Consider the following 57,671-nt stretch of genomic DNA (forward strand, 5'->3'; position numbering starts at 1 on the left):
GATTACGCATCCAAAGATCCATACCTCCATTCCGGTCAGAGATATATACCAGTCGTGAACCATCCGGCGACCAGGCAGGATCAACATCCAGGTAAGGATCATGGGTAATTGCCATAGGTTCAGCCTTTCCATTTTCTAATATCCAGATATCACTTAATGCAGCAAAGGCAATCCTTCGCCCATCAGGTGATACAACAGGGCCTTTGATACCTTTAACGACCATAGGACCATGATTATCAAAACTATATCTTTTACGAGCATAGTTTCGTTTTGGTATAGTGACAATTGCTTTAAAAGGAATACTCTTAAAGCCTTTTTTCCCTACTTTCCTTCGTTTGATTTGCCCATCTGCAGTATACAAAAACTCATCAACAGATAACCACTCAGCTCGAAAAGGAAAAACATCCTCCTGTGGATCACTCAAGATAAGTTTATTACCATCAGATACACGAATCTGTTCCAGAAAGCTACCTTGCGCAGAAAAGGCATTATAGGATATATGTGTACCTGTACTATTCCAGGCAGGTGCACATAACTTTCCATCTACCTTAGAAACCAATTTCTCTTTTCCATTATCCTCTCTCACATAAACACCAGGACCTGTACTACGTTCAGAGACAAATACTATACGTGTACCTTCAGCATTATAGGCTGGACAGTAATCATTTGCGATATCTGTTGTAAGTTGTATTATCTTACCTGATTGCATATCCAGTTGCCAGATATCATAATTGTCGGCTCTGTCAGAAGAAAAGACGAGACTCTTTCCGTCTGGCGCCCAATGAGGTTCACGATCATCATACACACCAAATGTTTGTTGCTTCAATCCACTCCCATCTTTCTTTACTGTCCAGATGTGGTAAGTTCCATCCCGAAATGACTGAAAAGCAATCTGACTCCCATCCGGAGACCAAGCTGGCTGGCGATTATCGCCGAAAGCATCTGTAACCGGATGTGCTTCGCCTCCTGTTACAGAGAGTACCCAGATGGTTCCCTGGACATCCAATGCCAGCCATTTTCGATCTGGAGATATACTTATCGCCATATTAGTTCCCTCAGTAAGGGTAACTTTTAGCGAATCAGCAAATGAGGTGGGATTATTTGCAAAAGATGGGTCTGGTGTGTAACACAGTAGAAGTGATCCAAGGATTACACAAACCCATAGTGGTAGTTTAAATGAAAATGTCATAGGATGTATGGTAGGAAGTATCGAATAGTAAAATTAAACCTTCCGCACTAACATCAAAATATTTTACGGCATAACGACAAAAGATCAGTATTATATTTCACAAAAGACATATACCCCACACATATAATCAAACAAAAAACTATAAAATCATAATTCGATTTCTCTAACACTATATAAAAAAGCCGGACTCAGTAACTGAATCCGACTTTTAGCGCCAATCCAAAATATATATCTGTTAGTTTGCAGTCACAGAAAAACTGTTTGTAGTATAATTAAGTCCTCCAGTGGATGAGGTGATCTCATACCCAAACTGCACATTGCCAACAGTAATATCACCTATCCATCCTTTACTCTTAATCCAGTTCAGTATAGCTTTAATGTCTACCGTTGCATTATTTGTTTTAGTAGTAGCCAAAAAAGAGAAAACTTCGTTCGAGCCATTATTTCCCCGGAATACATTCCAGGTACGTCCTCCTACATTCACATTAGTAAATACAGGAACGGCATCGCCTGCTGCACTCCAATTATAGGAGATAGGTTTTACATTACCACTACCGCTGGATGTTCCTGTATAGTTCATCCATAACATAATCTCATACGCATTAGCACTATCCCAAATATCATAGGCAGACTCCCAGGCACCACCACTTGGTGTAGTAGCACTGAATGTACTGGAACAGGCAGACAACGCACTCAATTTTTTGCCAACATATTTGGTAGCGTTAGGATACGATTTAATACCTCCTGTGTTGGGATGGTTTGCCCATACACCCCAGTTGCTATACGAATTAGCCCAGATTGTTTGTGCACCAGCCCCACTTCCCCAGATATTGTTGTATAACGTGTATCCACCATTGGTCCATGTAGCCCATTGAGCAGAAGATGACCAGTTGGCTTTTACTTCGGATCTTACAGAAATACTCGCGTCTTTCTGACACGCGCTTAGTACACCAGCCAAAACAAATGCTAATAAAATTCTTTTCATAAAATAGATTGATAGTAGTGAAAGAGGATTATTATTACTGAAGTTGTTTTGTATGGTGAGAAACTACTAGTAATACCTAGTATCTTATTGCACAAATTTTTTGTTTTTTTGTACTATTTACATCAGTAGAATACCCCAAAAAGAAAATTCAGGGAAAACCCTGATACAGTTTGTTCTGACTAATTATCCTATGTATATGTCTATTGGCAAAATAGTGTTCTCTTTTTCTTTGACTATTTTATTCTCTTTTCAGGGCATTAGTCAGATTAAACCATTCCGAACATTATATGACAGTACTAGTCAATTAACCATCTATCTATATCAGAAAACAGACACTGTCTTTCAAAAGAAGACTAAGCAGAAAATAGTACAGTCAGATACGTTATGTACCTATTCTTCGCCGGAAACTTCCCAACAACGTTTACTGGGAGTCCATATGAGATACGCATATGGAGCTAAAACACTTCATGGTATCTGTAACCTGCCATTACTGATTCAAACTTCATTATTTAAAAAGGACATTGACACTCTGGAAAAGAAAGACAATTTCTTTCAGACTCAAAAACCCTATAACATTTCAACAGTAACAGATGTACAACTCTGGCAATATTTTCTTAAACCAATCAGCGACTGTGAAGGTGGTTTATTCAGAGGTTTGAATACATACGACCCTGTAGGCTTCTCTTTTGGCTTTTTACAGTTTGCAGCTAATGGTCGTGGTAAAGACAGTGCATTTGCAGAATATTTCAGGCAAGTACTTATTTCACCTAAAGGGCATGCCCTTTTTCCCAATCTGACTATCACAGACAAGTACAGACAGTTCAGAGATACTGTTTCCAGGAGAATGTACCGAACATCAGATTTTATGCCCCGACCGAATGAAGCTCGCCCTCATCCACTTCGCCAGCTTCTCAATCCAGACTCTACTCGAATTGATGATAAGGAACTGATCAATGCAGCGAAATTTCTTTATCTGGTGGATTCTGATACATCCTTCAGAACAATACAGGTGCGATTAGCTATAAAGTGGGCTAAACAAATCTTAAACAGCTATTGGAGCAAGAGTCAGGAAGCAGGCTTTTCAGCATTAGATATAAGTGGGAAATCCTTCAAAGTATGTATAGTCTTAGTAGATCTGATTCATCATGGAAGAGCACGATTCGAAGATATACAGAAGGTATTATCTCAACCCCAAGAGGATGAACAAACAGTAATCAATAAATTACTGGCATTGGATACTAATGGATCTGGAAAGCGAGCGAAGGAATTGAAACTAGCATTACAGAAATTAAATATGCCTGCTATTACAGGTCTGGTATGTATCCGAAAAGAAGGTGACTGGGTATTTGAAAAGAAAAGGTAGAAAGCCTAGCGACTGCCAAATTCCTGCACCCAATAAGTCTCGGATCTACCCGCACCCATTTCAGTATACAATGTATCCATCATGGTTTTACAGTGACTTTCGCTTGCTTTCCAGTCATCTATTACCCTCTGCATAGAAGAATATCCCCGGGCGATATTTTCACCAATATATAATCCGGAATAACCAACCTGCTGAGCCCGTTGAATAGGAGAAGTACCTTCAGGAGAGATATGATCGAAATACTCTCTTTTACTCATGTCGGTAGCATGATTATCTGCAGCAATCGATAGTGTATCGTTCCATGTTAACTCTTGTGCAGGAGGTATCCAGTCAGACCCGCATTGACATCCGGCAGTACGTATTGTGTTTACCAGAGTCAGCATACTACGCATATCCTCTACATCCTTCTCTTCTTTCTGGCATCCTACCATAAAAAATGAAGTCAGAACAAAACCCGAAATCAGATAGCTATAGATACACATCTTATTTGCCACGAACATGTCTATACAAAAACTCCCCGAAAACAGATTTCCGGGGAGTTAAATTCTTAGCGACTAAAATCATCCTGTACTCTCACGATATCAGCCTCATCCGATGGATGATCGGCATTTGTATGTTGCCAGATTTCTGCAACAACACCCCATGTATCCAACCCAATCAACCGGTGGCGTTCTCCCTGCTTAAGAGTTATCAGTTCACCATTCTGGTATGTTTTAGGTTCGGTTTGCTCATCTGTATCACTTTGAGCAACTGCAATAGGGCCATCCACTACACGCCATACTTCAGCACGGCGGAAATGGTATTGCCAGGATAAACGCTTTTGAGGTCCTACTACCAAAATCTTAGGACTTAACCGTGCTCCTTGCAAAAGGCTGTTCGCAGGCAGAGATGGAAAATATGTTTCAATAAATTTTTGAGTCTGGGATTCATCTATTACAAAAAAGCCACCCCAGGGACGGGTAAAATCAGAAGAGGCAACAGTGAAGCCCTTTTCTGAGAGTTGCTGGGCTATTTTTGAAAAGATTTCAGTTGTCATGGCGTCAGAATAATTATATGATAAATAACGGTATACAAAGTTCAACGTCGCAAAAGTATAAAAATAGCAACGCTTTCTATTTTACGTAGTCCATTTTTTTAAGCGGTATTATTAAAAATTCAATGGATCAAAGTGCTTAAAATGACCATTCATTCGAATCCGTTCTTTCGTAGCCTCCATATTTTCCATTACAGGAATAGTTTTTTCCAGATGCTTCAACAAATAGCGTTGACGGTCCTTTTCTGAAGTTATTTTTAATAACTCATATTCGCTTTCCACAGAGAGTCCTACCTTATGTGCGATCTGATATGAAAAATAGTCATAATCGGTAATACGTAATTTCAATTCGGACTGCAGTAACTTATACAATATTTTGACCTTAGTCATGAGTTCAGCTACCAGTTCAGATTGAGGATCTCCCCAAATCGTCAAAATTTCTACATCACCGGCAGCATATAATTTACCTTTGGTAGGGTTCTCAAAACGTTGAATTTTAAATACTTCCAGCCCTTCTGTTTCAATGTCCATCTTCCCATCATCATAGCGCTGACGCAGATTGGTCACACGCATTTCAGTGCCATATTGTTGAATCTGATTATTTATAAAGGCTGGTATACCAAATGTAGTACCATTCTCCAGACACTCAGTAATCAGTTGTTGATATCGTGGTTCAAAAATATGCAGGTTTATCCTTTCATGAGGATAAGCTACCAGGGTAAGCGGAAACAATGGAAGGAATTTTGTTTTCATCATATTCTAGTTCGGAGGCAACAGGCATCAAAAATATTATCTCCTCATCAAAGTCGATCTTAGCCTGTTTACAAAGAGTCTCACGATATCTGATTTTAGTTGTTTACTGGCTGGCTTTTTCTACCCGGATTCCAACACTCATAACTTCCGGAAGTGGGTCTTTCCGCATATACTGCTTAATTTTAAATGTATATGCCCCCTTCTGTGGAAACTTAAATTTAGTAAGCGAGATAACCCGATTATCAAATATGTCCCCCAAACCTTCACCAAGAGGCTTACCTGTCTGTGTGTCCATCAATAGTAACTCCTGTAGTTTAGATGACAACTGCTTTCCGCTAGCATCTGTTAGATAGTAGGTTACAAACAAATTATAATAAGGATATGAGACAGAATTACGAATATTATAATAAATATTATAAGGAATAGATGGATCCTCGATAGTAAAAGTAAAGGTCTGTACACTATCAATAAACCATTGATTTTCAGGAATGTCATGATATTGCTCATATACCCGTTCCGTGTCACAGGCCCAGCAAAGTCCGAATAAAACGATTCCGAGAATATGTATCAGTCTTTTTCTTATAGTAATCAGAGAGTGAGATAATATCATGTGTATACTTGGTGCTAGAGTCGTTTAAGAGATAAGAATCCAGCAAATCAATACTACACAACCTGTGATATATTGATCTGCTGGATTTATTTTCATTAAATTCTTCTCAGAAAGATCAGTTTTCAAAACAGAAAAGCTCAACGGCGCTTCTTCTTAAATTTCTTTTTGTCTTTCTCTTTATCATTCAACCGTTTATCCAGTTTGGCAAGATCACTATTGATAGGAGCTGCTTCTATTATTGCCAGTTCATTTTCGAATAATGATTCAGGTGTAATACCATTCCGGTTCATAATCAGAATCTCATTGACACGCTCTACACCCAACGGATGCCAAGTCGTCTCTTCATGATATCCAAACCAGAGAATCTTCTTAAAAATGTCTGTCTTTTGTAAATAAGCATGACCTTTTTTAGTTCGCAGAGGTTCTTCTATTGTAGGAATTCCTTGCAAAGCTTCCATATAAGTCTCTAGTTCATAGTTAAGACAACACTTTAATCTTCCACATTGTCCGGAAAGCTTCGTCGGATTAAGCGAAAGATTTTGATAACGGGCAGCAACTGTAGATACAGCTTTGAAATCATTTAACCAGGTAGAGCAACATAATTCCCGACCACAGGAGCCAATCCCTCCCAGTCTGCCAGCTTCCTGACGCAAACTAATCTGGCGCATTTCTACCCGTACTTTAAACTCTGCAGCCAAAATCTTAATCAGTTCTCTGAAATCAACCCGATCATCTGCTGAGTAGAAAAATGTAGCCTTGGTATTATCGGACTGATATTCTACATCTGAAAGTTTCATTTGCAGATTCAATTCACGAATAATCTCACGAGTACGAAACATTGTAGGCAATTCCCGAGCTTTTGTCTGTTCATGCTTTTCAATGTCTTTTTCTGTTGCAATCCGATAGATCTGTCTGATTTCTTCATTATCCTGCACACCTTTCTTTTTCATTTGCAGACGAACCAAATCCCCCTGCAATGAAACTATCCCCAGGTGATGTCCTCCTGGTACCTCTACAATTACCTGGTCTCCTGTAAATAGTTCCAGATAATTTGAGTTACGAAAAAACTCTTTCCGTCCTCCTTTAAAGCGTATCTCTACAATATTAAAACGCTGTTCCAAAGGAATATCCATATTCCCCAGCCAGTCAAAAACATTCATCTTATTGCAACCACCTGTCTCGCAGCCGGTTGCTCCAGTTCCATTAGAAGCTGTGCTACACCCTGTACATGCCATATTATTTTATATAAAATCGGCTTTCGCCTACGTGAAAAAATTCTGAAGGCTTTACTCAAAAATCAGGTCCCACCCAAATACCGAAAAGATTAACGTATTTAGAAGAGAAATACTCTTCATCCTTTCTGTTGTTTCCTGATTCTGAATTTACACTTCAAAATCAAATTTACTTACTTATCTTCAATAAATCCAATCCTATATCTTTGCGATAATATTTTCCCTCCCATTGTATCCGTTCTGCAGCCTGATTAGACTTAGCTAGTGCCTGACGGATATCTGCTCCATAAGCTGTCAATGCCATTACACGTCCTCCATCTGTTACAACACGATTGTCAGGAGTTAGTTTTGTACCTGCATGAAATACCAGCACGTTTTCCACTTTTCCTGTATCTGAAATCACTTTTCCTTTTTCATAATCACCAGGGTATCCTCCGGAAACAAGCATTACTGTAGTTGCAATACGAGGTACAAACTGAATTCGTTTTTCAGATAGCGTACCGTTAGCAGTCGCTACTAATAATTCAACTAAATCTGACTGAATACGAGGAATTACTACTTCTGTTTCAGGATCACCCATACGTGCATTATACTCAATTACATAAGGCTCTCCATCAACATTTATCAATCCAAAGAATATAAAACCAACATAAGAAATGTTTTCTTTATACAAACCTTCTATTGTTGGCCATATAATTCGTTCATCAATTTTCTGCATAAACTCCCTATCTACAAATGGTACAGGAGAAACAGCACCCATCCCACCCGTATTTAGTCCAGTATCTCCTTCTCCTATCCGTTTGTAATCTTTGGCTTCAGGCAATATTTTATAATCTTTACCATCCGTAAGCACAAAAACAGAAAGCTCTATTCCAGTCAGGTATTGTTCAATTACTACACGGCTACTGGCATCTCCAAACTTCTGATGAGCCAACATATCTGTAAGCGTCTCATGTGCTTCCTTATAGCTTTGCGCAATAATTACACCTTTTCCTGCTGCTAATCCATCCGCTTTTAGTACAATAGGCAATTCCTGCTTATCAATATATTCGAGTCCTTCTTCTAATTGCTCAGGAGTAAATGTCTGGTAACGGGCTGTAGGAATATTGTGTCGCTGCATAAATTGCTTTGAAAAATCCTTGCTACCTTCCAGTTGAGCCCCTTCCCTACCTGGTCCTACAATCAACACATGTTTTAGATCTTCTCTTTCCTCAAATGTATTCCGAATACCTCGCACCAATGGTTCTTCCGGACCAACTACCACAAGTTCAATGGACTCCTTCAACACAAAATCCGTAATGGCAGTAAAGTCATTCACCCCAATAGCAACATTAGTTGCTATCTCATGAGTTCCTGCATTTCCTGGTGCAACAAATAACTGTGAACACAAAGGACTTTGCTTGATCTTCCACGCTAAAGCATGCTCTCTACCACCAGAACCAAGAATAAGTATTTTCATAAAAATGAATAAGAGACGTTATATATAAAACAGAGTTGGCAGACTCTACTCAATGCAGTTATCCTAAACAAACAGGTAGAATCAGACTATTAAAAAAGCCACAAAAGGCGTTATCTGCGCAAAATTAAGATTTCACCTTTATAAAAAAAGCCCTTAACAAAGAATTGGCAGGGCATAAAATTGAATAAACTTCAGATAGAGCGTCTAAATACACTCTGTAGTAATAGCTTAATGTGTCTTTACTTCTACAAGTATACACTAACTCAACAAACAAAAAGACCTCTTTCCAGAGTGGAAAGAGGTCTTTTAAGGAGAGAATACTAAATTTTCTAGTTGGCTACTTCCGAAAGGAATTTAATTCGCATAAGTCGTAATTCTTCTTCACTAAAATCATCTCCCATCTCGGCTAATGCTACTTTCATACTGTCTGTCTCTGCAGAAATAAAGTAATCCCAGATATCCTGTTGTTTGTCTTCATCCAGAATCTGATCAATATAATAATCCAGATTAAGACGTGTTCCAGAATAACAAATATGTTCTATCTCTTCTATCAAATCACTCATAGTCAAAACTTTTGACTCTGCGATTTCGTCCAGATTGATTTTCCGGTCAATTTGCTGAATGATAAAGATCTTGGTCTTAGACTTATTAGCTGTAGACTTGATCAATACATCAGAATCTGTCTCTATATCATTCTCAGCAACATACTTGGCTATTAGTTCAAGAAATGGTTTACCAAATTTAGCAACCTTTCCTCCTCCAACACCATTAATCTGCGCCAGTTCCTCTTTGGTTGTTGGATAGGTAGTAGCCATCTCCTCCAGAGAAGGGTCCTGAAAAATAACGTATGGTGGTAAGCCTTTTTCTTTCGCAATCTTTTTACGAAGTGCTTTCAGCATTTCAAATAAAGTCTCATCAGCCGCGCGTGGAGTAGATGGATTGCCAGCATCATTATCATCCTCGTCACTTTCTTCATCTACATTTGAATAATCATGATCTTTAGTCAGCGTGACAGGATAAGGATTATCTATGAATTCCAGTCCTTTAGCAGACGGACGGGCAATACCAATTACATCTACATCTTTTTCCAAGAAGTTATAAATGGTAATCTGACGATACACAGAGGTCCAATAGGCTACATCTTTTTCTGCACCTACACCAAATAGCTTAAGTTTGTCATGTCCGTAGCTTATTACGTAATCATTTTTAACGCCACGTAAAACATCCACAAGATGCGGCACTCCAAAACGTGACTCTGTCTGTATTACGGCCTGAACTGCTAGCACTACATCATCCTGCGCCTCAAATTTCTCACGAGGTTTCAGACAGTTATCACAATAGCCACAATCATGATCCAGTTGTTCACCAAAATAATGTAGAAGCTGACGGCGGCGACATACAGAAGATTCAGCATAAGCAGCCATCTCCTGTAAAAGATGTTTGGCATTATCCCGCTCTGTAACAGGTTTGTCCTTATTAAATTTCTCCAGCTTCAGAATGTCATTGTAGCTGTAGAACATAATACAGTTACCTTCCAATCCATCACGACCAGATCGCCCTGTTTCCTGATAATATCCTTCCAGCGACTTTGGAGCATCATAGTGAATAACAAAACGAACATCTGGTTTGTCAATTCCCATTCCAAAAGCGATAGTAGCCACAATTACATCTACTTCTTCATTCAAAAATGCATCCTGGTTGGCCATACGGATTGAGGCATCCAGACCAGCATGGTAAGGCAATGCCTTAATGTCATTTACACTGAGTAACTCAGCAATCTCTTCTACTTTCTTGCGGCTAAGGCAATAGATAATACCAGATTTACCTTTGTGGTTTTTTATATATTTGATTAGTTGCTTCTTCGCATCAACTTTTGGACGAACTTCGTAGTAAAGATTTTTGCGGTTGAAGGAAGATTTAAAAAGTTCCGCATCGTCCATGTCCAGGTTTCTTTGAATGTCAGTCTGGACTTTAGGGGTTGCCGTAGCTGTAAGGGCAATAATAGGGAGGTTTTTACCTAAATTTTCAATAATACCTCTGATCTTGCGGTATTCCGGGCGGAAATCATGACCCCATTCAGAGATACAATGAGCTTCATCTACTGCAACAAATGAGATGTTAGCTCTTTTGAGAAGGTCAATATTTTCTTCTTTGGTTAAAGATTCAGGTGCTACATATAAAAGCCTGATCTCACCATTCAATACATCTTTTTTAACTTTCGTGATTTCAGCTTTGCTGAGAGTAGAATTTAAAAACTGGGCGTTGATACCAACTGCATTCAACTGGTCTACCTGATTTTTCATTAAAGCAATCAGGGGTGAAATTACAATGGCTGTCCCAGACATCACAATAGCAGGCAACTGGTAACACAATGATTTACCTGCCCCTGTTGGCATAATTACAAACGTATTGCGTCCCGCTAAAATACTTTGAATAATTTCTTCCTGGGTTCCGCGAAACTGGCTATAGCCAAAAACGTCTTTAAGGGTTTCTTTTAACTGAGATAACTCGTCCGTCAACATCTGAATCTTTCTGAAGGTAGATAACTTTTATATTTTTAACGATGATTAGCGTATGCTGGTAAAACTTTTGCATCAAGTCTTATGTCAAAATTGCTAAAAAAGCGTTGCTTTGCAAACTTTATTTTGCACTTCATGAGGTAAGCTATGAAATATTTTTCAACAATTCAACTATATATAATTAGTTACAAATGAAAGTATTAGAAACCTCCCAAAGTTTGACAGGTTGGTTACTATTCTTACATTTGTCGAATATAGAGGAGCTTTCTTACAGTAAGTTAAATGGCAAAAGATGCATTTTATAAAATAAAATGAATCCAAATTCGTATTTAATCAAATATGATTTTTTCTATAGACGCTTTTTTGTAAAATAAAATTTTATACCGCCAGAGAATTTTAATACTACATTTTTCTTTTGATTAATTGGATAAATCAAATACTCATATAACTACTGGAAAAATATTTAACATATATACTTATTATTTCTATCTTACAAAGGGGATGTAAGATTTTTTTAAAAATTAATTAACGTACGAATAACAATTACATAAAGGAACCAGTAATGAGCAAAAACAACTATGTTATTATTATGGCAGGAGGTGTAGGCACACGCTTCTGGCCGTTTAGTCGCACCAGTAATCCCAAGCAGTTTCATGATGTATTAGGAACAGGCCGAACCCTGCTCCAACAAACTGCAGATCGTTTTGACGGCATCTGTCCACCCGAAAATATATATGTTGTAACCAGTGCTGAATACAGAGACCTGGTAAAACAGCAACTACCACAGCTCTCCTACGATCAGATATTATTAGAACCAGCTCGTCGCAACACAGCTCCCTGTATCGCGTATGCAGCCTACAAAATTGCTCATAAAGATCCTCATGCCAATCTGGTTATAGCTCCTGCAGATCATATCATATTAAAAGAAGAAGCGTTTAGAGCTGATATCCAGAAAGCACTGAAAGCTACCACAGAAACAAATAAGATTGTAACACTGGGAATTAAACCCAGCCGACCGGATACAGGATATGGTTATATCCAGTTTATTCCAAAAGATGGCGAAGAAGTTCTGAAAGTAAAAACTTTTACAGAAAAGCCAAATCTGGAATATGCTAAAAGCTTTATTGAGAGTGGAGATTATGTCTGGAATGCAGGGATCTTTGTCTGGAATGCGCAGACTGTAACCCAAAACTTTCTGCAGTATCTTCCGGATATAGCAGAAGCATTTGAAGATGGAAAACCATTCTACTTTACTACAGAAGAATCTACTTATATAGACAAAGCCTATTCCTGGTGTAAAAGTATCTCTATTGATGTAGGCATTATGGAAAAAGCAGATAAGGCAGGAGATGTCTATGTGGTATTAAGCGACTTTGGCTGGTCTGACTTGGGAACCTGGAAATCATTGTATGAAGTATCAGATAAAGATGAGCATGAAAATGTTATTGATGGCAGTGTGATGCTATATGACACCAAAAACTGTATCATCAAAACACCCAAAGATCGTCTGATTGCTATCAATGGTCTGGATGGGTTTATTGTTGCAGAATATGATAATGTGCTTCTTATCTGTCGCAAAGACGATGAACAAAAAGTAAAGGAGTTTGTCAATGATGCGAAAAATAAAGGAGACGAATTTGTTTAATCAACCCCATTGTTAACTATTTAACTTTATATACTTACCCTCATATTAAATATGAGGGTAATTTTATGTCTATTATGCAATACATCTATACTCTTATTATCTTTCTAAGTACTATTACTTATTCTTTTTCTCAAAATGAAACATCTGCAGTTTCACCCGAAAGCACAGATAGCGTGTATGTCACAGTGGAACGTATGCCTGAATTTCCAGGTGGTATTCCCAAAATAGGTGAGTTTCTACAAAATAACCTGCGCTATCCCAAAGCCGCCTTCAAAGCTAATATTACGGGTAAAGTTTTTGGAACATTCATAGTTGGAGAAGATGGAACTATTCGGGATATAGAAATAACGCAGGGTATAGGCTATGGATGTGATGAAGAAGTTATACGTGTTATTAAGCTTATGCCTAAATGGATTCCCGGTATGCAAGGAGGAAAGACAGTGGCCGTCCGTTATGTATTACCAATAAATTTTAGCATAGGGAAGAAATAAAAAATAGTCTATAACACATTACATCATTCCCCTCATAGTAGGAGTTAGTTATGTGGGTTAATTTTTATACCCTTTATGAAAACAATTTTTATCATACTATTTTCCGTTTTATCCATTCAATATACAATAGGTCAAACAAAAGAAAATTCTTTCAATACTACACCGTCCAGCGGCCCGTTGCTGGAAGTGGATCAAATTCCTGAATTTCCAGGAGGGATTTCAAAATTGGGTGAGTTTTTACAAAATAATCTGCGTTATCCTAAAGCTGCCCGCAAAGCTAACATTACGGGTAAAGTTTTTGCCAGCTTTGTGGTAGATGCCAAAGGAAGAATTAAGGATATATCTATTGCCAAAGGATTGGGTTATGGATGTGATGAAGAAGTTATACGCGTTATTAGACTGATGCCTAAATGGAAACCAGGCATAAAAGATAATAAAGCAGTTCCTGTACGTTTTTCTCTTCCTATTTCGTTTTCACTATCTGACTGAATATACTTAAGTCTTCTATTTAATAACAAGCCGCTTACATCACAGATAAAATGTATTTATTTAAACATTCCATAAAAAAACAACTTTCTTCACTGATTATCGCTTTGCTTGTCTGTGTCCCTCTGTATGCTCAGGACTCGTCTACTGAACAAGACAGCTCACCAGTAAATGGAAATGTTTCTCAACTAAATGAAGTACAACCTGAATTCCCAGGAGGCATGGAAAAATTAAGTAAATTTCTAAAAGCCAATCTGAAATACCCGAAAGCAGCTCGCAAGGCACATATTACAGGTAAAGTCATTTGTTCTTTTGTTATAGATGCAGATGGATTTGTACAGGAAGTATTTGTTACCAAAGGCATAGGATATGGTTGCGACGAAGAAGCGGCTCGTGTACTTAAACTTATGCCGCAATGGAAACCTGGTTTACAAAACAATCAAAAAGTACCTGTCAGATATTCTTTTCCTATCAGTTTTGGGCATGGACAATAAGTAATGGATAAATCATAACAGAAATTTTCATTCGCTGTTGTGGAAAAAGGAAGTCTTGTGCATCAAAGCAGAAAATACTGCTTTATGTACAAGGCAATACCTATTCTTTTTTCTGTTTTTTTTCTCTCAGTCTCAGATTATGCTCAGGCAAAACAGAGCAAACCAAATACACCAATCCCGGAGACATTTCAGCCACTGAATTGTGAGAAACGTCTTTTCTGGACAGCACAACATCCTCAATATCCGGAGGGTATATCTGCATTATATACTCTCATTCAAAAAAATCTTAGATATCCTGCTCTGGCAAGGAATAACAAAGTTCAGGGAACAATCTATGCTGGTTTTATAATAGATGAGAAAGGATTTATCAAATCCCCTCAGATTTTACAAGGCTTAGGGTATGGGTGTGATGAGGAGGTAGTGCGTGTACTTAATCTTATGCCGCAATGGATTCCTGCACAACAAAACGGAAGGAATACAGCTATTAAATATATCCTACCTATCAGCTTCTATCTTGCGATATAAGGCTTTTCGTTACTATTCAAATCATATAGAAGATAGCAACTACAACTAAAAGCAGCATTTTGTATGCAAAAATATACATCTGTAATCTTACTAATTATTCTTACAGCTTGTGATTTTCACAGAGAAACAGACTTTACAGTATTCAACTCTCATCAGACACATTTTCCTACTCTTTACAAAACCACAACCATTGATTCAAAACCTTCCGAACGAGCACCACAATTTCCAGGTGGAGAAGAAGGATTGAAACAATTCATTACAGATAATCTGCAATCACCACCAGAAGCACTAAAAGCCGAAGTTACAGGAAAAGTATATGTTAGCTTTACTGTAGGAGATAAGGGTCTGCTTCAGGATATAAAAGTAATTAAAGGCTTAGGGTATGGGTGTGATGAGGAAGTAGTACGATTAGTCAGACATATGCCAGTTTGGGAACCTGGTCTTCAGGGAGGTCAACCTATTGATGTAAATTACATTCTCCCTGTTGAGTTTAAGAAGACCAGAATAACCCGGAAATAAATAAAAGAGCAATTACTATGAAACGTCCACTAATACAACTATCTACATATTGCATCTTTTGCATTCTAAGTATTGCGTTATTCTTATGTTGCAACAATGAATCCTCTTCTATAACTACTCAGAAAAAGTTACCAGATACCTTGTTAGTAGAGGAAAAAATAGAAGATCTTCTTATCTCTGATTCAGATTATCTAGAAAGATTAAATTTTTATAAATTACAAGAAGAAGACATTATAACAGGAGCAGTAGTAGACAAAGTAGCTGAATTTCCTGGTGGGGAAAAAGCAATGAAATCATTCATACAAAAGCATCTGAAGTATCCACACACTTCATCTGATATAAGTGGAGTAGTATACGTTACTTTTTGGGTTCAACAAGATGGTCACCTCGAAGACATCCATGTATTAAAAGGAATAGGGTCAGACTTTGATAAAGAAGCCCTACGAGTGATTCAACTCATGCCTAACTGGAAACCAGCACAGTTAAATCATCGTAATGTGCCTCTCAGATATACTCTACCTATCTCTTTCTCTCCACATATAAAGTGATTCGATGTGTCCTCAAATAGTCAAGTTCGTCCTCTTTTTATGTCTGATAATTATCTCCTCCTGTAGTTTTGTTGATTATGAGCTATTGATTTCTTCAACCCAGAAAGAAGAGTATCCTATAGATACTACAGCATTTACAGATTCAGTAGCGTTCTGTGCTTGCTTCATAGAGCAAATACCCGAATTTCCTGGAGGCAGATGGGAGTTAGCTCAGTACTTACATCAAAATATTCGGTGGCCAACTACCGCCACGGATGCTAGTGGAGTTGTATATATCCGATTTCTTGTCAATACAGACGGCAGTATTAGCAACATTGAAGTAATAAAAGGGATACATCCGGATTTTGATGCAGAAGCCGTACGCGTTGTTCAGCATATGCCTAAATGGAAACCAGGGAAATCATATGGTGAAATAATAGCCCAAGAGTATACATTACCTATTCGTTTTATATTGTCATCAAACTCTCCCAACTAATCAGTATTAGATTATGGAAAAAGGAAGTTCTCTGCATCTACCTAACAGGTAACAGAATCTTCCTATGAGAAAATCTTTATTCTTCCTTTTCCTTTTGAATTGTAGTGTCTGTATTGCTCAACAATCAAAGTCAAGAACGTTTTTAAACCCTTCCCCCAAAACGCAGAGTTTAACATTTACAACTACTACAGAACAACCTCCTTCTATAGATAGCTTATTTATCGTTGATAAAATAGTTCTATCTGAGGCAACTGAAGATATAGGACAAGGTGGAGGTGTATGGGCTGAACAAATGCCTGAGTTTCCGGGAGGTATCAAAGGTATGAATGCCTTCATAAAGAAGAATTTAATGTATCCGGAAGTCGCTAAGAAAGCAAAAGTAGAAGGTGTTGTGTATGTGAGTTTTATTGTCAATGCAGAAGGAGCTATTGATGAGGTTAAAGTAATGAAAGGTATTGGGTATGGATGCGATGAAGAAGCAAAACGTCTTATCCATTTTATGCCAAAATGGATACCTGCACGGCAGAATGGAAGAAATATAGCTGTTCGATATTCTTTACCTATTCGTTTTTCTTTTCCTAAAGAAAAGAAATAATACTTCTACGGCTTATGCTTTATGAGAAAAAGTATCCTGTTTATACTCCTTATTTTAATATCCTGCTCCATCAATAAAGAAAAGATACAACCGCAATTCGATAAACAGGACAACACGCTAGATGAGGATACAGCAATTGTTTGTCTACTTTACCCACAAGTAATGCCTGAATTTCCAGGAGGTGTGCAAGCCATGCATAGTTTCTTTAAGAAAAATCTCCAGTGGCCTTCTAATAAGACAGATCTAGGAGGAGTTGTATTTGTTAACTTTCTAATCAAACCAAATGGCAGTATTGTAGAGCCTGGAATAGCTAAAGGTCTGAACCCTGATTTTGACGCAGAAGCCATACGAGTTATCAAACTCATGCCTAACTGGATCTACCCAGAAAATCCCGACCAAACACAACGACAGGGAATGCGATACAGCTTACCAATTCGCTTTAATCAGAAGTAGAGATTATACTTCCACACTTTTATCTCTCTCATAGTATTTATACAGATAAAATTTTGACTATCAAATAGTTATCAACCATATAGTGCGTATAAAACACCCCAGCGGGAAGCTATTTCAACGGAATGCGGCAGGTAAAAAGTAATGCCACCTATCTCTCCTATTACCCAGACACTGGCACAAATGTTTGGCAGGTTTGCACACAACTTTTCTTTTTAACACAAACCTTTTAATCCTATTTCACTATGGCTTCTTTTGGAGATTCCGTAAAAAACTTCTTTTCTGGTTCAGATAATGTTGAATCACTTCGCGAATTATTTCTTGAAGAGTTAAGAGACATTTATTATGCAGAGAACAAATTGGTGAACACACTACCAGCTATGGCAGAAGCTGCAACCACCAATGATCTTAAGACTGCAATTACCAGACACTTAGAGGAAACCCGTGGCCATGTACGCCGTCTGGAACAAGTATTCAGCTCAATCAATGAAACACCTTCCGAAGTTACCTGTGAAGCCATGAAAGGCTTACTCGAAGAAGGCAACGAACTCATTGATGAAACAATCGAAGGCACACTTACCCGGGATGCAGGTATTATCATAGCTTCTCAAAAAGTGGAACACTATGAAATCGCTGCATACGGCTCATTACGTACACTGGCACGTCTGCTAGGTTATGAAACGGCAGCTTCCTTACTGGCTCAAACATTACAGGAAGAAAAAAATGCAGATACCTTATTAACAGATATCGCAGAATCATTTGTGAATCAACGTGCATTGGCAGAATAATTGTGTAGACTTGTTCACAACAAAAAAGACCTGATCACCTCAGGTCTTTTTTGTTATCAGGATTACAGACTATACCCTCCATCTACTGTTATCACTTGCCCTGTAATAAAGGTATTGCCTAAGAGAGTATCAATAACGGCTGCAATATCTTCGGGCTGCCCGACTCTCTCGACTGGAGTTAATTGAGCTAACTGCTGAAATGTTTGCTGTTTGGTTTCTTCTGGCAGAAAATTCCACCAGGGAGTATTAATCACGCCAGGAGAAACTGCATTTACCCGAATGGGTTTGAGTTCTTTGGCTAACACAGGAACCAAAATTTCCAGTGAGCCATTAATAGCCGCCAGACCACCTGTTCCTTCTCGTTTGGCTTGTGAACTGGCAGCAGACACAAATGTAATGCTACCATGAGAGGCAATATATGGAATAGCAGCCTGTGCGGTAGCTAATTGCGGAAACAGCTTTTCCTCAAAACCTTCTTTTAACTGTTGTAGATCCAGATCCCGAAATACCCCCATACCTTTTCCCCCGCTTACTGTAATCACCAGATCTGTAATAGGATCTATCTTTCTCATAAAAGCCTGCAATTGTGTTATATCAGAGGAATCTACAACTTCTCCACTTGCCAGCGGGCCTAATTCAGTTAACACGTGCTGTAGTTTCTCATTATCACGTCCTGTAATTGTAATCCGGATACCTTTTTCAATTAGTTTCTTTGCAGTAGCTAGTCCTATTCCGGAAGTACCACCGGCTATCATGACATGTTTGCGTTCTGTTGTCATTGTCCTGTTGGTTTAAAGTAGTAAATAAACACTTCAAAAGTAGGGTTTGACACAGAGAAGCATTGTTCACTTTTTGCTAAGTAGTTTGCATTTCTTGCTATTTGGGTTGTACAGCGATACAGATCTTACGGTTATGAGAAGCGTAAGGTAAATTTAAATCCAATTGAGAAAAAGCTTCAAAGCCTATGGATTCAGGGATAATCTCATATCCGCTCTGAGCAATCCATTGCTTTTTGAAATGAAGTGCATAATTCACCACCTCAGACATGCCTCCTGTTATCTGAATCTGTGCATGCTTAGCTCCCCCCAACGCCATCATTTTTTCAGTAAACCGAATATTTTCAGAAGGGTATACACGTATACCAGCCAAATAGCGGCATTGCTTCATCTTTGTAGTAACTGGCGAATCCAGAAATACACCATAAAAGTAAGGGTAACGATCTGTCAGATCTCTTGCTTCAGCCCATTGATATATATTCTGGAATGCTTGCATAATATTTTCTTCCGTATCAAGCAATGCAATCTCATATGCAATGACAAAGCGTTCCATTCGTATTATCTCTAACTGATCACTTGATAAACTAACAGTTGTGGTATTGTGTGTAAGCTTTTGCAATTCTGCTTCCCGATACTGCTCTGCGTTTATCTGGTATCTTCGTCGAAAGGCTCTGGCAAATACTGAAGCAGAACTAAATCCACAATCCATAGCAATTTCATAAATGGACTTATGAGGATAAAATATCAGCTCTTTACAAGCTTTCTCTAGCCGTAACCGAAGTATGTATTGTTTAGGCGCTTCTCCTGTCTGCTCTTTAAACAGCCTGTGAAAATGAAAAGGAGAATAATTTGCCTGTTCGGCCAGGATATCCAGGGATAATTCCTGATCAAAGTTTTTGTGAATATAATGGAGAACAGTGTCTAACATAGAAATCTATTTGTAGTTTATATGACAAGTAATACCCATACATTTTCTGTGTTGTCCATTATCCGGGCTTTTGGCATTGTTGCAATTACCAATTATGCGTTTAATTTTACTTATTCAAATATACAAACCAACTGCTATCCTATCTCACCTTATTCCATGAAGCTAAAGTTTATCTTACTCTTTGCTCTTACTATTATTTTCTGTCAGCTGGTTGCAGCTCAGTCTAGATTAAAAGCCATCAAAGCTGGAAAAGTCATTGATGTAGTCAGTGGTACAGTATTAAACCAACAGGTTATCCTGATTGATAGTAATACTATTGTCAATATAGGTTCGGGACTGGCCATCCCTGCCAATGCAGAAGTTATCGATCTAAGTCATGCTACAGTATTACCAGGTTTGATTGACTGCCATACTCACATTACTTCTCAACCCAGTGGTGACTATTATGGTGATATTTTCCGCAAAACGCCTATGGACTATGCTGTAACAGCCCATATCTATGCCAAACGCACATTACAGGCAGGATTTACGACTTGTCGCGATGTAGGTGCTGCAGCCTTTATAGATGTAGCATTGCGTAATGCTATCAATGCAGGAGAAATTGAAGGTCCCCGGTTGCAGGTTGCCACTTTATTTATTGGCTCTACAGGAAGTCATGGTGACTTAAATGGGTTCTCTCCTTTCCTGAGTTTTCAGTTACCCAAAGAAATGATGGGAGTAGCCGATGGTGTTGATGCGCTTCGCAAACAAGTACGGTATAATATTAAATATGGAGCAGATGTGATCAAGTTTGGGGCCGGAGCTGGCGTGTTATCTGAGGAAGAAAGTGTGGGTGCACCTCAGTTTTCACTGGAGGAAATGAAAGCTATCGTAGAAGAAGCAAAAATGTGGGGACGGAAAACCTGTGCTCATGCTCATGGCACAGATGCTATCAAACAGGCTATCCGGGCAGGAGTAGCCTCTGTAGAACATGGCAGCTTTCTGGATGCTGAGGCAATACAGCTTATGAAACAGCAAGGTACTTATCTGGTTGCCGACATTTACAACGATGATTACATTATGAGTGAATACAAACGCCTGGGCTATCCGCAAAAGATTCTGGACAAAGAACAACTGGTAGGACGTACGCAACGCGAAAGTTTTGCCAAAGCAGTAAAAGGAGGTGTTAAAATAGCCTATGGAACAGATGCAGGTGTATACCCTCATGGATGGAATGGAAAACAGTTTTACTACATGGTAAAGTATGGTCTTACTCCTATTCAGGCTATTCAGGCAGCGACTATCAATGCAGCAGATCTATTAGGATGGAAAGAACGTATAGGCTCAATTACCAAAGGCAAATGGGCTGATATTATTGCGATAGAAGGAAATCCACTGGATGATATTACTCTATTGGAGAAAGTTAAATTTGTAATGAAAGATGGTAAAGTTTACAAGAACGAACTAAAAAAATAACCACACTTCCTAAATACAGCAAAGGCAAAGAAGACTGACATTCATCGAGTATTCAGTATTTCTTTGCCTTTGTTTTTTATTTAATTCTAACCAGACATTGTATGGAATGGCATCTGATAGCAATGGCAATACTTTATATTATAGCGGGAATCCTTCACTTTGTAAAACCCCGTATGTATGAATCGATCATGCCCCCCTACATTCCGGATCATCGTGCTATGGTGCTGCTCAGTGGATTTGCAGAATCTGCCTTAGGTATTGGTTTATTATTTTCACCAACCAGGGTTTGGTCTGCGTGGGGCATTGTACTTTTGCTGATTGCTATATTTCCTGCCAATATCTATATGGCTACCAGCCAAAAATTCCATCGCATTCCGTCCTGGCTACTACGGGCTCGCCTCCCACTACAGGCTGTCTTGATCGCATGGGCTTTACGGTATACCTAACCATGTAAACCTGATAGGGATTATAATTTTTTCTCAGGAACCTCTTTCTGATATCCTTTCCCATCTATCACAACTTTTTCTATAGTTCCGTCTGCACTGAGTATAAAATTGATAGTATCTTTTCCATACCATTTTTTCTCATACCACCCCCTAAACGTATTATAATGCCAATGTTCTACCGTAATCTTAACGAACTTATTGATTGTGACAGATAATTGATTATTTGCAAGAGTAATCACTACATCTCCATACAAAGGATCTGAATACTTGCCAGTATAGGCTTCCAGAGGAAACGAAGGTTGTGTATTTAGTTTTCGGCTGCTTTCGAATTCTTTCTCTGCTGTTTTTGCTGCTTCAGCCAGATTCTGATATAGCGTCAAAAACTCAGCACTCCAATCCCGATTCCCTCCCAGGGCAAACAAGTCAAATGCCTTAAACATCAATGCATGACGTATCTCTGCATGATCATAGTTACCCAGAATATAGATACCTAACTTAGCCTCGGGCAATTGGCCATGAATAGCAATAGTACCTGGTAAGCTACCTGTATGAAAATTAACTTTCTTACCTTTATAGTCCTGTTGAAACCATCCTAATCCATACGTTGTCCAATTAGGTTGGGTTAGTCGCATGGTAGGATAAAACTGGGAGGGTGGCACCATTACCTGAGGTTTAAATAATTCCGTCCACGTTTGCGGATTTACCAACCTTCCACCTGTATACTTGCTACTATCGAGCATACAGGCAACCCATTTTGCCATATCATCCACACAAGACCAGACACTGCCAGCCGGTCCAATAGCATCTGCTTTTAAATCTTCAATGGCAACGATAGTATTCTCTACTTTGAAATGGGGACGTGATCGATTGGCATCCGTTACTTCTTTAAAGTAGGGTTTGGTACGGGTCATTCCCAGAGGCTGAAAAATACGTTGTTTCATAAATTCTCCCCAACTCATACCACTTACTTTCTCAATTACCTTCCCAGCTACCAGATAAAAAATATTCTGGTAAATAAAGCTTGCCCGAAACGAATAAGAAGGTTTGACCATTGCCATCTTTTGAAGAACCTCCTCTGAAGACCAATCCGTATCACCCCATAGAAAATCTGTATTACCTACACCTGAATTATGGGTAAATAGATCCCGGACAGTCAGCTGTTTTGTCACATACGGATCATACAGATGAAAATCTGGCAGGTATTTAATTACAGGATCATTCCAGCTTACCTTACCTGCATCTACCAGCATTCCCATGCCTGTTGCTGTCAGTGCCTTAGTGGTAGAAGCACAGGCAAATAGTGTATGTACATCTACAAGTTGATCCTTTCCAACTTCACGTGTTCCATAGCCTTTCTTTAAAATTACCTTTCCATCTTTTACAACAGCAATAGCAAGACCAGGAATCTGCCACTCTTTGACTGCTTTTTGAATGTAGGCGTCAAATTCATTGAGTTGTTTTGCTGTTTGCGCAAACAGCAAGGGAGAAAACAAATAAAACAGAAGGGGTAAGAGTCTCTTCATAATGGTTTGTATAGTTAAGTTTTACATTACTTTTAGTATTGCCGTAATAGCATAACCCAATATACAACAATAGCAGCACTACAAAAATGTTACTACCCAAACATATAATACATTTAGATACGTCATTATTTTCCAAACTCTTTCAAAGCAAAAATCCCATCTGCTTGTTGAGGCAGATGGGATTTTATATTAGCAATTTGAATCTCATTATTGGGTGACACTATCCATCAGGGTAGCCTTGATTGCAAAATCTGGGGATACTGGCAACTGAAAACCTATCACCAACATATCATCCATTTGCGATTCATGGCCTTTCCAGTCATGTATAGTCTGTGTCAGTATCTGTTTTTGTTCTGTGGCTGGTTTAGCATGAATATCTACCAGTAATTGACGGAAACGTTTTGCCATAAACTTCCGGTTGTCAGGTCCACCAAACTGGTCTTCATATCCATCTGTGAACAGATAACAATGCGTATTAGCACTTACTGTAAAGGTATGATTGGTAAACAATCGTTCAGCTTCTTTCTGAACTCCACCAATTCCAAATTTATTGGCTTTTGTTTCAATCAGTTCACCATTTTCAACAATATATAATGAATTATTAGCTCCTGCATACTGTAACAACAATGTGCGTTTATTGAAAGTACAAAGTGCGATATCCATACCATCCTGTCTTTCGCTATTATCCTCCTCCTGTTTCAGCGCTTTACGCACGCCTTTGTGTAACAGATTCAGAATTTTCGCTGGCTCGGTAATACCTTTCTCATTGACAATCTGGTTTAACAACGTATTACCGATCATGGACATAAATGCACCTGGTACGCCATGTCCGGTACAGTCAACTGCCGCAATAATAACAACCTCTTCTTTCTCTGAGAACCAATAGAAGTCACCACTCACAGTATCTCGTGGCTGGAAGAATACAAATGATTCTGGTAATGCCTTCTCAATCTGGGACTCTAATGGTAAGATAGCATGTTGGATCTTCTGAGCATAATTGATACTTCCAGTAATGTGTTTGTTCTTTTTGGAAATATCTGTGTATGCCAGCTCCAGTTCATGCTTTTGCAATTCAATATCGTTTTTCTGAAGTTCAATCTGCTCTTTTTGCAAGCGTATTTCCAACGTACGTTCTTCTACACGTTGCTCCAGAATGCGATTGGCTTGTTCCAGACGATACGTACGAAAACGTACGAAAAATACAACACCAGCAGCAATGGCAATCAACACAAAACCTTGGAACCACCATGTTTTCCAGAAAGGTGGACGCACTACAAAATCAAATTCGCTCACTTCACTTATTGTTCCTTGTGCATCACGGGCTCTTACCTGTAAAGTAAATGAACCATCAGGTAAAATAGGAAAACGAAATACAGGTGCTGTTTGCCATTCAGACCATTCATTGCCAATACCTGATACACGATACTGATATTGAATGGCTGCTTCCTGACCAAACTGACGAGGAGACACTACAAACTGAAGTGCATTCTGATCATATGGTACACTAACATCATCAATAGGCAGATTCTTACCCTTTTTGTCAGCTACTCTTTCAAGATATACATGAAGTGCAGGAAGTGTACTAAAGTTAGGGTCGCCATTGATCTGGTAAATCTGATTGGCAGCATCTACCACCCAGATATTTTGTTTGCCGTCAATGTATACATCCCGCAAATCTGAAAACAGATTCAACAAAGATGTACGTTGCTGATCTATTTTTTGTGTGCTGCTAATTTCCTGCCATCTTCCTTCCAAACGCATCCAGGTAAGATCCTTCTGTCCATAGACAGGGGCACGCAGATCTATTCCTTTCTTAGTCCAATCTCCATCAATTTCCAGCTTATTTTCAGAACTGTTAAAGCGATATAATTTATTGTCTATAATAAAGGAAGGCTTACCTTCTGCCAGGAATACAGGAATAAGGTCAGAATAAGGAAGTCCGGTAGTATAAGGATGTGCCTTATGAATTTTGCCTTGTGTATTCAGTTCCAGCTTCCATACCTGATTCAGGCTACCCAGCCATACTGTATTTCCTTCCTGACACATAGAATGAACAGGTGTTGATACCTGGCGGGTATAATTTTCGGGTTCCCACTTGTCTCCACGCAAATTCAGAGCATATAACCCGTTTTGAGCTCCAACCAGAATTCGTTTGGTAGTAGAAGCATATAAGGACTGTACATATACACCTGTCAACAAGGGGGTTGAAGAGGTTCCACTAATCTGATATACACCATTACTTCCTGCTGCCAGTATCCGGCCCTCAAACAAAGAAAGCTGACGACACTTTCCAGCAAACCCTTCTACTTTCTTGAACAGATAAGGGATAGACTGTAATGCGTAGATTTCTTGCTGACGATTGACATTCGTTGGTTTGTCTTCCAGTTCAATAACTTCTTTTTTCTGGTCTACCTTTACATCATCTTTTCCTCCAAATAGCTTTCCAAGCAAACCTTTTCGATTTTCTTTAATGGTAATGGTTTTTGTGATGCGTTCAATCTGGCGTTTTTGCTTTATAAATCCGGAAACTTCCTGAAAAGAGTCGGATTTATCCAGATAGAAAATACCTTCTGTTGTCGCTACATACAGCATATTCTTATGTGAAAGAACCTGCGTAACATTGCCAATCAATCCCGGATAAGTAGAGAAATTGGATACCAAAAAATGAAAATCAGCACGGCTTACTCCCATGGAATGACTGATCCACAAGTTTCCTTGTCCATCTTTACTTACCGCCTGAATTTCATCTTCAGGTAAGCCGGTCTGGAAGTTTACAACGTGACGTATCTTTCCTGTTTGCTTTTCAATAATAACACAACCACCCGAAACAGTAGCAAGGGCATACATAGAAGCTGATAAGTCTGTGCCACTTGATAACTGATTCGCATCCAGATAACTTTGTGCCTCAATAGATAAAGGAGATAACTGCTGACCGTTAAAGATCCACAGACGATTGTTGGATGTTCCCAGAATCTGCTTCTGTTCCGATAAAGGAATAGTCGCTACAATACGGGATTGTCCCAAAACCTCTGTTCCTGCAACGGTAGTCAATTGCTTCCCATTAATACGTTGCAAACCTTTTCCTGCTACATTTACAAAAACCTGATTCTTCTGAACAAACAAATCCTGAAAGGTTGCAGAACCGGATGCTTTCCATACATTACTTAACTGGTCTTCTTTTACATCCCACTCATATACAGCTGACTTATTTAACAGATATACATGATTTCCATTACTTTTTATCTGTGTAATAGCTCCTGTAATCTTTTGTTCCTTCCCATAGCCAACAAACTGATTCTCTCCATTGGCGTTTGTCTGAACATAGCCAAATCCTTCCTGACACCCTACATATACACGCTCTGAATAATCAGGGTGTGTAGTCAATGATAAAGGTGTGGTAGCAGTCCGAACCAGTATCCATTCTGATCCATTATAAAATAACACCCCTTTGGTATTGGTTACATAAATATGCTGATCACCTCCAGACAGAATAGAAGTAAATGTGCGGGGTAAGTCATACCCTGGAAGATTAGCAGGTATAATCGTATAATTGGTGATATAGGGATTACCTTGTTGGGCGTTGGCAACGAAGCTTCCTCCCAATAAGACAAATAGTAACAGAGATACTCTTAAAATATATGTAATTCGTGACATGATACTGAGAATAGTAGCGTTTTCTTTTACTTTTCAGTAAAAATACCTCCGCTATTTCAAAGGTTACATATCACTGGGAGAAGGCTGTCTCTCAAATCAGTAAGGTTGTTCCGATTTGATAGTATGCATACATAGGATATCACATAAGCCAGCCAAACATTACAGGAATTCTTGTTTGAGAAAATAATGGCAATCCGCATTTTTATTATGTTACTGCTTCCATATCTATCAATCTTAGAGAAAGTTACCAAACAGGTATGTAAAACAATCTATTACCAGAAGCTATACTGTATCTATTTTTGGTACACAGTAAGTCTGCACAAGGTTTTATGAAAAAACGAGATTTTAACAAGAAGTCTTAGTTGTACTTCAACAAGAATAGTCTGTCCTATAACTATTCGTGTATCAGGCCTGTTCAGAGTTCACGATTGAAGCAGATATTGAAATATTTCGTTGAGCCTGCACTATATGTCTTTCATTGTGTGCAATCAAAAACTGTAACACATCTCCTAGTTTGAGACGTATCCATTGCAGGATTGAGATAGGAATACGAATACAATTTAAGTCTACATGACGAGCCTGACAGATATAAGAGAGTAAAGTTTCTTGTTGCTGGATAAATTCGGCTACTACAGCATAGGGATTCAGATTTTGATCAGGAATATGCCCTTTAAAAGCTTTGTATTTCCCCGTTCCTATCTGCGGGTCCATCATTCTGTTAAAATACATTCCTAACCAGGTACTACGAAAAGTTTCAACATTGGGCTTTGACTGTGCCTTGGTCAATCCTTTCTGAATTTGAGGCAAATAATACTTACCATAACTATTCAAATGCTCCAGACACTGAGCAATACTCCATCCTCCATTGGCAGCAGGAGCTAATAAAATGTCCTCACTAAGATTCTGAAACTGTTCAACACACTGCCGAAGATGTTGTTCCACTTGTTCTTCCAGTGAATCCAATAGCTGGTCTTTTAATACAGGTTTCATTTCGTTAGTAATTAACAGCTAAAGTTCTTTTATGTAGAAACAACAAAATAACAGAGACTCCAAACAGGATTGATTCAATGCATAACCATTGTGTTCCAAATGCGCCAAGACTTCCTTCAGAAAAGATGGTCATCAAACGGGATAATGCATAGAAACCCCAAAGCATTGACAGAAAAATTAATCCCATATGTATATCTTTTCGCATCAGATAAAGCAGGCTGATAAAAATAGTCAATCCAACACCTCCATATACTCCTCGTATAGAACTAAATGCATCTGTATTAGATAAGTTGACATGTACCAGATCCATGACAGATTGCGGATTGACAAATGCCATCAAACTGACAGACAACAAGCTTAAAGCTGAAAAGAGGATAAATCCTCTTGAGAGGATAGTTAATAAATTAGTTTTCATAGTGTTATGTAATAAGATACACAAAGATGAATGTATTTATACACAACACTCTTGGTAAATACCAAGATTTTAAATCTTTACTTTGTTTATCAGCTTGCTAAAATTGGTTGGATCAATACCCAGATAATTAGCTAAGTATTTATGAGGTACCCGTTGCAGAATATGCGGGCTTCGTTGTAAAAGCTTTCTGAATTTTTCTTCTGACGAGTAGCACTGCAATTCGGCCAGCCTCTCCAGTACTCCGGCCAATGCTTGCACAAGACCTTGTCTTACCAATAATTCTATTGCACGACTCTGCTCAGTTAATGCCAGCAAATCAGTTGCTGAGGCCCGTAAAAATACCGATGGAGTCAGGGTTTCATAAAAATAGCGGGATGTTTGTTGCAGAAGTAATGAGTCCAGCACCCCACCAAAAGAAGGCGAATAGGTAAATACTAATGTGGCTTCTCTGTCCTGATCGTCAAAGTAATATACCCGCTGCACGCCATCTACTACAAAATACAGATACTTTTCCTTTTCACCTACACGGGTAAGTACCTCTTTTCGTTTAGCCGAAAAAGGTGTCCAAATCTTTGAAAAAATTTTCCAATCCTTATCAGGAAGTGGATAGCTATAATCAATAAGTTTTTTTAAAAGATCAATAGGTAGTATCATAACAAAGTAATGTTCTATCTATTTCAAACATTACTTCGGGCAAGTTACCTCTTCCGTCTTATCAATCAAACATTCAGGTATCATGCTTGCAGAATAAGTGGTAGAGTCACCATAAACTGACCATCCTGCTCTTCGATTTTGGGAGAAGCCTGCCCCAACATTCTGTATTTAGTCAGAATATTATTTAATCCAACTCCATTGCTAAGCACTCTTACTTTTTTACGTTGCAAATTATTACTTACCAGTAGTTCTCCGTTTTTATCGGTTCGAATTTGTACAACCAATTCCTGATCTGGTAGAATAATATTGTGTTTTACTGCATTTTCAACCAAAAGTTGTAGTGTCAGAGGAGGAATTTGGTATTGATGAAATGATGGATCTATATCCATTACCAATTGCAAAGAACTCCCATGCCGGGTATGCAAGAGATTAAAGTACGATTGGATAAATTGAATTTCTGTATGTAACTCTACCAGATCCTGATCATTGGTGCGCAGAAGGTAACGATATACCGAAGAGAGTTCATCCAGAAAACGACTGGCTTGTTTGGGATCTTCCTCAATCAAAGAGCCCAAAGAGTTTAGACTATTGAATAAAAAGTGAGGATTGACCTGGTTCTTAAGAACCTCTAACTGACTTTGTAGTTGTGCTTTCTTTAACGATTCTGACTCAATAAAATATTTTTTCCACTGCTCCAATGCATTCGTCCCTTCATAAATACTGGCAACCAGAATAACTACTCCCAACACAAATCCAAATGCCCATACTTGCCTTTCATATACAAGTGTATAACCCACCAACTTGTATAGCTGAAAAATAACAAAAGTTATAGCCGAGGAACTACAGCTTACCAGGATGTATGAAATAAAAGCACGTAGACCAAATTGATGATAAAACGGATAAAGTCTATGAGTCCATAATGCAATGGCATTATTAGTAAACCAATGAAAGTAATAGATACAGGACGAGAGGGTTGTTGTAATAATAAATAGCTTCCAGTCATGCCAGTATGCTTTTCCCAGCAGTATGCAGTTAAGCGTAAGTACAAATATAGGTAAAACTATTCCCCGAATCAGGTGATCTTGCCGAGTATAAGCAAATCTGTTCACAATGTCTGAAAGTTCTTTTAACGACTAAATACAATACTATAAGATGAGTAGCTCACTAGTTTCAGCATAGCTCTTAAAGTCATAAAAATATTTAGCACAAAGAAAGGATTAACTCACTATCAACTACTTACCTAATCAACTATATTTCCCATTATCGAACAAGTAGTGTTCAGTCCCGGACAATAGTTTTTTTGAATTTGCAGCGAGTCTGTTAAAAAATACAAATTTTGGATCTGGCACTTCATTTGTGTTGCAAACACTATACCAATCCAGTACGAAGATATACAATAATCATTTATATATCAATCCATTACTGCTATTCAAATAGAATATATCCTGCAGGAATTTTACAACATATAACCTGTCTGAATTATGAATACTATTACCAGCACTCAAAGAAGTAAAGGACAACTATTGCCTGGCCTGATTATACTGTTCTTTATTGCAGTACTTTTCGCAGTAGGACAATCGTTAAAAGAACGATTTAAACCTGATAGTATCTATTTCGTTATTAAGCCACAAATCTCTCATGAGACATTAACAATCATTGCCAAAAAATTAAAAGACAGAGGTATTCAGGTTACCTATCATGATATGGTGTTTGAAAACAACCGATTAACATCCATTAATGTATCTATTCAGGTATCCATTCCGGGTAGGTCCAGCACCTCTTTTACATTACAGGAGAACGGAAAATTACATGAATTTGAACCACTTATCTTTTACTATGAAGATGGAGGAGAGAAAGTTGGCTTTGTCAAACAAACACCGGAAGAATTGTCAGAAACCGGCAAGAAAATAGTCAATGAAAATCTTATAGGCTTGCTTATTCAGCAAAGAGACAGTAAAGAAACAATCGGTAGCTGGCATGTCGATTAAACCGACATGCAGGCTCAAAAGCACTTTTCGTTATCTTCTGAGCCTGCATACCTTTTCATGAAAAGAGCTTATTTTGCCCGGGCAGTCTCTACATTATGTTTTTGATTTCGAAGGATGTTCTCCAACGTCCATTCGAAACGATTTTCAAAAGAATGTTTGCGTACCTGGCAATCGTCTTTTGGACAAATACTGCATGAGAAATCTTCACATGCATCCATATGTACAAACATCTCGACACTTTCACCGAAGTTATCTCTAACCAGTTTCTCCAATGCAGCTACTTCTTTGTGTGCTTCTAATACAGTGAGATACCAGGGTACAGTAAGATGGCAATCCAGATGCAGACGACTCCCATATTTAATGATACGAAGATTGTGCATATCAATCCAGTTTTCTCTACGGGATTTCTGCAACAGGGCAACTACCTTGTTTAGCAATTCTTCATCAGCTTCATCCATTATACCCGCCAGTGACCCTCTGATGATCTTATAACCAGTATACAAAATCAGTCCGGCAAATACCAATGCCACCACACTATCCAACCAAGCTAGCCTCGTGAGGTATAACAAAATCAGTCCAACTACAATACCAATGGTAGAATAGGTATCTGACTGCAAATGCTTTCCACTGGCTATTAAAGCCAGTGAATTATTCTTCTTTCCTCTCTGAACAGCCACATACCCCACTCCATAATTAACTAATGCAGTAATACTTACCAGCAATATACCATAATCCAGCTTCCCTACCGGATGAGGATGTGTGAGATTAATAATAGCCTCATAGATAATAACAAGTCCAGCTACAAAGATCAACGTTCCTTCAACAGCCGCCGATACAAACTCTATCTTTCCGTGTCCATACGGGTGATTCCGATCCCGCGGTTGCGCTGAAATATATAAGCTATACAATCCAATAAATCCACTGATTACATTGATGGTGCTTTCCAGCGCATCCGTAAGAATAGCCACCGAGTTGGTCAGATACCAGGCAACTATTTTAAATGCAAACAAAACAACTCCAACAATGGCTATAATCTTTTGATAATTAAGATTTTCTTTAGCTTCGGTCATATATGTATTCAATATTCTCCTGAAATTCTCTGCCTAACCATCCTCCAGGCAAAAGAAACAGTTTGTCTCAACACCCGTTTATCAGGTAAAGTTCTGTTCTATCCGTAAGATTCTTTGTTCGCTTTCTTATTTTTCTACTTTTGCAAAAACTAAAACCACATTACAAATGAAGAAACTTTTCCTGCTTGCAGCAACTACACTTCTAACTTCTGCGGTATTTGCTCAGAAAGACGACAAAAAAATTACCGATGCTACAGTCAATAAGGCAAAGATAGAATCCCATATTTATTTTCTGGCGTCAGACGAACTCAAGGGACGGCAAACGCCTTCTCCTGAACAACTCATTGCAGCCCGCTATCTGACTACCCAACTACAAAGTTATGGAGTGAAACCTCTTCCAGCCTATCCGGATTATCTACAGCCAGTAGCTATGCGCACAGTATCAGCTCCTAGTCAAGTTACTGTTGCCTACAACAATACTACTTTCCTACTTAAAGAAAGTACACTGAAACTGGATGGAGATAATGTTTCTTTAGATGCAGAAGGTATCTTTCTGAACTATGGAACAGAAGAAGATTTTAAAAGTGCGGATGTAAAAGGCAAAGTTATTATTGTAAAAGCAGGTCTGCCCCAACAAACCAATCCCCGGGCATGGATGTCTGCCAGACAGGAGAAAGCCAAAAGAGCAACAGAAAAAGGAGCTGTGGGAATTATAGAACTATATGCCAATCAACAACTGCCATGGAAACTATTAACAAGTTATTTCAAAGGAGGCTCTGTTGAGTTAGATGAATCTACTACTAAAGCAAAACCATCACTTACACATATCTGGCTGCATGATCCGGAAGGTAAAGAAGCCGTTTACTGGACAGATAGTAAAAAAGCCAAAGTACAGATCAAAATTAGCGGCATCGCAGAGAAAAAGTTTAACACCTATAACATTGTGGGGTATGTAGAAGGAACGGATGCTAAATTAAAGAACGAATACATTGCCTACTCTGCCCACTATGACCATATCGGTGTTGGCAATCCCAACGAAAAAGGCGATACTATTTACAATGGTGCTCGTGATAATGCAGTTGGTTCTGTAACTGTTCTCTCAGCAGCTGAAAACCTCGCGAAATATCCAACCAAAAGATCTGCCTTGTTTATTCTTTTCACAGGTGAAGAAAAAGGCTTATTGGGAAGCAGATGGTTTGTAGAACATTCACCGCTGGAACTGAATAAGATTGTATACTGCTTTAACAGTGACAATGCTGGTTACAATGATACATCAATTGCCACAATTATTGGTTTGGGACGTACCACAGCAGAGGGATTCATAAAAAAAGCATGTGAGACATATGGACTGAAGGCTACCGATGATCCGGCACCTGAACAAGGGTTGTTTGACCGTTCAGATAACGTAAACTTTGCCAAGAAAGGGATTCCTGCTCCTACTTTTAGTATGGGCTTTACTTCTTTTAGTGGAGACGTTACCAAATTCTATCACCAGGCTTCTGACGAACCCAGTACACTGGATTATAGCTATTTGTACAAATTCTTCTCTGCCTATGTTTACTCCTGTCGTATGATAGGCAATGCTCCGGCACGTCCATTTTGGAAAACAGGAGATAAATACTTTGATGCAGGTACACAACTTTATAAATAAGCATTTTCACTTATATAAAAACAGGAGGTTTGAATCCTCCTGTTTAACTTTCTTTTGTTACTCCACCTGAGCCTGTAGAACGTTTGTTTATTGATTTAGGATTACCTTTGTATCGGACATCTCCACTACCACTTGTGTGCACTTTCAGACTTTCCTGAACATTTACGCTACAGTTTCCACTACCAGTGATAGAAGCATCTACATTTCCTGCTACCAGGTCAAATGCATTTGCATTTCCTGAACCAGAAATGTGTACATCAAGGGCATTGCAGTTACCTCCTAGTGTCATGTTACCAGAACCTGAGATGGATGACTTTACCTGATCTGCCTCACGAATCTTCAGTTGCATGTTCCCGGAACCGGATATTTTGCTCTCAAAATCTTCATGACGCAAATCCCATACAGATTCACTTTTGACAGAAGAAGAGCCAGAGATATGTACGGATGTCAGCATTGCAGTGGTAACATAAACCTTCACTGGCTCGTGTTTACGAACATTAATGCGTCCATAGTGAATCTTCAATCTTTTTCCTTCTACTTCTGTTTTAAGAACATCAAGAATGTTCTGCTGTCCTTCTACCCGTATAGACGGTGAAGATCCTTGTGTAACATAAACATCGGCATCATTTGACACATCAATAGCATCAAAAGCCTGAGTTGAACGATTTTGGGTAATTACGGGTCCTTCTCCTTTCACTCCAAGCAAACTATTTTGGCCGGAAGCAAATCCAACAAATAAACAAATAAACAAATAAACAAATAAACAAAACTATCAGATGTAGCGTTTTCATAGTATAATCATTAAATGAATGGTTTATATCTTTTTCAGTGTGTAATTCTGGTTATTAGATACAAATAATCCTGAGCAGGTTGCATTCTGTTCAGGATTATTTTCTAAAAGACCTATTACTCTGCATTGATTACTTTTCCAGATCCGGAAATATTTGTTCGGATAGTTGGATGGCCTTTATATCGGACAGTTCCACTTCCACTGATATGTGCTTCCAGCTGGCTTTGTACAGTTAGTTCACAATTCCCGCTTCCGCTTATATGTACATTCGCATCTTTACTGATTAGATCAAAAGCATGTACATCCCCAGAACCTGATATCTCAATATCATGCTCTCTACAATCTCCCTGTAAATAGATATTACCGGAACCAGAGATATCTGTTTCTACTTCATCTGCATCCAGTAGTGTCATTTCCATTTTTCCTGAGCCAGATACAGACAAATCAAAATCATTGACAGTCCAGTTAGTCATACCTTCCACATAGGCAGACCCACTAACATGTATTTCTTCCAGTTGAGGAGTAGTAATATAAATACGTACAGGCTCATGTGATCGTACAGTGACGCCACGCTGATATTGAATAACCAGCTTATTGTTTCTGACATAAGTTTCCAGTACATTTAGAATGTTGTCTTGTCCTTCTACATGTAATGGTTGTCCAGGTCCCTGTGTCAGATATACTTCAATATCGCTGCTTACATCTATTTGATTAAATGTTCCAACAGATCTGGTTTCTGTAATAACAGCTCCACTACCTCTTACAACTTCCCATGGTTCACAAGCAGTGAATGACAGTAAGACGAACAAGCAAATGCTATAAATTAAAGACTTCGTTTTCATAGTTGAAATGGATAAATTGCGTATTTAATGTGTTAACTCAATGAGTTTCTTTTTCTTTGTCTTTCTGATAAACGGCTCCAGGACGTCCAAAAAGATACACCCAGGCTTCTTTTAGTGATTGTGCCTTGCGAAGATCCTGGTACAGACTGATGTATTCATGAAATACCAGGTATACAGGGTTTGAAGATTCCACTGGATGGGTAATACCATATTCAGGCTCTTCGTCTTCTATCTGAAATGTTCCAAACAGGCGGTCCCAGATAATCAGGCAGGCACCATAGTTTTTATCAATGTAACGAGGATTTTTGCCATGATGTACCCGATGATGTGAAGGGGTTACAAACACATATTCAATCAGAGGATGTAGCTTTCCTACCATACCAGCATGCGTCCAGAACTGATACAATAAGGAAATTTGACTCGTTAGATAGAAGATTGCAGGGTGAAAACCACAAACCAACACAGGGACAAAAAATACCAGTTTTAGTTGCTGCACCCATGATTGCCGGAATGACACCGCCAGATTAAAGCTTTCAGCCGAGTGGTGCGTTACGTGTGTAGCCCACCAGAATCGTTGTTCATGGGCAATTCGATGTGCCCAGTAGCTGCAAAAATCAAAAGTAACCAGACAAGCTACCAATGACCAGGCGGTAGCAGGAATATGCCAGGGTATCCAGTTATATACAAATAAAAAGAAGGCAAATAACGCTACTTTGGTTAAAGCACTGGAGCCTAGATTACCGATTCCGATGGCCAGAGAGGTCCAAAAATCTTTCTTGTTGTATAACGCTTTGTTTTCTTTGATACTAAGTCCCCATTCAAGTGCTACCAATGCAAAGATCATAGGTGCCGCATACAATACAATAGGCGGTAAGGCCGATGGATGAACCGGAATGCTCAGAAGTCTCATAGTTGTAGAAGTGTAATAGTGGTAGTGGTAAGTTGTAGTAGCAAAGTCAGTGTGAAGCCACAAACCGGGTGGAATGGGTTTCGTTAGGGATTGTTTCCTTTGCAGGATTTTCTATACGGTTAAACTCAATTGTTTTGCCTAGCAGTGGAGTACCAATATAAACCCGTACTTTCATGATGGAAGGGTTATGCAGTGTACAACGGCAGTCATACCAGCTATTGGTTCTGGGATAAAAGATCCGGCCTTCTTCCCAGCTGTTTTTTTGTGTATAGAGCAGTCCTTCCAATACATGAGAACCTAATCGGGCAATGCTCTCGTCTTTCAGCCAGACAATACGGGCATTGTACGTATTGCATTTTTTGTATACCTGTATTCGAACCGTTTTTTTTTCATCTAACCATTCTCCCAGAATAGCATCTGCATTTTTTTCTGAGCCGGACGTGTTGGCAACACGTGTGGCAGGCTGACCTGCTAGATGAGTATTTTGGGCTCCTGCCGAAAAAATCGGGCAAAGCAGTAGCCAGCCAAGGAGGATTAAAGCCTTCATAGTTGTAGTTGTAAGTAAGTGTTTGTATTGAGTGTAAAGGTGTTGTGCTAGAAACGAATACCAACGTTAAAACCTGGCCACATTACTACATTGGTATTACCGTGTGTTTCATCATATACTTTCCAGGGAGTGAGTGGAATGCCATAGCGTTCCTTCTCCGCATCGTATAGCCTCGAAACATATACATTAAAGGTAGGTCCGGCAAAGATCTGTGTTCTTTTTCCTACCCGAAAACTCATATTGGCACGAAACTGATTAAGCATATTCAATTCATCAGTCCAGGTGCTACCTTCATTTACCTGCCATGCTATCAAATCCAGGTTTAATGCCAGACGATTGCTGGCAGTTATTTCTGTACCTAAACCGTAACCATATGCAATGTAGTTTTTACTTCCTTCAGATCTGTATCCAACTGCAAAGATACTGTGCAGTTGACGAGTCCCCATTTTAAAAGCTGCATTGGCATACATGGTTTCACTGCCCCAAACTTCTACTCTATAGTACCCATGTTTTGCAATATTCAAAAATCCTATTTGTACTCCGTCTACACTATCTGCAATATTGATAAAACCTATCTGCACGCCGTGTACTTTACGTGCCACATTCAGAAATCCACCAATCTGTGCACCATGAAGATTTCTAGCCACATTTGTAAATCCGGCGATTTGGGGTCCTCTGGCATCTCCTTTGATAACATTGGCGAATCCGGCAGCCTGTGCGCCATGTATATCGCCTTGAGCCACATTGATAAAACCGGCAGCCTGCATAGAGGAGACAGATCCTTTTGATACATTAATAAAGCCAGCAAATTGTCCCCCCTTAGTCACACTTCCTTTTGTCACATTGGCAATACCGGCAAACTGGACTCCTTCTACAGGCTCTTTCACGATATTCGTAATTCCGGCAAACTGTGCACCTGTTACTGACCCACCTACAATATTAGTAATGCCTGCAAACTGAACACCTCTTACATAGGATTTCTCAAGGTTGGCAATTCCACCAAACTCTGCACCTTCCAATCCACCTGCATAGCCTGAAAGTATGTTAAAAGAAACTTTGTTCACATATTTGTACCCCTGAGTACCATTAGTACTAAGAGGATACACAAACGAAATCTGGAATGGACGGTGTTCCAACTCTTCTGAACCTGTTTCTGTGCTATCTGTTGTAGTCATCACAGAGTCCTGAGTTATTTCTTCTTTTTTGTTGGCTGAAGCAACTGAGTCTTTTGTACTGAGTGTGTCTTTTCCAGTCTCTTCAGTATTCCCCAATCTTACAGACCCATCTAGTGGTATATTGGATGGAGGAGGCACATTCGCATCTTTAGCTAGCTTCTGTAAATTTTTATCAATATTTTTTGCTGCCTGAGTTGTTTTATCTGCCACTTTCCGGGCTGCATCGCTTACTTTATCTGATACTTCTTTCAGTGCTTCCTGGTTTCTACGTCTCCGCTCTGCCTTATAATCAGTTTGTGGTACAGGTATAGGCTCCATCTTGATTTCCCGAACCGGCGCTACTGTTGTGACAGATGCTACAGGAGGTGTACTAATTTGAATACGGGATACAGGTGGATATACAGGCCGTTTACCGGATAAATCCTCTGTTTGCTTAGTGGGATCACTGCTTAAAACAATATGATCTCCCACAACTTTATATTTTATAGAAGCATCTTTCAACAACTGATCCAGTACAGATCTTAAAGGTTGGTTCTTTACAGAGATATTTATCTTTCTGTCCAGTTGGATCTGACTATTTGAATAGGAGAAATGGAATCCATATCGTTGTTTCAATAGTTTCAGTGCTTGTTCCAGTGTTTGATCCTTCAGTTCCAGATTTACTTTTTTCTCCAGTAGTGCGGTTTGTGCTCCTGCAATATTCAAGCAAAAGAATAGCAGGGCAATTATAATTAATTGTCTCATTTTCAAAATAGTATTATAAAACCGTTAATTTTCCATACATCCACCGCCGAAGAGAACATAGCGGTCAGATTGCTTCTCGTATCTATATTGCAGGTTCGTTGCTTCCGCCAGCACTTTAAGAATATTTTCAAGAGCAGGTTTCTCGAAATCTCCTGTATAGCGGCAGTTCCACAACTGAGGGTTTTGTACTTCAATTGTCACACCAAAATAAGCTTCCATGGCTGGTACCACCGATGAAAGTCTTGTATTATCAAAGACCAGCTTATCTACCTGCCAGGCCCTGAAATTAAGGTCTTCTATTCGGGCGGTGGATAATCCTTGTTTGGTGTTGAGAATCCCTCTGAATCCAGGTCTCAGATACAATCGTGTTGTATCAGCAGGTTTGAGACTGGAGAAAGCCACTTTTCCAGTTACTACATCCACCTCTGTGATTTGCTTTGTTGTGTCTTCTCGCACTGTAAACGAAGTGCCCAATACTTCTACCCGCGACTGTGAAGTATAAATGACAAAAGGTCGTTTAGGGTTGCGTTTAACATCAAAAAAAGCTTCTCCCTTGAGATGAATGACCCGTTGGTCACCCTTTAATTCTTTTTCATAGCTAATACTACTATATCTGTTCAAAAAAACATGACTGCCGTCTGGTAGATAGAAGTCTTTCTTTTCATTATCAGCAGATTTTGCTATTACCTCGATTTCCTTGGAAGAATTAGCTATATACATCCCATATCCAATTCCTATCAGCACCAGGAATACGGCAGCTACCCGCATCCATAGTGAAAAGATTTTTGTTTCTGTTTTGCTAGTAAGAGGAAGTGTTTTAGCTTCCTTTTGTACGGTTTCTTCCTTTACCGTTTGAGACTCATTTATTGTCTTTTGCAAACGCTGCCAGGCATTATCCACATTCGGCTGAAAAGCGTCGCGAGCCTTACCAGTTAACTGCCACAAATGAGATGCTCTGAAAAATACCTCCTTGTTCTCGGGTTCCTGCTCAACCCATTCAAACAGGGCAGTTTTTTCCTCTTCTGAAATTTCATCTTTCAGATATCTGGCTACCAGCTCCCAATATCTTTCGTTCCTCTCATCCATGGATTTTTGTGACTTTCTATAACTAAGACAGGCATACCCCTAAAGTACCCCTATGCGATTTTGAAAAAAATTAAAATATTTTTTATATTCACTCTATCACTTAACTAACACATTCATGAAACTAACATCAACCAAGATTGCCTGGGCAGTAATTGCCATGGGAAGTGCCTTTATATTTTACGCTTGCTTTACTAAGTTAGGAGCAGAGCCTGAATATGAAGCTTGTAGTCAAAACAACAGTACCATCATATTCCGGACATAAATACTCAGGTAGTCCCTCATAAGTTTGAGGGCTTTACCCATCTGGTTTTCGATGGTCTTAGGTGAAAGCTGCAAAGACTCCGCAATTTCACGGTAACTCATGTCTTCATAACGGCTTAAAACAAAAATAGCCTTACAGGCAGGGGGAAGGTTGTTAAGGGCATCCTGGATGTGTGTTTCCACTTCCTTTAGATTAAACGTTTCTTCCACATCCGAATGAGAAGGCTCTGGCATAGAATCTGATTCTAATGTCACAGTCTTCTTACTTTTTTCCAGATAATTCAAGGCTGAATTAATGGCAGAGCGGTACAGGTATGCCTTGATAGAGAAGTTAAACTGAAGGTTTTCCCTATTGTTCCAGATCTTGATAAAAACTTCCTGAACAATGTCTTCTGTAGCATCCTGGTCATTCAGCATGCGGTTCACTGTACGGCCCAGAGGAACATAAAAACGCTTAAAAACCACTTCCATAAACTTCGATTGGTCTGTTTGCCAGAGGTGAAGCCAGGTAGCTTCTTCCTCAGAAAGAGACTTTGATGATATATCTGGCGTAGTTTCCAAGTTAGGTTAGCATGGTTTCTGCAAAAATAGGAGGAATATTTTGAATCTGCCGCTAATATTTATTTTTTCAGCTTTTTTAACAAAGAAGTTGTAACAAACGGGCATTCAAAGGGATAAAAGGTTAAACTCTTTTAACACTTTTATCCCTGACTACATAAAAATAAAGGATACTGCTATATTTATTACATTACTTATGCCTCTTTATTGCCAACTATCATTCAGGCGTTGGTAAGGTTTGCAGAAGAAACAGCTTTTGCCAGTTTCTCACGCTGGGGTTTCAATCCAAATAGAACTCTGGTCAATTTCCAGCGTCTTATGCCAAACTCATAAATCAATGCAGTAATTACAAACATACCTACTGCAATCAGAAAGAACTTAGGTGTTACACTCATATTCCATTGAATGATATAATACCCAATGACCAACATTACACTTTGATGCAGAATATAAAAAGGATAAACCGCTTCATTGGCATAGGTTAAAAACCGGTTTGAAAAATTCAGAGAATGTAATGCATATCCTATAATAGCCAGTATCCAGAACCATAAGTTAAAACTCTTTAAGGTAAAATAAACCAGAAAGGATGCATCGTATGGCTCAATAGGAAATTTAGGTATGAAAGTTATATAGTCCCTATAAGGCATAAATACAAAGACCAGCATAGTCAGAAAAGACACAATACCACCAATCAGAGAGACTTTACGAATGTTTTTGATAGATTCCAGTAAAGCAGGTTGTAAAGCCAGAATATATCCATATACAAACATCGTAAAGGAAAAAGCATGATTAAACCAATCATCTGTCAATCCATGTGTAATCTCAAATTTTGGATAGAGAGTAATGTAATACACCTCAATAGGAACTGCTAATAGAAAAAGACTCAATGGATATTTTTGGACAAACGAAATAACTTTCGCCATCAGCCGTTGCCCATCTGGTTTGCGCAGGTATAAAAACAAAGGTAGTCCAATTAGACAATAGAAAAACAGGTAGACAATAAACCATAGGTGATGCCAGCTAAGACTGCCTCCTTCCGGATAAGGAACAAAATCAAATACAGAAGGATAAAAATCCAGATACGAGCCTATAAACTGATGCTTATACAACCGTTCCATGTAAATCTGCGGAGGTACAACAACCAACATACCAAATACAATAGGAATAAAAAGACGTACAAAGCGTTCTTTGGTAAACTGCCAGCCACTTCGCTTTTTCAATGCAAAGCTTACCCCTGCACCTGAAATCAGAAATAATAAAGGAAGTCGCCATTGGTTCATAAACAGCATCCATAATTCCATGCTTTTGCTAGTGTCTGGATTCTTAAAGTGGAAATCCCAGGTAACAAAGAACATTCCTGTATGATAAAAGATAAGAAGTGAAAAAGCACTAACCCGGACCCAGTCTAGTCCATATTGCCGTGTTGCTGTTTTTGCAAGTGTTTCCATGCGATTTTTGTAGTAGTGAATGATTACACAAAACTAGACGGACCCTATGCAACAGAAGACAATTCCGATAATTCAGGCGTTCGGACTTATCGGAACGAACGTTTTAAGCCACTTTTTCGGAGGTATCGTTGATCGGTGAGGTAGATTTTCGGAACTGGGATGGGGTTAGTCCTGTCATTTTTTTAAAGGCCGTATTAAAAACGGATTTGGAATTGAAGCCACTCTCAAAGGCTAGTTCTTCAATCTTAATATGCGTACTGGCTGGGTCTTGCAAACGCTTCTTCAATTCTTCTACCCGATATTCATTTATAAAATCAGAGAAGTTCTTCCCAATCTGTTCATTGACCAGTTGTGAAAGGTGATGTGTAGAAAGCTTTAATTTATCAGCCAGTTCATTTAATGTCAGATCACCATTCAGATAAGGTCGTTCTGTTACCATAAAGGACAGGAGTCTTTGTACAAGTACAGGAGTTTCTTTATCATCCAGACTCGACTTCTCATATTTTCTCTTCTCTCCTTCATGAATCAAACTTTGCGCAGCAAACATTCGTGAATCTTGGATGACCCAGAAACTGATAAAGTAATAACTGAGTGAAGCAATATCTGCAATATAAATATCACCCAGATCATCTACTGAGATTAGGGAGATAACACCCACAATGATATGAACTACGCCAATAAATATAATTAGACGACTAAATCGTTTCAGATACAGATTGGAGATAGTCCAGAACGACTCGTTTCTTTCTCTAGCAAAACGATAAATCATATACAATGCCCATCCCTGGTATAAAAGTTTACTGGGACTTACCATAAGGTCCATCCAGAATCCGCCAAAATGGTATTTGGGAAACCACAGTATAGGCTTGCAATGGATAGGATTAAAAGGAATACGATGATAGACTTCATTCACATCCTGCAACTTAAACTCACTGCTTTGCAACATATAGGGCATGCGGAGTATCAGAAATATAACGGCAGGAATCAGATGCACCCATTGTCCTTTCCAGGTAAAGTCAGGCTTTATCAATGCCAGTGTATACCAATAGATTAATGGCCCCATTACGAAATCCAAAAACTCTGTAGTATTGATAGCAGCAGGAAAATAGACAACTAATCCTGTATAGGAAGCAAATATTTCAAAGGTTGTGAATACGCCTGTTAATACTAATAAGCCGAGTAATCTATTGGCTCTCTTATTTCCCTGATTGGTTGCAAAGAAAACAACCGACAATAGAAGTCCCTGAATTACACCCAACAAATTGACAATCGCCCAGAAATCGATAGTGACGTTCATACAAAAGATTGCATAGTCTAACAAAGTTGCTGTAAAATACACAAATCTTCTGGCATTGACTCAATATCTATTCATGGATTTACATACAGGCAACTATGATAAGCCGTCGGGAACTACCGCATTTTATCATACTTTTGCAGAAAATACAGCATTCGATGGGCAAAAACTCTTTCTTTCAATTTAAACAATTTCGTATTAATCAGGATCAGTGTGCAATGAAGGTGTGTACGGATTCCTGTGTGCTGGGTGCCTATACTGCTGTAGAAACAGCAATCCACATATTGGATATTGGCACAGGCACAGGCTTACTGGCACTGATGCTGGCACAACGTACCGATAGTCCAATAGATGCAGTTGAAATTGACGAAGCGGCTGCCCAACAAGCAAACGAGAATGTAAAAAATAGCCCCTGGAGCCATCAGATAAAAGTAATACAACAGGATATTCTACAGTTTAGTCAGACAACACTTCTACCCTATGACCTGATTGTCTGTAATCCTCCCTTCTTCAGCAATCACCTAAAGCGAAAACATAGCACACAGAATGTAGCTATGCATGGAGAAGCACTTCAATTACCGGAACTAGCTCAGGTCGTGTCAACATTACTTGCCTCAACAGGTCGCTTCATCACATTACTACCTCCTTATGAAAGTAGCCAGCTTGAAAAGAATTGTTTTGATTATGGTTTGTATAAATACGAAGAGTTACAGCTATTTGATTATATAGAAGGCAAGCAAATCCGAACTATAAATAGTTTTTCCTTTACGAAGGATTCTACTCCACAAACAAAGACTCTGTATATAAAGACTTCTGTAGATGGTACTTATACGGATGATTTTATACAACTACTCAAACCTTACTATCTAAATCTATAAACATTATCCATTCCCAAGTTTGACGAAATGAATGCGTCTACTTGGTAGAGGGATCAACAGGGCAAATGATAAAAATATTGCAGCGGTTATAATGGATATTAATCCTTTTATTCTGGAAGGATGACAGAAGAAAAGTAAGAGTAATATCCAGAAATAATAAACATTTCTAACAAATACATTTTGTATTAAGTCGCAGCTTTACAACGAACTTTTTAATCTCACCTATATCTTTTATACTACAGTATACTGCAATTTACTATTTTTATAATACAAAATACCATATCATACCAATAATTCAATATTTACTATTGAATTTTCCCACAAATACCAACTTGTCTTTTCTATAAATTATTCTATATTTGGTAAAAAATTCTCCACTCTGCCTAATGCCTATCAAGCATGATCAACCTGAAAAATCTTTCGGATGATGAGCTTACTATTTTAATGAAAAATGGAATAGAAGGCGCATTTGATGAAATTTACAACCGTTATTGGGATAAACTTTTCTATGCAGCCTATCGAATGGTTAAATCAACTCAAGTTGCGGAGGAAATCACCCAGGACACCTTCATGCTTGTCTGGACCAAAAGACAAACACTTGACATTCAATCGCTAAAACCCTATCTGGCGGCGATGCTCCGTTATGAAGTCTATCGGTATTTAGCCAAATCAAAACAAGCAGAACAAACCCAAAGTCTCATTCAACATACTGAGCCTAAGTCTGTATCTATAGAAGAAGAGATAGAAAACAAATTATTACTTGAAATCATTACCAAACTCACCAATCAGCTTCCCGAAAAATGTCGGCTTGTGTTTCAATACAACAAACTACAGGACAAGCCCTTGGCTGATGTTTGTGAAGAGATGAAAATTTCCCAAAAAACAGCCGAAGCACACCTGACTAAAGCATTAAAGGTGATACGAATCAATCTTAGTAATGCCATGCATATGCTCCTACAACTTATGCTCTTACTGCTCTTCTCATAAAATTTCCTTTCTACGATTTTAAAATTTCATCGTTAGAAAAGATCCAAGGTTGGCTTTACTAATTTAGTATCTGTTCTAGGAATACAAACCATCGGTTTCAAGACACACTAATACACTCACTATCAACAACATTCGCCGCTAACACATCCAATCATTCAAAAAAATACTATTTTTTTGAATTTCTGACTAAGGGGTTTTCATTCTATTTCTACTCTAGAAGTGAAAAAGGGCAATACCCTATCCTTTATGACAGAAGAATACATTCAACAACTCGCACAAAAGTTCCTGAATGGGACAGCCACAGAACAAGAAAAGCAGGTATTGCATGCATGGTATGATCATGAAACTAGTGAAGCAGAGGAGTCTGAAGCATTTCTGAATCAAACAAGTGATGAATTAAAACAGCGTATTCACACCAAACTAAAAACAGCAGGAATGGGAACAGACACCCATTCTCCTGTAAAACGACTACCTGTTCGGTCTATCAGAAAGCTTTCTCTTTGGTCAGGCATTGCGGCTGCTTTTGTTGTGGCCATATTCTGGTTTTCACAAGAGTTTACTCCTCGAGCAAAATCTACCACTAAGATTATACAAGTCCCACTTGCCCAAACACAAAAGCTTAACTTATCTGATGGCTCTACTATCTGGCTCAATGCAGGGTCCAAACTCAGTTATCCTGATTCGTTTTCAGGTAAAACCCGGGAAGTTATTTTACTGGAAGGTCAAGCTTTCTTTGATATTGCTCACAGGACAGACAAACCCTTCATTGTTCACGCCAAAACACTGGACATTACTGTCTTTGGAACCAGCTTTGATGTAAAAGCATATGAAAAAGACGCTACAATAAAAGTGAGTGTCCGGACTGGAAAAGTAGGTGTGCAATTACGTAAAAATCCCGAAAAGCCAGCACAGATAGTACTTCCTGCAGAGCAGGTAGTACTAGTTCACAATACTAATCACATGCAGGTTGTCCCCATCAGTAAGCCTGCCATAGCCCCCTGGAAAGAGAACCGACTGATATTTGAGGACGAGCCTTTGCCTGAAGTTTTTTTTGCACTTGAAAGAAAATATAAACAACATATTTTGATTAAAAACCCAGACTTGCTGACTGAAAAAATAACAATAACTCTTGATAATCAGCCTATGGAAGATGTATTGAAAGTACTCAGCTTTTCCAAAAAATTCAATTATTCACAAGTAAATGATACAACAATAGTCATCAAATAAAGGAAAATAAAACCAAACGAGTCGGTTTTCAAGGAGAGCGGGCTCAAAAATTCCGGGAACACGGCAAATGTCCCCGGTATATACTTTCCTACTGTTATTCAATGCTTCGAACCATCAATAGCAGACAGGAACCAGTTTAACAACTACGTATTAAACCTTAGACAAATATGGCAAATTATTACCATAAGGGCATTCCCTTGTTCAAAAAATGTATGCGCATTTCTACATTAATTCTGGGCGTGAGCTTACTAAGTAGTACTTTCTTAATGGCAGATCCCTCCAGTGCTCAGCATGTCACGATGGATATAAGAGCAAACCGGGTACGGATGGTTTTCAAAGCTATTGAACAACAAACTGGCGTTACATTCGCTTTTGATGAAAAGCTGGTACGGAATTCTCCCCCAATCACACTGTATGCAAATCGCTTGCCCCTTGCGGATATCCTGCAAATGATCGAAAAGCAAACTACTCTTCAATTTCATCGGGAAGGCAATTTGATTGGGGTAACTGAAAAACTAAAAGAAGAACAGAGGCTAGAAACAGATGAACCACAGCCATTGCAAAGAGTGGGCTGGACAGTAAAAGGAAAAGTTACCGATGATAAAGGAGAACCTCTACCCTCTGTCTCCGTTCGTGTCAAAGGTACCACCCAAGGTACGCTAACCAATAGTGACGGAAGCTATAGTATTGAGGTAGAAGGAAGCGAAACAATACTGATTTACAGTTTCATTGGCTTTCTGGTAGAAGAAGTGATGGTAGGCACACGCACCACTATCGATTTACAGATGCAACCAGATATTTCCACACTCACAGAAGTAGTGGTAACGGGTTATGGCGCTCAACGCAAAAAAGACTTGATTGGTGCTGTATCAGTGGTAGACGTAGACCAACTAAAACAAAGTACAGATGGACAGGTAACTAATCAATTACAAGGCAGAGCTTCTGGTGTAACAGTAGTTACGTCAGGACAACCGGGTGATGCTCCTCAGGTACGCATTCGGGGTCTGAATACATTCGGCAACAACAACCCACTGTATGTAGTGGATGGAGTTCCGACAACCTCTATTGCTGACCTGAATACCAATGACATAGCCAGTATGCAAGTACTGAAAGATGCCGGATCTGCTTCTATTTATGGTTCACGGGCAGCTAACGGGGTTATTATCATCACTACCAAAAAAGGAAAAGATAAGGTAAAAGTAGTGTATAGTGCCTGGTTTGGTATACAGACACCACCCAAAGGCAATATCTGGAATACCTTGACACCACAAGAACAGGCCCAGTTAAAATTTCAGGTACAAAAGAACTCTGGCTTACCTGTTGGAGATGATCAGTACGGTTACGGCTCAAGTCCGGTGCTGCCTGACTACATTCTACCAACCGGTGCAAAAGAAGGCGACCCTGGTACAAACCCTGACCTATATTATGTTAATCCCAATTATACCTCAGTAGATGACTTTAACACATTTAACCAGATTGTAAAAGCTAACAAGAGCGGTACAGACTGGTTTCATGAGATTTTTAAACCAGCACCGTCTACTAGTCACAACATTTCACTTAGTGGTGGGAGCGAACAGGGAAATTATTTATTTTCTTTAAATTACTTCAATCAGCAGGGAGCTCTGACCAATACCTACCTAAAGCGCTACACAATTCGTTCCAATAGTCAATACAATATTGGAAAACACATTCGAATTGGAGAAAACCTGGTATATACGATCTCTGACAACCCAAAATCCTCCACTTCCGATGCAGGCTCAGCTATTGGCTTTTCCTTTCGAATGCAACCCATTGTACCTGTATATGACATCATGGGTAATTATGCTGGAAGCCGTGCTGCAGGCATGGGAGATGCCTTTAATCCAGTAGCCATACGAGACAGGACACGCTATGACAAAGGTCTTGACAATCGTTTGTTTGGAAATATCTTTGCCGAAGTCGATATACTAAAAGACTTTACACTACGCACCAGTTTTGGGGGAGAGAACTATTCAGGAAGATGGAATTCTTTTGCTTTCCCAACCTACGAAAACAAAGAAAATAGCAATACCAATACATATTCGGAAGGTTCTTATAGCGGATTTAACTGGACATGGACCAACTTGTTAACCTTCCACAAACTATTTGGAAAACACGAATTGACCGTTGTTGCGGGTACAGAAGCCTATAATAACAAATACTGGGAAGTTGGAGGCAGCACACAAGGGTATTTCTCTTTTGATCCTAATTATGTAAATCTGAGTACTGGCTCTGGAACACGAAGCAATTACAGCAGCCGTTCACTGGATGCTCTTTATTCGCTTATCAGTCGTGTAGATTATATCTATAATGACAAATATCTTTTGGGTGCCATTTTGAGACGTGATGGTTCTTCTAAGTTTATCAACCAACGATATGGTTATTTTCCTGCCGTAAGTGCAGGTTGGCGGATTTCCAAAGAAAATTTTATGGCAGGTGTTGCCTGGGTTAATGAGTTAAAGCTACGTGCTAATTACGGAGTAATGGGCAATCAGATTAATGTTGGTACCGGAAACGCCTTTACGACCTATAGTGCCAATCGTAGAAGTTCTTACTATGACCTTGCCGGCACCAGTGGTAGTGGCGCATATGAAGGTTTTGAAAAAAGCCAGATAGGCAACCCTAATGCCATTTGGGAAAAAGATATTAGTACGAATATTGGCATTGACGCTTCTTTTTTTAACGGCCGCTTGGACATAAGTGCCGACTATTATGTAAAGGATATCAAAGACCTACTCTTTAATCCTTCTCTCATTGGTACAGCAGGCGGTGGCACAGTACCTTTTGTCAATATTGGACAAATGAAAAACAAGGGTATTGACCTACAAGTCAATTCCATCTTTGACATAGGTCATGACCTGAAATTAACGACAACGCTAACATTTACCAGTTATAACAATAAGATTGTCAAAGTAACTAACTCTACTAATTATTTTGATCTGGAAGGTCGCGATTTTGATGGTGCATCTATCGTACGAAATCAGGTTGGCAATTCTATCGGTCAGTTTTATGGATATAAAGTAATTGGATTCTGGAACTCTACCGAGGAAATTACAGCTGCCAATGCAGAGGCTGCCCAAAAAACCGGCAACCCCGATGCTATGTATCAGGATGGTGCCGCGCTGGGACGTTTCAGATATGCCGACAATAACGGAGATGGCCAGATAACTGCAGCAGACCGCCAGATGCTTGGAAACCCCAATCCGGATTTTAGTTATGGTCTTAACCTGGCATTTACGTATAAACAATGGGACTTGAGCACCTTTTTCTATGGAGTGCAGGGCAACCAGATATGGAATCAGACTCTGTGGTGGACCGATTTTAACTCCTCCCGTTCAGGGGCCAAAAGTAAAACCGCCTTATATGACTCGTGGACACCTGAAAATCATAACGCAAAAGCTCCTATCCAGGAAAACGCAAGTTCTTTTAGCACGATTAACGTCCCTAATTCCTATTTTGTTGAGAATGGGTCCTATCTGCGTGCCAAAAACATACAATTGGGATATACCCTCTCTCCTACATTGTTGACCAAGTTAAAGATACAGCAGTTGCGCTTTTATATACAGGCAACTAATTTATTCACCATAACCAACTACTCTGGTATTGACCCGGAAGTGAGCCGAAACACCAGTGGCAGCCAAATCATATTTGGTATTGATGAAGGATCTTACCCTTCTGCCAAACAGTACACAGTTGGCCTTAATCTCACTTTTTGATCACCGCTGAAGAACCTACATATGAAAAAGTTAACTAAATATATTGCTGCTCTTTCAGTAGTGAGTAGCTTGGTCGTTATGTCAAGTTGTAACGATAGCTTTTTAGATAAGCCTGTCCAGGGGGCATTGGGAGATCAGGTACTGGCCAATGCCAAAGGAATTGATGGTCTTTTGACAGGGGCTTATGGAGTACTGGATGGGCAAGGAGATTTTACAGGAGGTAATGGATGGGAGTCTGCCCCTGACAACTGGATTTATGGCTCCATTACCGGAGGTGAAGCTCATAAAGGCAGTGATGGTGGAGACCAAACACCTATTACTGCTATTGCAACTTTTGCAACGGGTGGAGATAATGGATTTTTCAATACAAAATGGAAGGCTTTGTATGAAGGCGTTTCCCGTGCTAATACTGTACTAAGGGTATTGCCACTGGTAACAGATTTGTCTGATCAGGAAAAAACCAATACTGAAGCACAAGCTCGTTTTTTAAGAGGTCACTATTACTTTGAACTCAAGAAAATGTGGAATATGGTGCCTTGGATTGATGAAACTACAACGGATTTTAACCAGCCAAACGACAAAGATATATGGCCCATGATTGAAGCCGACTTCCAATTTGCATACGAAAACTTACCTGAAACACAAACACTTGTGGGACGTGCGAATAAATGGGCCGCGGGTGCGTATTTGGGTAAAACGTACCTCTATGAGCAAAAATTTGCGGATGCAGTGACCATATTTACGGCTGTCATCAACAATGGTGTTACCACCAATGGACTCAAATATGACCTTGTATCCTTTAAAGATAACTTTGATGCGGCTACCAAAAATAATGCAGAATCTGTTTTTGCGATTCAGATGGTAGCCAATGATGGCACACTCGACATTACCAATGCCAACCAGGGAGGAATGCTTAATTTTCCTTATGGAGAAGGAGCGCCATTCAGTTGCTGCGGTTTTTTCCAGCCCTCACAAATGCTTGCCAATATGTACCGTACAGATGGAACCGGGTTACCTTATCTGACTGATTACGATAGTCATCCTATCAAAAATGACATGAATCTATCTTCTTCTACACCCTTTACGCCAGATGCAGGCCCTCTAGATCCACGCATAGACTGGACAATCGGACGCAGAGGAATTCCGTATCACGATTGGGGCTTGTTTCCAGGTAAAGATTGGGTACGTGATCAGGCATTTGCCGGACCTTATGCCCCTAAAAAGAATGTTCATCGTCAAAAGACACAGGACTTGTATGCCGATTTGAGCTCATGGGCACCCGGAAATGCGATTAACGTACTGATTATCCGTTTTGCAGATGTGTTATTGATGGCTGCCGAAGCTGAAGCAAATGCTGGAAGCCTGGTTAAAGCGGAAGAATATATAAATAGAATAAGAACCCGGGCTGCTGATAAAACGGGTTGGCTCTATACCTATATCGATGATGAGAATCCACTAACAGGTTATTCCACTACACCAGCAGCTAATTATCAAGTAAAACCCTATCCAGCAGGAACGTTAGCAGGGAAAGGTAAAGAAGATGTTTTGCAAGCCATTTACTATGAGCGTGGTATTGAGCTTGCCATGGAGGGACATCGCTTTTTTGATCTGGTCAGATGGGGCCAGGCCGGGCAGTCTCTCACAAACTATTTTGGTTATGAATCAAAAATAACAACAGACCTGTCAGGAGGAAAATATGTTAATGGCAAAAACAACTACTTTCCTATTCCTCAATATCAAATTGATTTGAGTGTGGTGAATGGAACAGCGCGATTAAAACAGAATCCGGGATACAATTAGGTTCTGAGTAACAAGAATACGATGGAAACCTCTGTATCTAATAGATACAGAAGCTTCCATCGTATTACTATCCTAACTATACAGTTCCCCCTACTCTTTCCAGTAAAGCTTTTGTTTTACGGATACCTTCTTCCTCAGTTAATGTACTACCTTCATACTCAATCCCAACAATACCTTTAAAACCTGCCTGTTTCACAATTTTGAGCAATTTTGCATAATCCATATCTTTCTCATTTCCCTTCTCATCAAAATTATAGGTCTTAGCACTTACACCTTTAGCAAAAGGCATCAACTCTTCTGTTCCTTTGTAACGATCATACGATTCGTCGCATCCAGCATGGTTAGCCTGCCATTTTAAACAGAAATTGCCAAAATCAGGTAATGTACCACAGTTCTTCATATTTACAGCCTTCATCACTTTAGACAACCACTGCCCATCTGAAGAATAGCCCCCGTGATTTTCAACAATTACATTGATTTTAGACTTGGCAGCAAACTCTGACAGCCGTCCCAATCCATCTGTAGCGGCTTTCGCTACTTCATCAGCAGTACCTTCGCCAGCAGCATTCACACGAATAGTGGCACAACCCAGATATTTAGCTGCCTCTACCCATTTGTAGTGATTTTCAACAGCCTGTTTCCGTTTGGCATCATCCAAATCCCCCAGATTACCTTCTGCGTCACACATAATCAGGTGGTTGCGTACACCATTGTCTTTACAGCGCATCAGTAGTTCTTTCAGATACGTCTGATTGGTGGCATTTTCCTTAAATGTGTGTGTACCATCAAAGAAACAGGTATTTACATACTCAACAATAGTAATTCCAAAGTCTTTTTTTGCTTTAACGGGAAAATCCAGGTTAGAAAGTTGTTTTCCAAAAATTGCTTTATGCAATGACCATTCTGCCAGAGATATCTCAAAAAACATCTTTTTTGGAGATGCAGCAAATGCATCACCTAATACAGGTAAGAAAGCAGCCGCAGCCGAGGCTTGTCCCAACTGCTTCAGAAAATCACGACGATGTAGTGACATAAGTGGTAAATAGTTAATAAGCGGAAAGAATAGGAAAGGGATTTACTTATGTAGTAGATTCCGACTTAAATATAGGACTATTTGGATTAATACCTGTACAAATTGGATTCACTTTTCTGTTTATTTTATACCTTATCTCCTTCACGCAATTTTACCTCTCTGCCAGTCTCCCTCATTCATAAACTTCTAGTGTAAAGGGTAGCCAAAAATAGTTATCCTTTTTTAAAGTAATTCTTTTATGTGCTACGTCTTCTCTTATATAAACCCTATTTATCTATTTCTAAACAACTAAGAAAATGACTGCACAAATCTTTAAATCCATTTTGTTTGGTGCCTTGTTTGGAACTGCACTCTTTTTTATGCCGTTCTTTTTACTACGCATTGTATTATTCATTGTAATTATTGGCGCTCTTTTCCGACTCTTTGCCCGCAGACGGTTTGGACCATCTGGGCATCGCAGATCCTTTACCCATTTCACGGATCGTATTCGAAGTATGAGTGACGAGGAGTATACAGCATTTAAACAACGTTCTCAGGATCGTTGCGGGTTTTATCGTAGCAAACCTGCAGAAAGCATGTAAAGCAGGCTCACATCTGATAGATCAAACTATTCATTCACAGAAAAAAAAAGATATAACTATGAAAAGAAGCACAAGATTTCTGATTGCCTTTACTGCAGCAGCCCTTACATTCGGAACATTGCGGGCATTTGTAGGTCCAGCTCACTGGAACAGATGGCATAATCACCCCCATCATTGTTATGAAGATTCGCAAGAACATCATCACTGGCGAGACAACAAACATGGACATTCTTCTAATGCACAGGCTCCTGAAAACGACCGCAACGATCATCCGGATAGTTCCCGTCAGTAACAAGTCGTTACAATAAAATTTTGGATTTTTTTTCCCAGATTCCAGTAAATAAAAATCCATTTGTAGACTTATTTACGTACATATAGTAATCGTAAATTAAAACATAGAGTAATTAAAAAAGAGCAGATATCCTTATCTGCTCTTTTTTTTATACAGGCATATTTTTTTAATTGGAATAAAAACCGTCTCTCTATAATCTATAGCAATACAATCAGAATCTCAATCTATACAAAACAATGGGTATCTTAATAAGTTACGACATCAGTTCGGAATACAAAATCGTTAAGCAGGAGCTAAAAAAGAAAGGATATAAAGACCAGTTTATTTCTGATAATACAGTTTATTATCTTCCCAACAAAACTCTTTGGCATGATAAGGAAACCCTGACTCCCAAAAAGGCGTTAAAAGACTTACACGATATTATCCAGATGCAGAATCTGACTACATCGCCCAAGATTGAAGTTATTCGTGTATTTGCTGTTTCTTTTCCACTATCATCCTGGGCTGCCATACAAGGTACACAACCAACTTTATAAGAATTTATAAAAAGTAAAAATATCATTTTCTCTGGCTATCAGTATAATACATCTCTACATCTTACGTTATAGAAGCAAAAAAATATTTTTCTTCCTGTGAAAACAGGTTACCTTTTCATACAACCGCCATTAAGTATTAAAATTTGGTATAGATTTTGCACGTCTATAAAACACTCTTAATTACTACAACTATGATGACTGCCGCTGCTATTGTATCTTTCCTATTGGTAAATGGTTTTCTTGTATTTCAAAACCGTTCAGAAAAAGAAGCATTAAATGCCTCTAATTCTGGCAATCACCATTTGGATTGATTCGCTACCACTTACACTAAAAAGAATTAACAGACTATAAGTCTGGCATGTTAAAACAACAATCATCCAATTATAACGTTATTGAGCTAAATAGAGTCATTTAGAGACGTGAAAGGGCTCTTGTTTAGTCAAAGGAAAAGAATCGATACATTGTCGGTTCTTTTTTTATTTTCTGCCATAAATTATTTCTTCTACTATTATTAATTATTTGCCTGAGACACCTGATAAAGAAGCGGTACTCTCAGGTTTCAGATTAGGTAGAATAATAGTAAAGAGCGTTCCTTTATCTATCTCACTTCTAAGCATAATCTTTCCACCCATCTGTTCTACGACTTTTTTAACAATATACAAACCCAATCCAGATCCATCCTTTCGTTCTGCCCCCTAGGAAGAACATAGTAAAAGCTTTTCTTTGTAGACATCTTCAATACCTTGCCCATTGTCTTCTAGGGTAATAGTTGCTTCCTGATTTATGTGGCCTGCTTCGTTCTGATTGTACAATAACTTCTTATTCATGTTATTGTTTCTTTAAGATCAAGTATCTCATGATAATTTGATACCAAATTAGACTAGAATAACATACTTGAACAGATAGCAAGATAAAAGGCTCAGGAATAGCACCTAAGATTATATAAGAGTTTTGCAGCACCCGATTTGAAAAACTTAGCTGTTTTTTGTTATACCTTTGTACCCTATTTTATTTTTCATTTTTCACATCCAATTATGAAACAGTATTTCAGAAGTTTGTCTTTTGTAGCAGTGCTAGCTTTTGCTGCAAGTTGTGCTTCACACACTGAAGAGTCGACAGCAACAACAGAATCGACTGCAGACACAGTAGCCACACTAGTAGAGGATACAACAGCTTCTACTGCCACAGAAGACAGTACAAAAACCCAGCTTGAATCTATTTCGGGAGAAGTAAAAGAAGTAACACCAGGCAAGGATGGTTATACAGCCAAGCTAGTAACCAGTGACAACAAAACATATTTTGCGACAGTTAGTCACGCCAATCTGAAAGAAAATGCAAGTCAATATCGGGCTGTAAAGGTGGGAGAAACTATTCAGATTACAGGAGAAGTATGGAAAATGGGCGAAGAAGATCATGTAACTGTTCGCTCTCTGAAATAAACTTTTTTCCAATACAAGGGATTGGGGATATAAGTAAATACCCCAGCGTCTACACTTTTGAAAAGGCTGTAGGCGCTGGAGTATTTTGATTACTTTTTAACCTCTTTTTCTTAAACTGATATCATACGAATGAGAAACAAAAAAATTGCAGGAGTTATCATGCTCTTACTATCCTGTTTGTATTCATGTGATCCAGGCATTGGTGTAGCAATACACAACAAGACAAACAAAGATAAAACCATTCAAGTCCTTTATCCAGCTAATTTCAGGTTTCCTGGTGATAGTGGCCAGTCACAGTACAACCTTTGTATCCGAGACTCGATAAAGACTTTTGATTTAATGGAGAAAAATAACTACTTACATCCTATTGTAATTCCAATGGCCAACTGGGATACAGTTGTCAGAACCTATTCATTCATTCTTAAAGCCAATCATGGAGCAGTGATTGAAAGCCGCTTCTTAGCTGCATTCCCGACGTTTGGTCAGGTTTTTATAATCAACCAATCTGATACCATCAAACTTAACAAGGATGGTAAAGATTTTATCAAACGACCAAAACTATTCATAGGAGGCTCGTGGACGCATAGTATCAAAGATTAGCTGTTATGTATGTTTCCTGACAGTCTTATTGAAAAACAAATCGTCTGCCATTTTACTGCTCAGATAAATACGGATTAGAGTTCCTTCTTCTTTCATTTCTTTATAGTTCTCTTAGTCACTCTTAATTTTAGCTTTTTTATTTTTAGCTTACTCAAAGAACTAACACTAGATCCGTGGAATTTTTATCCTTACGCACCTACCCAGTCTACTACCATTAAAGTTAACTTTTGTTCTCTTTGTCACTTTTCCAAGCTATACTTAGCTAACCACCTCAGTCGAAACAAAGAGCTTTTCCAGATGTAGGGTATAGGCTATCATATCCCGTTTTATGTCTGCATTTTTCTCTACATCGTGAAAATGAAAGCTTTCCAGAGGGTTCATACCTGTAAAGGCATTCATTCTATGAAAACCAAACAAGGGGCCATCATCTACACTGGTTTCCATGAAAAATTCATTGGGTAGTGTAAAAGCCTCCTTGGGAGCGTTCCATGAAGTAGTCAGCATATACTGCTTGCCATGTAATAGCCCTCCTGTACCATAGTTAATAGCTGGATTCTGAGAAGAACGTCCGTCACTACGGTAAATCCCGTTGTTGTGTCCTTCTGTAAAGACAACATCAATGTATTTTTTGAATCCATGAGGTAACTGAAACCACCAGATAGGTGTATGATAAATTACTATATCTGCCCACTTATATTTTTCTACTTCCTCTTTCGGATTATATTTTTCACTTACATGGGTTGTTTTTACTTCAAAGCCAGGCTGGTTTTTGAAGAATGTTTCTGTAACAGCAGTAAGAGTTTCGTTAAACTGTCCGCCTGAATGCGCAAATGACTGCCCTCCGTTTATAATGAATATCTTTTTCATATCTGTTTTGTTTACTGATACAAAAATACTACAGTTATATATATCAGTAAAATAACTTAAATTATACCTTCGTATCAGAATTATAATACTTTGACTATGGTAAATCTGGAATGGTACCGCACCTTTAAAGCGATATATAAAACCGGCACACTGAGTGGCGCTGCTGAAAGCCTGTTCATTTCTCAACCGGGAGTGAGTCTGCATCTGAGCTCGCTGGAAAGTTATATGGGATATAAGCTGTTTGAACGCACAGGCCGTAGAATGATACCAACCGAAAAAGGAAAGATCTTCTATAATTTTATCAATGAACCTCTGCAAAAGCTAGAAGAAGCA

General features: G+C 38.9%; 58 protein-coding genes and 1 pseudogene (2 of these 59 running past the window's edge). 28 read left to right on the forward strand and 31 right to left on the reverse strand.

The genetic code is table 11. The annotated features are described in order from the left end of the window. Both QNI22_RS20705 and QNI22_RS20710 read right to left on the reverse strand, forming a co-directional pair. Positions 1–1,189 carry the 5' end (the start) of an amidohydrolase family protein gene (locus QNI22_RS20705; RefSeq protein ID WP_314513616.1) on the reverse strand. 1,826 nt of this gene lie to the left of the window's left edge, so only the first 1,189 of its 3,015 coding nucleotides appear in the window; it begins with the start codon at positions 1,187–1,189; its stop codon lies off the left edge, out of view. Positions 1,190–1,424: 235 nt separating this feature from the next. Further along, a complete protein-coding gene (locus QNI22_RS20710; RefSeq protein WP_314513617.1) occupies positions 1,425–2,174 on the reverse strand; it encodes a GH12 family glycosyl hydrolase domain-containing protein in 750 nt (249 codons plus the stop codon). 190 nt (positions 2,175–2,364) lie between these two features. On the opposite strand from QNI22_RS20710, the gene QNI22_RS20715 reads away from it, so the two are divergent. Then, positions 2,365–3,537: a hypothetical protein gene (locus QNI22_RS20715; protein ID WP_314513619.1), complete on the forward strand. Its 1,173-nt coding sequence runs from the start codon at positions 2,365–2,367 to the stop codon at positions 3,535–3,537. Positions 3,538–3,542: 5 nt separating this feature from the next. On the opposite strand, the gene QNI22_RS20720 is transcribed toward QNI22_RS20715, so the two are convergent. The 7 genes from QNI22_RS20720 to recQ form a co-directional block, all read right to left on the reverse strand. Continuing rightward, a complete protein-coding gene (locus QNI22_RS20720; RefSeq protein ID WP_314513620.1) occupies positions 3,543–4,037 on the reverse strand; it encodes a CAP domain-containing protein in 495 nt (164 codons plus the stop codon). A 47-nt stretch (positions 4,038–4,084) separates the two neighbouring features. Further along, positions 4,085–4,573: a cupin domain-containing protein gene (locus QNI22_RS20725; RefSeq protein ID WP_313997624.1), complete on the reverse strand. Its 489-nt coding sequence runs from the start codon at positions 4,571–4,573 to the stop codon at positions 4,085–4,087. Between the two features lie 111 nt (positions 4,574–4,684). After that, positions 4,685–5,326: an LON peptidase substrate-binding domain-containing protein gene (locus QNI22_RS20730; RefSeq protein ID WP_314513622.1), complete on the reverse strand. Its 642-nt coding sequence runs from the start codon at positions 5,324–5,326 to the stop codon at positions 4,685–4,687. 100 nt (positions 5,327–5,426) lie between these two features. Continuing rightward, on the reverse strand, positions 5,427–5,933 hold the full coding sequence (locus tag QNI22_RS20735; RefSeq protein ID WP_314513624.1) for a gliding motility lipoprotein GldH: 507 nt from the start codon (positions 5,931–5,933) through the stop codon (positions 5,427–5,429). A 137-nt stretch (positions 5,934–6,070) separates the two neighbouring features. Beyond that, positions 6,071–7,168 carry a PSP1 domain-containing protein gene (locus QNI22_RS20740; protein ID WP_314513625.1) on the reverse strand — a complete coding sequence of 366 codons (1,098 nt, stop codon included), beginning with the start codon at positions 7,166–7,168 and terminating at the stop codon, positions 6,071–6,073. A 166-nt stretch (positions 7,169–7,334) separates the two neighbouring features. Then, the gene (gene purD, locus QNI22_RS20745) at positions 7,335–8,624 is read right to left on the reverse strand and encodes a phosphoribosylamine--glycine ligase (RefSeq protein WP_313983079.1); all 1,290 of its coding nucleotides are present in this window, start codon (positions 8,622–8,624) and stop codon (positions 7,335–7,337) included. 329 nt (positions 8,625–8,953) lie between these two features. After that, positions 8,954–11,146, reverse strand: a complete 2,193-nt coding sequence (recQ, locus tag QNI22_RS20750; RefSeq protein ID WP_314513627.1) for a DNA helicase RecQ — start codon at positions 11,144–11,146, stop codon at positions 8,954–8,956. Positions 11,147–11,705: 559 nt separating this feature from the next. On the opposite strand from recQ, the gene QNI22_RS20755 reads away from it, so the two are divergent. The 11 genes from QNI22_RS20755 to QNI22_RS20805 all read left to right on the forward strand — a co-directional run bounded on the left by QNI22_RS20755 (position 11,706) and on the right by QNI22_RS20805 (position 18,159). Continuing rightward, positions 11,706–12,788 (forward strand): mannose-1-phosphate guanylyltransferase, encoded by a 1,083-nt coding sequence (locus QNI22_RS20755; protein WP_314513629.1) that lies wholly within the window; start codon positions 11,706–11,708, stop codon positions 12,786–12,788. A gap of 74 nt (positions 12,789–12,862) precedes the next feature. After that, entirely contained in the window at positions 12,863–13,279 is a 417-nt protein-coding gene (locus QNI22_RS20760; RefSeq protein ID WP_314513630.1) for an energy transducer TonB, read from the forward strand. A 75-nt stretch (positions 13,280–13,354) separates the two neighbouring features. Continuing rightward, positions 13,355–13,768 carry an energy transducer TonB gene (locus QNI22_RS20765; RefSeq protein ID WP_314513631.1) on the forward strand — a complete coding sequence of 138 codons (414 nt, stop codon included), beginning with the start codon at positions 13,355–13,357 and terminating at the stop codon, positions 13,766–13,768. Between the two features lie 50 nt (positions 13,769–13,818). Then, a complete protein-coding gene (locus QNI22_RS20770; RefSeq protein WP_314513633.1) occupies positions 13,819–14,259 on the forward strand; it encodes an energy transducer TonB in 441 nt (146 codons plus the stop codon). 84 nt (positions 14,260–14,343) lie between these two features. Next, positions 14,344–14,784 (forward strand): energy transducer TonB, encoded by a 441-nt coding sequence (locus QNI22_RS20775; protein ID WP_314513635.1) that lies wholly within the window; start codon positions 14,344–14,346, stop codon positions 14,782–14,784. A gap of 63 nt (positions 14,785–14,847) precedes the next feature. Then, complete coding sequence (locus tag QNI22_RS20780) at positions 14,848–15,303, forward strand: energy transducer TonB (RefSeq protein ID WP_314513637.1); 456 nt, start codon at positions 14,848–14,850, stop codon at positions 15,301–15,303. Between the two features lie 17 nt (positions 15,304–15,320). Beyond that, complete coding sequence (locus tag QNI22_RS20785) at positions 15,321–15,851, forward strand: energy transducer TonB (protein WP_314513639.1); 531 nt, start codon at positions 15,321–15,323, stop codon at positions 15,849–15,851. Between the two features lie 85 nt (positions 15,852–15,936). Beyond that, on the forward strand, positions 15,937–16,326 hold the full coding sequence (locus tag QNI22_RS20790; RefSeq protein ID WP_314513641.1) for an energy transducer TonB: 390 nt from the start codon (positions 15,937–15,939) through the stop codon (positions 16,324–16,326). Between the two features lie 64 nt (positions 16,327–16,390). Continuing rightward, positions 16,391–16,921: an energy transducer TonB gene (locus tag QNI22_RS20795; protein WP_314513642.1), complete on the forward strand. Its 531-nt coding sequence runs from the start codon at positions 16,391–16,393 to the stop codon at positions 16,919–16,921. 21 nt (positions 16,922–16,942) lie between these two features. Beyond that, the gene (locus QNI22_RS20800; protein ID WP_314513644.1) at positions 16,943–17,374 is read left to right on the forward strand and encodes an energy transducer TonB; all 432 of its coding nucleotides are present in this window, start codon (positions 16,943–16,945) and stop codon (positions 17,372–17,374) included. A 242-nt stretch (positions 17,375–17,616) separates the two neighbouring features. Continuing rightward, complete coding sequence (locus tag QNI22_RS20805) at positions 17,617–18,159, forward strand: YciE/YciF ferroxidase family protein (protein WP_313983068.1); 543 nt, start codon at positions 17,617–17,619, stop codon at positions 18,157–18,159. A 62-nt stretch (positions 18,160–18,221) separates the two neighbouring features. Here the strand turns inward: QNI22_RS20805 and QNI22_RS20810 are convergent, their stop codons facing one another. Both QNI22_RS20810 and QNI22_RS20815 read right to left on the reverse strand, forming a co-directional pair. Then, the gene (locus QNI22_RS20810) at positions 18,222–18,938 is read right to left on the reverse strand and encodes an SDR family oxidoreductase (RefSeq protein WP_314513646.1); all 717 of its coding nucleotides are present in this window, start codon (positions 18,936–18,938) and stop codon (positions 18,222–18,224) included. Between the two features lie 97 nt (positions 18,939–19,035). Further along, positions 19,036–19,863: a helix-turn-helix domain-containing protein gene (locus QNI22_RS20815; RefSeq protein ID WP_314513647.1), complete on the reverse strand. Its 828-nt coding sequence runs from the start codon at positions 19,861–19,863 to the stop codon at positions 19,036–19,038. Between the two features lie 21 nt (positions 19,864–19,884). Between QNI22_RS20815 and QNI22_RS20820 the strand changes: the two genes are divergently transcribed. Continuing rightward, complete coding sequence (locus QNI22_RS20820; protein WP_314513649.1) at positions 19,885–21,318, forward strand: Xaa-Pro dipeptidase; 1,434 nt, start codon at positions 19,885–19,887, stop codon at positions 21,316–21,318. A gap of 101 nt (positions 21,319–21,419) precedes the next feature. Beyond that, the gene (locus QNI22_RS20825; RefSeq protein WP_314513651.1) at positions 21,420–21,764 is read left to right on the forward strand and encodes a DoxX family protein; all 345 of its coding nucleotides are present in this window, start codon (positions 21,420–21,422) and stop codon (positions 21,762–21,764) included. Positions 21,765–21,784: 20 nt separating this feature from the next. Here QNI22_RS20825 and QNI22_RS20830 read toward each other — a convergent pair whose 3' ends face one another. The 6 genes from QNI22_RS20830 to QNI22_RS20855 form a co-directional block, all read right to left on the reverse strand. Further along, positions 21,785–23,287 carry a serine hydrolase gene (locus tag QNI22_RS20830; RefSeq protein ID WP_314513653.1) on the reverse strand — a complete coding sequence of 501 codons (1,503 nt, stop codon included), beginning with the start codon at positions 23,285–23,287 and terminating at the stop codon, positions 21,785–21,787. 207 nt (positions 23,288–23,494) lie between these two features. Then, on the reverse strand, positions 23,495–26,941 hold the full coding sequence (locus QNI22_RS20835; RefSeq protein WP_314513654.1) for a SpoIIE family protein phosphatase: 3,447 nt from the start codon (positions 26,939–26,941) through the stop codon (positions 23,495–23,497). Between the two features lie 405 nt (positions 26,942–27,346). Beyond that, positions 27,347–27,931 (reverse strand): DinB family protein, encoded by a 585-nt coding sequence (locus QNI22_RS20840; protein WP_314513655.1) that lies wholly within the window; start codon positions 27,929–27,931, stop codon positions 27,347–27,349. A 4-nt stretch (positions 27,932–27,935) separates the two neighbouring features. Beyond that, positions 27,936–28,346 carry a DUF4345 domain-containing protein gene (locus QNI22_RS20845; protein ID WP_314513656.1) on the reverse strand — a complete coding sequence of 137 codons (411 nt, stop codon included), beginning with the start codon at positions 28,344–28,346 and terminating at the stop codon, positions 27,936–27,938. A gap of 69 nt (positions 28,347–28,415) precedes the next feature. Beyond that, a complete protein-coding gene (locus QNI22_RS20850; protein ID WP_314513658.1) occupies positions 28,416–29,000 on the reverse strand; it encodes a Crp/Fnr family transcriptional regulator in 585 nt (194 codons plus the stop codon). Positions 29,001–29,080: 80 nt separating this feature from the next. Further along, positions 29,081–30,109 (reverse strand): sensor histidine kinase, encoded by a 1,029-nt coding sequence (locus QNI22_RS20855; protein ID WP_314513660.1) that lies wholly within the window; start codon positions 30,107–30,109, stop codon positions 29,081–29,083. A gap of 372 nt (positions 30,110–30,481) precedes the next feature. Here QNI22_RS20855 and QNI22_RS20860 point away from each other — a divergent pair, with 372 nt between their 5' ends. Then, a complete protein-coding gene (locus tag QNI22_RS20860; protein ID WP_314513662.1) occupies positions 30,482–30,988 on the forward strand; it encodes a hypothetical protein in 507 nt (168 codons plus the stop codon). Positions 30,989–31,056: 68 nt separating this feature from the next. Here the strand turns inward: QNI22_RS20860 and QNI22_RS20865 are convergent, their stop codons facing one another. Continuing rightward, a complete protein-coding gene (locus tag QNI22_RS20865; protein WP_314513664.1) occupies positions 31,057–32,058 on the reverse strand; it encodes a cation diffusion facilitator family transporter in 1,002 nt (333 codons plus the stop codon). A 166-nt stretch (positions 32,059–32,224) separates the two neighbouring features. Here QNI22_RS20865 and QNI22_RS20870 point away from each other — a divergent pair, with 166 nt between their 5' ends. Next, complete coding sequence (locus tag QNI22_RS20870) at positions 32,225–33,709, forward strand: M28 family peptidase (protein WP_314513666.1); 1,485 nt, start codon at positions 32,225–32,227, stop codon at positions 33,707–33,709. A 43-nt stretch (positions 33,710–33,752) separates the two neighbouring features. Here the strand turns inward: QNI22_RS20870 and QNI22_RS20875 are convergent, their stop codons facing one another. The 6 genes from QNI22_RS20875 to QNI22_RS20900 all read right to left on the reverse strand — a co-directional run bounded on the left by QNI22_RS20875 (position 33,753) and on the right by QNI22_RS20900 (position 39,803). Then, a complete protein-coding gene (locus QNI22_RS20875) occupies positions 33,753–34,406 on the reverse strand; it encodes a head GIN domain-containing protein (RefSeq protein ID WP_314513871.1) in 654 nt (217 codons plus the stop codon). Positions 34,407–34,615: 209 nt separating this feature from the next. Next, the gene (locus QNI22_RS20880; RefSeq protein ID WP_313983037.1) at positions 34,616–35,341 is read right to left on the reverse strand and encodes a head GIN domain-containing protein; all 726 of its coding nucleotides are present in this window, start codon (positions 35,339–35,341) and stop codon (positions 34,616–34,618) included. Positions 35,342–35,378: 37 nt separating this feature from the next. Beyond that, positions 35,379–36,251, reverse strand: a complete 873-nt coding sequence (locus tag QNI22_RS20885; RefSeq protein ID WP_314513668.1) for a sterol desaturase family protein — start codon at positions 36,249–36,251, stop codon at positions 35,379–35,381. Positions 36,252–36,297: 46 nt separating this feature from the next. Further along, entirely contained in the window at positions 36,298–36,798 is a 501-nt protein-coding gene (locus tag QNI22_RS20890) for a DUF2147 domain-containing protein (protein WP_314513670.1), read from the reverse strand. A gap of 47 nt (positions 36,799–36,845) precedes the next feature. Further along, positions 36,846–38,717, reverse strand: a complete 1,872-nt coding sequence (locus QNI22_RS20895; protein WP_314513672.1) for a DUF4974 domain-containing protein — start codon at positions 38,715–38,717, stop codon at positions 36,846–36,848. Positions 38,718–38,741: 24 nt separating this feature from the next. Then, entirely contained in the window at positions 38,742–39,803 is a 1,062-nt protein-coding gene (locus QNI22_RS20900) for a FecR family protein (RefSeq protein ID WP_314513674.1), read from the reverse strand. Positions 39,804–39,918: 115 nt separating this feature from the next. Here QNI22_RS20900 and QNI22_RS20905 point away from each other — a divergent pair, with 115 nt between their 5' ends. Continuing rightward, positions 39,919–40,065 (forward strand): hypothetical protein, encoded by a 147-nt coding sequence (locus QNI22_RS20905; protein WP_313997553.1) that lies wholly within the window; start codon positions 39,919–39,921, stop codon positions 40,063–40,065. Here QNI22_RS20905 and QNI22_RS20910 read toward each other — a convergent pair. From QNI22_RS20910 to QNI22_RS20920, 3 genes are all read right to left on the reverse strand, one after another. Next, a complete protein-coding gene (locus QNI22_RS20910) occupies positions 40,032–40,625 on the reverse strand; it encodes an RNA polymerase sigma-70 factor (protein ID WP_314513675.1) in 594 nt (197 codons plus the stop codon). The genes QNI22_RS20905 and QNI22_RS20910 overlap by 34 nt on opposite strands. 218 nt (positions 40,626–40,843) lie before the next feature. Continuing rightward, a complete protein-coding gene (locus QNI22_RS20915; RefSeq protein ID WP_314513676.1) occupies positions 40,844–42,070 on the reverse strand; it encodes an acyltransferase family protein in 1,227 nt (408 codons plus the stop codon). Between the two features lie 103 nt (positions 42,071–42,173). Next, entirely contained in the window at positions 42,174–43,367 is a 1,194-nt protein-coding gene (locus QNI22_RS20920) for a helix-turn-helix domain-containing protein (protein WP_314513677.1), read from the reverse strand. A gap of 95 nt (positions 43,368–43,462) precedes the next feature. Here QNI22_RS20920 and QNI22_RS20925 point away from each other — a divergent pair, with 95 nt between their 5' ends. From QNI22_RS20925 to QNI22_RS20945, 5 genes are all read left to right on the forward strand, one after another. Then, a complete protein-coding gene (locus tag QNI22_RS20925; protein ID WP_314513678.1) occupies positions 43,463–44,242 on the forward strand; it encodes a tRNA1(Val) (adenine(37)-N6)-methyltransferase in 780 nt (259 codons plus the stop codon). Between the two features lie 399 nt (positions 44,243–44,641). After that, positions 44,642–45,229: an RNA polymerase sigma factor gene (locus tag QNI22_RS20930; RefSeq protein ID WP_314513680.1), complete on the forward strand. Its 588-nt coding sequence runs from the start codon at positions 44,642–44,644 to the stop codon at positions 45,227–45,229. Positions 45,230–45,475: 246 nt separating this feature from the next. Next, a complete protein-coding gene (locus QNI22_RS20935; RefSeq protein WP_314513682.1) occupies positions 45,476–46,456 on the forward strand; it encodes a FecR family protein in 981 nt (326 codons plus the stop codon). A 167-nt stretch (positions 46,457–46,623) separates the two neighbouring features. Continuing rightward, positions 46,624–50,190 (forward strand): TonB-dependent receptor, encoded by a 3,567-nt coding sequence (locus QNI22_RS20940; protein WP_314513684.1) that lies wholly within the window; start codon positions 46,624–46,626, stop codon positions 50,188–50,190. 21 nt (positions 50,191–50,211) lie between these two features. Beyond that, a complete protein-coding gene (locus tag QNI22_RS20945) occupies positions 50,212–51,990 on the forward strand; it encodes a RagB/SusD family nutrient uptake outer membrane protein (protein ID WP_314513686.1) in 1,779 nt (592 codons plus the stop codon). A gap of 76 nt (positions 51,991–52,066) precedes the next feature. On the opposite strand, the gene QNI22_RS20950 is transcribed toward QNI22_RS20945, so the two are convergent. After that, positions 52,067–53,023, reverse strand: coding sequence for a sugar phosphate isomerase/epimerase family protein (locus QNI22_RS20950; RefSeq protein ID WP_314513688.1), 957 nt, complete (start codon positions 53,021–53,023; stop codon positions 52,067–52,069). 296 nt (positions 53,024–53,319) lie between these two features. Between QNI22_RS20950 and QNI22_RS20955 the strand changes: the two genes are divergently transcribed. The 3 genes from QNI22_RS20955 to QNI22_RS20965 all read left to right on the forward strand — a co-directional run bounded on the left by QNI22_RS20955 (position 53,320) and on the right by QNI22_RS20965 (position 54,432). After that, entirely contained in the window at positions 53,320–53,604 is a 285-nt protein-coding gene (locus QNI22_RS20955; RefSeq protein WP_314513690.1) for a hypothetical protein, read from the forward strand. A gap of 58 nt (positions 53,605–53,662) precedes the next feature. Beyond that, entirely contained in the window at positions 53,663–53,896 is a 234-nt protein-coding gene (locus QNI22_RS20960) for a hypothetical protein (protein WP_314513692.1), read from the forward strand. Positions 53,897–54,132: 236 nt separating this feature from the next. Further along, complete coding sequence (locus QNI22_RS20965; RefSeq protein ID WP_314513694.1) at positions 54,133–54,432, forward strand: hypothetical protein; 300 nt, start codon at positions 54,133–54,135, stop codon at positions 54,430–54,432. Positions 54,433–54,947: 515 nt separating this feature from the next. Here QNI22_RS20965 and QNI22_RS20970 read toward each other — a convergent pair. Then, a pseudogene (locus tag QNI22_RS20970) lies at positions 54,948–55,106 on the reverse strand (ATP-binding protein); the annotation flags it as partial. 21 nt (positions 55,107–55,127) lie between these two features. Further along, a complete protein-coding gene (locus QNI22_RS20975) occupies positions 55,128–55,259 on the reverse strand; it encodes a hypothetical protein (RefSeq protein WP_314513696.1) in 132 nt (43 codons plus the stop codon). A gap of 207 nt (positions 55,260–55,466) precedes the next feature. Here QNI22_RS20975 and QNI22_RS20980 point away from each other — a divergent pair, with 207 nt between their 5' ends. Next, positions 55,467–55,871, forward strand: a complete 405-nt coding sequence (locus QNI22_RS20980; RefSeq protein ID WP_314513698.1) for a hypothetical protein — start codon at positions 55,467–55,469, stop codon at positions 55,869–55,871. A 129-nt stretch (positions 55,872–56,000) separates the two neighbouring features. Then, the gene (locus QNI22_RS20985; protein WP_314513701.1) at positions 56,001–56,471 is read left to right on the forward strand and encodes a hypothetical protein; all 471 of its coding nucleotides are present in this window, start codon (positions 56,001–56,003) and stop codon (positions 56,469–56,471) included. A gap of 258 nt (positions 56,472–56,729) precedes the next feature. Here the strand turns inward: QNI22_RS20985 and QNI22_RS20990 are convergent, their stop codons facing one another. Continuing rightward, positions 56,730–57,338, reverse strand: coding sequence for an NAD(P)H-dependent oxidoreductase (locus QNI22_RS20990; protein ID WP_314513702.1), 609 nt, complete (start codon positions 57,336–57,338; stop codon positions 56,730–56,732). A gap of 96 nt (positions 57,339–57,434) precedes the next feature. Here QNI22_RS20990 and QNI22_RS20995 point away from each other — a divergent pair, with 96 nt between their 5' ends. Then, positions 57,435–57,671 carry the 5' end (the start) of a LysR family transcriptional regulator gene (locus tag QNI22_RS20995; RefSeq protein ID WP_314513704.1) on the forward strand. The gene runs 684 nt beyond the window's last position, so the window shows 237 of its 921 coding nt (coding positions 1–237); it begins with the start codon at positions 57,435–57,437; its stop codon lies off the right edge, out of view.

Source organism: Xanthocytophaga agilis (assembly GCF_030068605.1).
GTDB classification, from domain to species: domain Bacteria; phylum Bacteroidota; class Bacteroidia; order Cytophagales; family 172606-1; genus Xanthocytophaga; species Xanthocytophaga agilis.

Coding starts and splice junctions, on each gene's coding strand:
- QNI22_RS20890 (WP_314513670.1), bottom strand. CDS start 36,798: ATGAAGGCTTTAATCCTCCTTGGCTGGCTACTGCTTTGCCCGATTTTT.
- QNI22_RS20960 (WP_314513692.1), top strand. CDS start 53,663: ATGAAAAGAAGCACAAGATTTCTGATTGCCTTTACTGCAGCAGCCCTT.
- QNI22_RS20935 (WP_314513682.1), top strand. CDS start 45,476: ATGACAGAAGAATACATTCAACAACTCGCACAAAAGTTCCTGAATGGG.
- QNI22_RS20755 (WP_314513629.1), top strand. CDS start 11,706: ATGAGCAAAAACAACTATGTTATTATTATGGCAGGAGGTGTAGGCACA.
- QNI22_RS20740 (WP_314513625.1), bottom strand. CDS start 7,168: ATGGCATGTACAGGGTGTAGCACAGCTTCTAATGGAACTGGAGCAACC.
- QNI22_RS20810 (WP_314513646.1), bottom strand. CDS start 18,938: ATGACAACAGAACGCAAACATGTCATGATAGCCGGTGGTACTTCCGGA.
- QNI22_RS20950 (WP_314513688.1), bottom strand. CDS start 53,023: ATGTCACTACATCGTCGTGATTTTCTGAAGCAGTTGGGACAAGCCTCG.
- QNI22_RS20730 (WP_314513622.1), bottom strand. CDS start 5,326: ATGATGAAAACAAAATTCCTTCCATTGTTTCCGCTTACCCTGGTAGCT.
- QNI22_RS20830 (WP_314513653.1), bottom strand. CDS start 23,287: ATGAAGAGACTCTTACCCCTTCTGTTTTATTTGTTTTCTCCCTTGCTG.
- recQ (WP_314513627.1), bottom strand. CDS start 11,146: ATGTTGACGGACGAGTTATCTCAGTTAAAAGAAACCCTTAAAGACGTT.
- QNI22_RS20815 (WP_314513647.1), bottom strand. CDS start 19,863: ATGTTAGACACTGTTCTCCATTATATTCACAAAAACTTTGATCAGGAA.
- QNI22_RS20725 (WP_313997624.1), bottom strand. CDS start 4,573: ATGACAACTGAAATCTTTTCAAAAATAGCCCAGCAACTCTCAGAAAAG.
- QNI22_RS20780 (WP_314513637.1), top strand. CDS start 14,848: ATGCAAAAATATACATCTGTAATCTTACTAATTATTCTTACAGCTTGT.
- QNI22_RS20915 (WP_314513676.1), bottom strand. CDS start 42,070: ATGGAAACACTTGCAAAAACAGCAACACGGCAATATGGACTAGACTGG.
- QNI22_RS20760 (WP_314513630.1), top strand. CDS start 12,863: ATGCAATACATCTATACTCTTATTATCTTTCTAAGTACTATTACTTAT.
- QNI22_RS20775 (WP_314513635.1), top strand. CDS start 14,344: ATGTACAAGGCAATACCTATTCTTTTTTCTGTTTTTTTTCTCTCAGTC.
- QNI22_RS20975 (WP_314513696.1), bottom strand. CDS start 55,259: ATGAATAAGAAGTTATTGTACAATCAGAACGAAGCAGGCCACATAAAT.
- QNI22_RS20820 (WP_314513649.1), top strand. CDS start 19,885: ATGACAAGTAATACCCATACATTTTCTGTGTTGTCCATTATCCGGGCT.
- QNI22_RS20870 (WP_314513666.1), top strand. CDS start 32,225: ATGAAGAAACTTTTCCTGCTTGCAGCAACTACACTTCTAACTTCTGCG.
- QNI22_RS20785 (WP_314513639.1), top strand. CDS start 15,321: ATGAAACGTCCACTAATACAACTATCTACATATTGCATCTTTTGCATT.
- QNI22_RS20990 (WP_314513702.1), bottom strand. CDS start 57,338: ATGAAAAAGATATTCATTATAAACGGAGGGCAGTCATTTGCGCATTCA.
- QNI22_RS20715 (WP_314513619.1), top strand. CDS start 2,365: ATGTATATGTCTATTGGCAAAATAGTGTTCTCTTTTTCTTTGACTATT.
- QNI22_RS20770 (WP_314513633.1), top strand. CDS start 13,819: ATGTATTTATTTAAACATTCCATAAAAAAACAACTTTCTTCACTGATT.
- QNI22_RS20805 (WP_313983068.1), top strand. CDS start 17,617: ATGGCTTCTTTTGGAGATTCCGTAAAAAACTTCTTTTCTGGTTCAGAT.
- QNI22_RS20860 (WP_314513662.1), top strand. CDS start 30,482: ATGAATACTATTACCAGCACTCAAAGAAGTAAAGGACAACTATTGCCT.
- QNI22_RS20880 (WP_313983037.1), bottom strand. CDS start 35,341: ATGAAAACGAAGTCTTTAATTTATAGCATTTGCTTGTTCGTCTTACTG.
- QNI22_RS20710 (WP_314513617.1), bottom strand. CDS start 2,174: ATGAAAAGAATTTTATTAGCATTTGTTTTGGCTGGTGTACTAAGCGCG.
- QNI22_RS20900 (WP_314513674.1), bottom strand. CDS start 39,803: ATGGATGAGAGGAACGAAAGATATTGGGAGCTGGTAGCCAGATATCTG.
- QNI22_RS20930 (WP_314513680.1), top strand. CDS start 44,642: ATGATCAACCTGAAAAATCTTTCGGATGATGAGCTTACTATTTTAATG.
- QNI22_RS20905 (WP_313997553.1), top strand. CDS start 39,919: ATGAAACTAACATCAACCAAGATTGCCTGGGCAGTAATTGCCATGGGA.
- QNI22_RS20895 (WP_314513672.1), bottom strand. CDS start 38,717: ATGAGACAATTAATTATAATTGCCCTGCTATTCTTTTGCTTGAATATT.
- QNI22_RS20955 (WP_314513690.1), top strand. CDS start 53,320: ATGACTGCACAAATCTTTAAATCCATTTTGTTTGGTGCCTTGTTTGGA.
- QNI22_RS20980 (WP_314513698.1), top strand. CDS start 55,467: ATGAAACAGTATTTCAGAAGTTTGTCTTTTGTAGCAGTGCTAGCTTTT.
- QNI22_RS20835 (WP_314513654.1), bottom strand. CDS start 26,941: ATGTCACGAATTACATATATTTTAAGAGTATCTCTGTTACTATTTGTC.
- QNI22_RS20985 (WP_314513701.1), top strand. CDS start 56,001: ATGAGAAACAAAAAAATTGCAGGAGTTATCATGCTCTTACTATCCTGT.
- QNI22_RS20840 (WP_314513655.1), bottom strand. CDS start 27,931: ATGAAACCTGTATTAAAAGACCAGCTATTGGATTCACTGGAAGAACAA.
- QNI22_RS20885 (WP_314513668.1), bottom strand. CDS start 36,251: ATGAGACTTCTGAGCATTCCGGTTCATCCATCGGCCTTACCGCCTATT.
- QNI22_RS20925 (WP_314513678.1), top strand. CDS start 43,463: ATGATAAGCCGTCGGGAACTACCGCATTTTATCATACTTTTGCAGAAA.
- QNI22_RS20920 (WP_314513677.1), bottom strand. CDS start 43,367: ATGAACGTCACTATCGATTTCTGGGCGATTGTCAATTTGTTGGGTGTA.
- QNI22_RS20850 (WP_314513658.1), bottom strand. CDS start 29,000: ATGATACTACCTATTGATCTTTTAAAAAAACTTATTGATTATAGCTAT.
- QNI22_RS20845 (WP_314513656.1), bottom strand. CDS start 28,346: ATGAAAACTAATTTATTAACTATCCTCTCAAGAGGATTTATCCTCTTT.
- QNI22_RS20945 (WP_314513686.1), top strand. CDS start 50,212: ATGAAAAAGTTAACTAAATATATTGCTGCTCTTTCAGTAGTGAGTAGC.
- QNI22_RS20765 (WP_314513631.1), top strand. CDS start 13,355: ATGAAAACAATTTTTATCATACTATTTTCCGTTTTATCCATTCAATAT.
- QNI22_RS20940 (WP_314513684.1), top strand. CDS start 46,624: ATGGCAAATTATTACCATAAGGGCATTCCCTTGTTCAAAAAATGTATG.
- QNI22_RS20965 (WP_314513694.1), top strand. CDS start 54,133: ATGGGTATCTTAATAAGTTACGACATCAGTTCGGAATACAAAATCGTT.
- QNI22_RS20735 (WP_314513624.1), bottom strand. CDS start 5,933: ATGATATTATCTCACTCTCTGATTACTATAAGAAAAAGACTGATACAT.
- QNI22_RS20795 (WP_314513642.1), top strand. CDS start 16,391: ATGAGAAAATCTTTATTCTTCCTTTTCCTTTTGAATTGTAGTGTCTGT.
- QNI22_RS20800 (WP_314513644.1), top strand. CDS start 16,943: ATGAGAAAAAGTATCCTGTTTATACTCCTTATTTTAATATCCTGCTCC.
- purD (WP_313983079.1), bottom strand. CDS start 8,624: ATGAAAATACTTATTCTTGGTTCTGGTGGTAGAGAGCATGCTTTAGCG.
- QNI22_RS20865 (WP_314513664.1), bottom strand. CDS start 32,058: ATGACCGAAGCTAAAGAAAATCTTAATTATCAAAAGATTATAGCCATT.
- QNI22_RS20720 (WP_314513620.1), bottom strand. CDS start 4,037: ATGTTCGTGGCAAATAAGATGTGTATCTATAGCTATCTGATTTCGGGT.
- QNI22_RS20825 (WP_314513651.1), top strand. CDS start 21,420: ATGGAATGGCATCTGATAGCAATGGCAATACTTTATATTATAGCGGGA.